The organism is Acinetobacter sp. YK3 (genome assembly GCF_001729365.1).
Classification (GTDB): Bacteria; Pseudomonadota; Gammaproteobacteria; order Pseudomonadales; family Moraxellaceae; genus Acinetobacter; species Acinetobacter vivianii.
Window position 1 is genome coordinate 1 of sequence record NZ_LZPJ01000074.1, and the last position, 43,488, is coordinate 43,488.

General features: G+C 40.8%; 54 protein-coding genes. 39 read left to right on the forward strand and 15 right to left on the reverse strand.

Annotated features, from left to right (window positions below; genetic code table 11):
- Window positions 1-228: 228 nt before the first annotated feature.
- Complete coding sequence (locus tag A9Z07_RS06680) at window positions 229-1,833, forward strand: isocitrate lyase (RefSeq protein ID WP_004773636.1); 1,605 nt, start codon at window positions 229-231, stop codon at window positions 1,831-1,833.
- A gap of 299 nt (window positions 1,834-2,132) precedes the next feature.
- Here the strand turns inward: A9Z07_RS06680 and A9Z07_RS06685 are convergent, their stop codons facing one another.
- The 3 genes from A9Z07_RS06685 to A9Z07_RS06695 form a co-directional block, all read right to left on the reverse strand.
- The gene (locus A9Z07_RS06685; protein WP_004638474.1) at window positions 2,133-2,759 is read right to left on the reverse strand and encodes a superoxide dismutase; all 627 of its coding nucleotides are present in this window, start codon (window positions 2,757-2,759) and stop codon (window positions 2,133-2,135) included.
- 227 nt (window positions 2,760-2,986) lie between these two features.
- Window positions 2,987-3,610 carry a superoxide dismutase gene (locus A9Z07_RS06690; protein ID WP_069577722.1) on the reverse strand — a complete coding sequence of 208 codons (624 nt, stop codon included), beginning with the start codon at window positions 3,608-3,610 and terminating at the stop codon, window positions 2,987-2,989.
- 327 nt (window positions 3,611-3,937) lie between these two features.
- Window positions 3,938-4,696: a Nif3-like dinuclear metal center hexameric protein gene (locus A9Z07_RS06695; RefSeq protein ID WP_069577723.1), complete on the reverse strand. Its 759-nt coding sequence runs from the start codon at window positions 4,694-4,696 to the stop codon at window positions 3,938-3,940.
- 188 nt (window positions 4,697-4,884) lie between these two features.
- Between A9Z07_RS06695 and A9Z07_RS06700 the strand changes: the two genes are divergently transcribed.
- A complete protein-coding gene (locus tag A9Z07_RS06700; RefSeq protein ID WP_069577724.1) occupies window positions 4,885-6,066 on the forward strand; it encodes a trypsin-like peptidase domain-containing protein in 1,182 nt (393 codons plus the stop codon).
- Window positions 6,067-6,395: 329 nt separating this feature from the next.
- Here A9Z07_RS06700 and A9Z07_RS06705 read toward each other — a convergent pair whose 3' ends face one another.
- From A9Z07_RS06705 to map, 3 genes are all read right to left on the reverse strand, one after another.
- Window positions 6,396-7,616 carry an MFS transporter gene (locus A9Z07_RS06705; RefSeq protein ID WP_413772622.1) on the reverse strand — a complete coding sequence of 407 codons (1,221 nt, stop codon included), beginning with the start codon at window positions 7,614-7,616 and terminating at the stop codon, window positions 6,396-6,398.
- Between the two features lie 156 nt (window positions 7,617-7,772).
- Entirely contained in the window at window positions 7,773-8,891 is a 1,119-nt protein-coding gene (locus tag A9Z07_RS06710; RefSeq protein WP_032863948.1) for an OmpW/AlkL family protein, read from the reverse strand.
- 204 nt (window positions 8,892-9,095) lie between these two features.
- On the reverse strand, window positions 9,096-9,920 hold the full coding sequence (gene map / locus A9Z07_RS06715) for a type I methionyl aminopeptidase (RefSeq protein ID WP_004773623.1): 825 nt from the start codon (window positions 9,918-9,920) through the stop codon (window positions 9,096-9,098).
- Between the two features lie 215 nt (window positions 9,921-10,135).
- On the opposite strand from map, the gene rpsB reads away from it, so the two are divergent.
- Window positions 10,136-10,888: a 30S ribosomal protein S2 gene (rpsB, locus tag A9Z07_RS06720; protein WP_004652723.1), complete on the forward strand. Its 753-nt coding sequence runs from the start codon at window positions 10,136-10,138 to the stop codon at window positions 10,886-10,888.
- A gap of 138 nt (window positions 10,889-11,026) precedes the next feature.
- Complete coding sequence (gene tsf / locus A9Z07_RS06725) at window positions 11,027-11,902, forward strand: translation elongation factor Ts (RefSeq protein WP_004773622.1); 876 nt, start codon at window positions 11,027-11,029, stop codon at window positions 11,900-11,902.
- A gap of 96 nt (window positions 11,903-11,998) precedes the next feature.
- Here the strand turns inward: tsf and A9Z07_RS06730 are convergent, their stop codons facing one another.
- Both A9Z07_RS06730 and ykgO read right to left on the reverse strand, forming a co-directional pair.
- Window positions 11,999-12,475 carry a copper resistance protein NlpE gene (locus tag A9Z07_RS06730; RefSeq protein ID WP_069577726.1) on the reverse strand — a complete coding sequence of 159 codons (477 nt, stop codon included), beginning with the start codon at window positions 12,473-12,475 and terminating at the stop codon, window positions 11,999-12,001.
- A gap of 111 nt (window positions 12,476-12,586) precedes the next feature.
- The gene (gene ykgO / locus A9Z07_RS17580; RefSeq protein ID WP_005231541.1) at window positions 12,587-12,712 is read right to left on the reverse strand and encodes a type B 50S ribosomal protein L36; all 126 of its coding nucleotides are present in this window, start codon (window positions 12,710-12,712) and stop codon (window positions 12,587-12,589) included.
- Between the two features lie 337 nt (window positions 12,713-13,049).
- Here ykgO and A9Z07_RS06735 point away from each other — a divergent pair, with 337 nt between their 5' ends.
- Window positions 13,050-13,691, forward strand: coding sequence for a hypothetical protein (locus A9Z07_RS06735; RefSeq protein WP_069577727.1), 642 nt, complete (start codon window positions 13,050-13,052; stop codon window positions 13,689-13,691).
- A gap of 23 nt (window positions 13,692-13,714) precedes the next feature.
- Here A9Z07_RS06735 and A9Z07_RS06740 read toward each other — a convergent pair whose 3' ends face one another.
- From A9Z07_RS06740 to A9Z07_RS06770, 7 genes are all read right to left on the reverse strand, one after another.
- The gene (locus tag A9Z07_RS06740; protein ID WP_069577728.1) at window positions 13,715-14,011 is read right to left on the reverse strand and encodes a hypothetical protein; all 297 of its coding nucleotides are present in this window, start codon (window positions 14,009-14,011) and stop codon (window positions 13,715-13,717) included.
- 129 nt (window positions 14,012-14,140) lie between these two features.
- Window positions 14,141-14,842: a helix-turn-helix domain-containing protein gene (locus A9Z07_RS06745; protein WP_069577729.1), complete on the reverse strand. Its 702-nt coding sequence runs from the start codon at window positions 14,840-14,842 to the stop codon at window positions 14,141-14,143.
- 142 nt (window positions 14,843-14,984) lie between these two features.
- Window positions 14,985-16,310 carry a hypothetical protein gene (locus A9Z07_RS06750; RefSeq protein ID WP_069577730.1) on the reverse strand — a complete coding sequence of 442 codons (1,326 nt, stop codon included), beginning with the start codon at window positions 16,308-16,310 and terminating at the stop codon, window positions 14,985-14,987.
- Between the two features lie 9 nt (window positions 16,311-16,319).
- Window positions 16,320-17,084, reverse strand: coding sequence for an ERF family protein (locus tag A9Z07_RS06755; RefSeq protein ID WP_069577731.1), 765 nt, complete (start codon window positions 17,082-17,084; stop codon window positions 16,320-16,322).
- Window positions 17,085-17,094: 10 nt separating this feature from the next.
- Window positions 17,095-17,469, reverse strand: a complete 375-nt coding sequence (locus tag A9Z07_RS06760; protein WP_069577732.1) for a hypothetical protein — start codon at window positions 17,467-17,469, stop codon at window positions 17,095-17,097.
- A 2-nt stretch (window positions 17,470-17,471) separates the two neighbouring features.
- Complete coding sequence (locus A9Z07_RS06765) at window positions 17,472-17,927, reverse strand: hypothetical protein (RefSeq protein ID WP_069577733.1); 456 nt, start codon at window positions 17,925-17,927, stop codon at window positions 17,472-17,474.
- A gap of 206 nt (window positions 17,928-18,133) precedes the next feature.
- Complete coding sequence (locus A9Z07_RS06770) at window positions 18,134-18,799, reverse strand: LexA family protein (protein ID WP_069577734.1); 666 nt, start codon at window positions 18,797-18,799, stop codon at window positions 18,134-18,136.
- 104 nt (window positions 18,800-18,903) lie between these two features.
- Here A9Z07_RS06770 and A9Z07_RS06775 point away from each other — a divergent pair, with 104 nt between their 5' ends.
- From A9Z07_RS06775 to A9Z07_RS06935, 34 genes are all read left to right on the forward strand, one after another.
- Window positions 18,904-19,092, forward strand: a complete 189-nt coding sequence (locus A9Z07_RS06775) for a hypothetical protein (RefSeq protein ID WP_069577735.1) — start codon at window positions 18,904-18,906, stop codon at window positions 19,090-19,092.
- A gap of 9 nt (window positions 19,093-19,101) precedes the next feature.
- Window positions 19,102-19,422 (forward strand): hypothetical protein, encoded by a 321-nt coding sequence (locus A9Z07_RS06780; protein WP_069577736.1) that lies wholly within the window; start codon window positions 19,102-19,104, stop codon window positions 19,420-19,422.
- Window positions 19,423-19,490: 68 nt separating this feature from the next.
- Window positions 19,491-19,775, forward strand: a complete 285-nt coding sequence (locus A9Z07_RS06785; RefSeq protein WP_069577737.1) for a hypothetical protein — start codon at window positions 19,491-19,493, stop codon at window positions 19,773-19,775.
- On the forward strand, window positions 19,772-20,059 hold the full coding sequence (locus tag A9Z07_RS06790) for a hypothetical protein (protein ID WP_069577738.1): 288 nt from the start codon (window positions 19,772-19,774) through the stop codon (window positions 20,057-20,059). Before A9Z07_RS06785 ends, A9Z07_RS06790 begins: the two co-directional genes overlap by 4 nt.
- Window positions 20,056-20,997: a helix-turn-helix domain-containing protein gene (locus A9Z07_RS06795; RefSeq protein ID WP_069577739.1), complete on the forward strand. Its 942-nt coding sequence runs from the start codon at window positions 20,056-20,058 to the stop codon at window positions 20,995-20,997. Before A9Z07_RS06790 ends, A9Z07_RS06795 begins: the two co-directional genes overlap by 4 nt.
- Window positions 20,997-21,410 (forward strand): DUF1064 domain-containing protein, encoded by a 414-nt coding sequence (locus A9Z07_RS06800; protein ID WP_069577740.1) that lies wholly within the window; start codon window positions 20,997-20,999, stop codon window positions 21,408-21,410. The genes A9Z07_RS06795 and A9Z07_RS06800 overlap by 1 nt, the downstream gene beginning before the upstream one ends.
- Window positions 21,411-21,414: 4 nt before the next feature.
- A complete protein-coding gene (locus tag A9Z07_RS06805; protein ID WP_069577765.1) occupies window positions 21,415-21,930 on the forward strand; it encodes a hypothetical protein in 516 nt (171 codons plus the stop codon).
- Between the two features lie 127 nt (window positions 21,931-22,057).
- Window positions 22,058-22,363, forward strand: a complete 306-nt coding sequence (locus tag A9Z07_RS06810; protein WP_069577741.1) for a hypothetical protein — start codon at window positions 22,058-22,060, stop codon at window positions 22,361-22,363.
- Between the two features lie 99 nt (window positions 22,364-22,462).
- On the forward strand, window positions 22,463-22,660 hold the full coding sequence (locus A9Z07_RS06815) for a hypothetical protein (RefSeq protein WP_139126633.1): 198 nt from the start codon (window positions 22,463-22,465) through the stop codon (window positions 22,658-22,660).
- Between the two features lie 207 nt (window positions 22,661-22,867).
- On the forward strand, window positions 22,868-23,254 hold the full coding sequence (locus A9Z07_RS06820; RefSeq protein WP_069577743.1) for a hypothetical protein: 387 nt from the start codon (window positions 22,868-22,870) through the stop codon (window positions 23,252-23,254).
- Window positions 23,255-23,281: 27 nt separating this feature from the next.
- Complete coding sequence (locus tag A9Z07_RS06825) at window positions 23,282-23,734, forward strand: hypothetical protein (RefSeq protein WP_139126634.1); 453 nt, start codon at window positions 23,282-23,284, stop codon at window positions 23,732-23,734.
- Window positions 23,735-23,875: 141 nt separating this feature from the next.
- On the forward strand, window positions 23,876-24,106 hold the full coding sequence (locus tag A9Z07_RS06830; protein WP_069577745.1) for a hypothetical protein: 231 nt from the start codon (window positions 23,876-23,878) through the stop codon (window positions 24,104-24,106).
- A gap of 427 nt (window positions 24,107-24,533) precedes the next feature.
- Window positions 24,534-25,175, forward strand: a complete 642-nt coding sequence (locus tag A9Z07_RS06835; protein ID WP_139126635.1) for a hypothetical protein — start codon at window positions 24,534-24,536, stop codon at window positions 25,173-25,175.
- A gap of 55 nt (window positions 25,176-25,230) precedes the next feature.
- Window positions 25,231-25,710 (forward strand): hypothetical protein, encoded by a 480-nt coding sequence (locus A9Z07_RS06840; RefSeq protein ID WP_069577747.1) that lies wholly within the window; start codon window positions 25,231-25,233, stop codon window positions 25,708-25,710.
- Window positions 25,667-26,311, forward strand: coding sequence for a putative metallopeptidase (locus A9Z07_RS06845; protein ID WP_069577748.1), 645 nt, complete (start codon window positions 25,667-25,669; stop codon window positions 26,309-26,311). Before A9Z07_RS06840 ends, A9Z07_RS06845 begins: the two co-directional genes overlap by 44 nt.
- A 59-nt stretch (window positions 26,312-26,370) precedes the next feature.
- On the forward strand, window positions 26,371-26,889 hold the full coding sequence (locus A9Z07_RS06850; protein ID WP_069577749.1) for a DUF2280 domain-containing protein: 519 nt from the start codon (window positions 26,371-26,373) through the stop codon (window positions 26,887-26,889).
- The gene (locus A9Z07_RS06855; protein ID WP_069577750.1) at window positions 26,849-28,141 is read left to right on the forward strand and encodes a terminase large subunit domain-containing protein; all 1,293 of its coding nucleotides are present in this window, start codon (window positions 26,849-26,851) and stop codon (window positions 28,139-28,141) included. Before A9Z07_RS06850 ends, A9Z07_RS06855 begins: the two co-directional genes overlap by 41 nt.
- A 39-nt stretch (window positions 28,142-28,180) precedes the next feature.
- On the forward strand, window positions 28,181-29,521 hold the full coding sequence (locus tag A9Z07_RS06860) for a DUF4055 domain-containing protein (protein WP_069577751.1): 1,341 nt from the start codon (window positions 28,181-28,183) through the stop codon (window positions 29,519-29,521).
- 9 nt (window positions 29,522-29,530) lie between these two features.
- Entirely contained in the window at window positions 29,531-30,637 is a 1,107-nt protein-coding gene (locus A9Z07_RS06865; protein ID WP_069577752.1) for a minor capsid protein, read from the forward strand.
- 223 nt (window positions 30,638-30,860) lie between these two features.
- The gene (locus tag A9Z07_RS06870; protein ID WP_069577753.1) at window positions 30,861-31,652 is read left to right on the forward strand and encodes a hypothetical protein; all 792 of its coding nucleotides are present in this window, start codon (window positions 30,861-30,863) and stop codon (window positions 31,650-31,652) included.
- Window positions 31,653-31,668: 16 nt separating this feature from the next.
- A complete protein-coding gene (locus A9Z07_RS06875; RefSeq protein ID WP_069577754.1) occupies window positions 31,669-32,619 on the forward strand; it encodes a major capsid protein in 951 nt (316 codons plus the stop codon).
- 87 nt (window positions 32,620-32,706) lie between these two features.
- Window positions 32,707-33,081, forward strand: a complete 375-nt coding sequence (locus A9Z07_RS06880) for a HeH/LEM domain-containing protein (protein WP_069577755.1) — start codon at window positions 32,707-32,709, stop codon at window positions 33,079-33,081.
- Window positions 33,082-33,084: 3 nt separating this feature from the next.
- Window positions 33,085-33,465: a hypothetical protein gene (locus tag A9Z07_RS06885; protein ID WP_069577756.1), complete on the forward strand. Its 381-nt coding sequence runs from the start codon at window positions 33,085-33,087 to the stop codon at window positions 33,463-33,465.
- Window positions 33,465-33,833 (forward strand): glutamate 5-kinase, encoded by a 369-nt coding sequence (locus A9Z07_RS06890; protein ID WP_069577757.1) that lies wholly within the window; start codon window positions 33,465-33,467, stop codon window positions 33,831-33,833. The genes A9Z07_RS06885 and A9Z07_RS06890 overlap by 1 nt, the downstream gene beginning before the upstream one ends.
- Before the next feature lie 62 nt (window positions 33,834-33,895).
- Window positions 33,896-34,375, forward strand: a complete 480-nt coding sequence (locus A9Z07_RS17945) for a hypothetical protein (RefSeq protein ID WP_081406414.1) — start codon at window positions 33,896-33,898, stop codon at window positions 34,373-34,375.
- A 40-nt stretch (window positions 34,376-34,415) separates the two neighbouring features.
- On the forward strand, window positions 34,416-34,784 hold the full coding sequence (locus A9Z07_RS06900) for a hypothetical protein (RefSeq protein ID WP_069577758.1): 369 nt from the start codon (window positions 34,416-34,418) through the stop codon (window positions 34,782-34,784).
- Between the two features lies 1 nt (window position 34,785).
- Window positions 34,786-35,184, forward strand: a complete 399-nt coding sequence (locus A9Z07_RS06905) for a phage tail terminator-like protein (RefSeq protein WP_069577759.1) — start codon at window positions 34,786-34,788, stop codon at window positions 35,182-35,184.
- A gap of 99 nt (window positions 35,185-35,283) precedes the next feature.
- Complete coding sequence (locus A9Z07_RS06910; RefSeq protein ID WP_069577760.1) at window positions 35,284-35,637, forward strand: hypothetical protein; 354 nt, start codon at window positions 35,284-35,286, stop codon at window positions 35,635-35,637.
- On the forward strand, window positions 35,637-36,656 hold the full coding sequence (locus A9Z07_RS06915) for a phage tail protein (protein ID WP_069577761.1): 1,020 nt from the start codon (window positions 35,637-35,639) through the stop codon (window positions 36,654-36,656). Before A9Z07_RS06910 ends, A9Z07_RS06915 begins: the two co-directional genes overlap by 1 nt.
- Before the next feature lie 49 nt (window positions 36,657-36,705).
- The gene (locus A9Z07_RS06920) at window positions 36,706-37,623 is read left to right on the forward strand and encodes a phage tail tube protein (protein WP_069577762.1); all 918 of its coding nucleotides are present in this window, start codon (window positions 36,706-36,708) and stop codon (window positions 37,621-37,623) included.
- 91 nt (window positions 37,624-37,714) lie between these two features.
- Window positions 37,715-38,230: a hypothetical protein gene (locus tag A9Z07_RS06925; RefSeq protein WP_069577763.1), complete on the forward strand. Its 516-nt coding sequence runs from the start codon at window positions 37,715-37,717 to the stop codon at window positions 38,228-38,230.
- A 98-nt stretch (window positions 38,231-38,328) separates the two neighbouring features.
- Entirely contained in the window at window positions 38,329-38,496 is a 168-nt protein-coding gene (locus tag A9Z07_RS18030; RefSeq protein WP_005231588.1) for a hypothetical protein, read from the forward strand.
- A 76-nt stretch (window positions 38,497-38,572) separates the two neighbouring features.
- Window positions 38,573-38,899: a hypothetical protein gene (locus A9Z07_RS06930; RefSeq protein ID WP_227516936.1), complete on the forward strand. Its 327-nt coding sequence runs from the start codon at window positions 38,573-38,575 to the stop codon at window positions 38,897-38,899.
- Window positions 38,900-38,998: 99 nt separating this feature from the next.
- The coding region (locus A9Z07_RS06935) for a tape measure protein (RefSeq protein WP_069577764.1) at window positions 38,999-43,488 on the forward strand (4,490 nt) is incomplete at its 3' end.

Genomic DNA, 43,488 nt, shown 5'->3' on the forward strand with positions numbered 1-43,488 from the left:
AGTTGAAAATTGATTAAAAACAATTATTTATGTCTTATTTTTAAGGATTTTGATAAAAGCCTATACATACATTTTTTAAGAAAATACCGAAGATTAAGCCAGAATATTGGATAAATCGCTTGCCAAAGACTAAGCTTTGATTCATGTTGATGAGGCGCTTGAAATCTAGACTAAATAAAATCAGGATTTTTAGCCCCCGTTCGATGCCAATCCTCAAAGGAATAGATCATGACTACATATCAAACAGCGATTGATGCAATCCGCGAATTAAAAGCAAAATTTGGCAATACTTGGGCAGATATTAGTCCTGAAGATGCTGCTCGTATGCAACTACAAAACCGTTTCAAAACTGGTTTAGACATTGCTAAATACACAGCTGCGATTATGCGTCGTGATATGGCTGCTTATGATGCCGATTCTAGCAAATATACTCAATCATTAGGTTGCTGGCACGGTTTCATCGCACAACAAAAAATGATTGCGAACAAAAAATACTTCGGTACAACTGAACGTCGCTATATCTACCTTTCTGGTTGGATGGTTGCTGCACTTCGTTCAGAATTTGGTCCACTTCCAGACCAATCAATGCATGAAAAAACATCTGTTCCTGCTTTGATCGAAGAAATCTACACTTTCTTACGTCAAGCTGATGCAAAAGAATTAAACGATTTATTCCGTGCACTTAAAAAAGCACAAGAAGCAGGTGATACTGCTAAAGCAGCTGAAATCACTGCTCAAATCGACAACTTTGAAACTCACGTTGTGCCAATTATTGCTGACATCGACGCTGGTTTCGGTAACGAAGAAGCGACTTACTTACTTGCTAAGAAAATGATCGAAGCTGGTGCATGTGCACTTCAAATCGAAAACCAAGTATCTGACGCAAAACAATGTGGTCACCAAGCTGGTAAAGTAACTGTTCCACACGAAGACTTCATCGCTAAAATCCATGCATTACGTTATGCATTCTTAGAAATGGGTCTTGATGACGGTATCATCGTTGCGCGTACTGACTCTGAAGGCGCTGACTTGACTCAAAAAATCCCAGTGGTTAAAGAGCCAGGCGACATCGCTTCTCAATATATCAGCTACTTAGACACAACTGAAATTGACATCGCTGATGCTCAAGAAGATGAAATCCTGATCAAGCGTGATGGTAAATTACATCGTCCTAAGCGTTTAGCTTCTGGCTTATATCAGTTCCGTCCTGACACTCAAATTGACCGTGTTGTACTTGACTGTGTATCTAGCCTTCAAAATGGTGCAGATCTTCTTTGGATCGAAACTGCGACTCCAAACGTAGAAGAAATCGCTCACATGGTTAACCGTGTACGTGAAACAGTTCCAAATGCGAAGCTTGTTTATAACAACAGCCCATCATTCAACTGGACTTTAAACTTCCGTCAACAAGCTTACGATCGTTGGGTTGCTGAAGGTAAAGATGTTTCTGCTTACGACCGTGCTAAATTAATGAGCGCTGAGTATGACAATACTGAATTAGCTGCTGATGCTGATGCTAAGATCCGTACTTTCCAAGCAGACGCTTCTCGTGAAGCGGGTGTGTTCCATCACTTGATCACACTTCCGACTTACCACACTGCTGCTCTTTCTACGCATGAGCTTGCACAAGGTTACTTCGGTACTGAAGGTATGTTGGCTTATGTTGCTGGCGTACAACGTAAAGAAATCCGTGGCGGTATCGCGTGTGTTAAACACCAAGCAATGGCGGGTTCTGACATCGGTGATGATCACAAAGAAATCTTCTCTGGTGACAACGCACTTAAAGCACATGATGATGCTAAAAACACAATGAACCAATTCGCTGCTCACTAAGCACTGAACTGATTCAAAAAAGACCCTGCGAAAGCAGGGTTTTTTTATTGTTTAAAGGTTTAAAGAATGTATGGCTCAAAATAAATCTTTGATTTAGGAAAGGTGAGAAACAGTTTTTTATAATTATAAATGAGCAGCAGTGTTGTATTTAGAATATGAATAAAGATAGGCGAGCGAGCTTTTTATTTATTAGAGAAATGGATGCTCAAAGAATGATTGAAAGGGGTGAACTGTTGAAAAATATAGATATAAAAAAAACTGCTCATCAAGAGCAGTTTTTTTATTGAAGAAATAAAAACTTATTTCTCAACACCTGCTGGTTGACCTGCAAGTTTAGCATTTGCATAGTCCCAGTTTACTAAGCTTTCTAAGAAAGTCGCGATGTATTTTGGACGTAAGTTACGGAAGTCGATGTAGTAAGCATGTTCCCAAACGTCGATTGTCAATACAGCGATTTGACCGTGAGCAAGTGGAGTGTCTGCATTGGCAGTTTTAGTAATAGATAATTTACCGTTTACTTCGTCAGCAACTAACCAAGCCCAACCTGAACCGAATTGAGTTGTTGCAGCAGCAGTGAATTCTTCTGCAAATTTTTCGTAGCTACCAAAAGCTTCGTCGATTTTCGCTGCAATCGCGCCTGTAGGTTTACCACCACCGTTTGGCTTCATGCTGTTCCAGTAGAACGTGTGGTTCCATACTTGAGCAGCATTGTTGAAGATACCTGCTTTAGATGCATCACCAGCAGAAGCTTTGATGATTTCTTCTAAAGTTTTGCCTTCAAGGTCAGTACCTTTGATTAAGTTGTTTAAGTTAACAACATAAGTATTGTGGTGTTTGTCGTGATGGTATTCTAAAGTTTCGCGAGTGATATGTGGCGCTAGATCGTCATAGCCATATGGAAGTGCAGGTAAAGTAATGGTTGTCATGTTTCATTCCTTGCAAATTTGCTGGGTTTTACATTAAGTGCTTTTATTGTAAATGATTCTGCATGCAATAGGGCAGTCTTTTAATACACAAAATATGCAAAAAATTTCCATCTGAGACATATACCATACACAAGATAGAACTAGAGCCAATGAATCTTTAAATTTATCTTTTTGATGACTCTAATCTACCTTGATCAAGAATAAATTTTTAACTTTATTATTTAAAATCAATTTTTTATTGCTTTTAATGCCTCATGGTAGCGGCGATTGACCTCCTTCCAATCCACGACGTTATAAAATGCAGCAATATATTCAGGGCGACGGTTTTGATATTTTAGATAATAGGCATGTTCCCATACGTCCAGCCCTAAAATAGGGGTATGACCATGCATTAGTGGAGAGTCCTGATTGGCGCTGCTTTCTACTACAATTTTACCTTCAGGCGTCACACTCAACCATGCCCAACCACTTCCAAAACGGCTAATCGCTGCTTTGGTAAAAGCATCCTTGAATGCATCAAAGCCACCGAGTTGCTGATCAATCGCTTCCGCAATATCACCTGTAGGCACTCCGCCACCTTGTGGGCTCATGACCGTCCAGAACAGTGAGTGATTGGCATGTCCACCAGCATTATTGATGACCATGTTTTTAAGCTCAGCAGGAACTTCATTGACTTTAGCAACCAGTTCTTCCACTGAAAATTTTTCCCATTCTGTGCCTTCAATTGCGCCATTAATATTATTGATATAGGTCTGATGGTGTTTACTATGATGAATTTCCATTGTCTTGGTATCAATATTGGGCTCGAGTGCATCATAAGCATAAGGAAGTGCAGGTAAAGAATAGGCCATGTATTTGATTCCTTTTGTAATCAATGTAGTTTTATAACGATGGATTAAAGCGCTTTTATTATTTGTTTAAATGCAAATGATAATCAATACATTTATTGGCTACTTTTTTATCGGTGAAAATGAATTAAAAATAAATTTTATTTATAGGTTGGATGGGGGGATGAGTAAATGTTCTAAAGCGCGTACCTATTAACGCTTTAAAATCTGGCTGTAAGTTGAAGAGGTATATTTGAGATCAGCAGATAATTGATGTGCTTGGCACTTAAGGGCTAGCAAAATGCAATTGAGTGAAAAGAGTATCACTCAATTGCATAAACTTGAGAAAGTTTAGATCGGATTGTTGAGTTCAAAATATTCAGATTCAATGGCAAACTGCGTTGCAATTGCTTGTGTTAAACGCTGCACACCATAACGTTCAGTCGCATGATGACCACAAGCAAAATAGTGAACACCTAACTCTTTGGCTTCATAGAAAGTACGTTCACTGGCTTCACCAGAAATATAGGCATCGCAATTTTCTTGCGCTGCCTTGCCAATAAAATCCTGAGCTGCACCTGTGCAAAAGCCTACTTTTTGGATCGTCGTTTTATCAGTTGGCAGATGAATAATGTCAAAATCAAAAATAGCCTGTAATTTTGCCTTGAATTGCTCGGGACTCAATGCATTGTCTAGATAAGCAATATTGCCAATCGGATGTTTTTCCGATGTATCCAGTGCTTCAAGATTTTGCAAACCGATTAAATCAGCAATCGCTGCGTTATTGCCCAAGCTTGGATGCGCGTCTAAAGGCAGATGATAGGCAATCAAAGAAATATTATTTTGAATCAGTTTTTTAATGCGATTGCCACGCATGCCTGTAATCGGGTAGGGTTCGCCTTTCCAAAAATAGCCGTGATGAACCAGTAAGACATCAGCCTGTTGAACAATGGCTGCCTCAATTGCATCTTCAGAAGCGGTCACAGCACATAAAATTTTATTGACCTCGGCTTTGCCTTCAATTTGTAAGCCATTTGGTGCATAGTCTTTAAACTCATTTGCTTTTAAAGTTTGATTACACCAGTGCACAATATCATGCAAATTTGCCATGTGATTCCTCAAATGATTAACAGCTTTTATAGACGTCAATAAAAACATATTTTTAAATGTAACTAAAGCTAGACAAAACTTTTTTAAGTTTTGCATTGATTTTAAGCAATTTACTTTACAATAGTGGAAACTTCCAGTTCTTCAATAAATTACGTTCATAACATAATTTCGCCTAGAGGATAATAGACGTGCGCCGTGCATTTACATGGTTACCTTGGGTATTACTCATTCTTGTTATATTTAGTTTTCTGGCTTGGCAGAAATCACATCAACCGAAACCAACTGTTGCGGCTGATGGGGTAAAAATGCCAGCAGAAAAGGTTGAGCCTCTCATTGATACATCACGTGCAGGTGGGGTGGTTTCCTATAGTGCTGCGGTCAAAGTGGCTGCGCCTGCCGTGGTGAATATTTTTACCACGCAGAAAGTAAAACAGATGAATCATCCATTATTGAATGATCCTGTATTTCGCGAGTTCTTTGGCAATCAAGTGCCGCAACAGCCTCAAAATGAAAACAGTCTGGGTTCTGGGGTGATTGTACGTGCTGATGGTTATATCCTCACAAATAATCACGTGATTGCTCAGGCTGAACATATTGTGGTGGCGCTGCATGATGGTCGCCGTGCTGAAGCGAAAGTGATTGGTACAGATCCTGATACAGATTTGGCTGTGATTAAGATCGAGTTAGATAAATTGCCAGTTTTACCGTTCAAATTGAGTGGTAACGAAGTGGGTGATGTAGTGCTCGCGATTGGTAATCCATTTGGTGTTGGTCAAACCGTCACCCAAGGGATCATCTCAGCGACGGGCCGTTCTGACTTGGGGATCAATACCTATGAAGACTTTATTCAAACCGATGCTGCAATTAACCCAGGTAACTCTGGTGGTGCATTGATTGATGTGGCGGGGAATCTGATTGGTGTTAATACAGCGATCTTCTCTCAGTCAGGTGGTTCATTGGGGATTGGTTTTGCGATTCCTGCGAAGGTTTGTCAACAAGTCCTTAATTCAATCCTGAAAGATGGTCGTGTAGTGCGTGGCTGGTTAGGCATTAGTTTAATTCCAAATAATCTAGATGAAGATGTGTTGGCTGCTAAACCGATTGGTGTCACAGTTGCTGATGTATTGCGTGAAGGGCCCTCAGACGTAGCTGGAATTAAACGTGGTGACAAGATTGTTCAAGTCAATAACGAACAGATTTCTTCCGCTTCACATTTAATCAACTATGTGGCTTTGCAAGATCCAGGAAGCTTGATCGATGTGGTTGTTGAGCGTGAAGGTAAGCAGCAAACCTTACAGGTGAAAGTGGGCGAGCGTAAAGTTCAGCAAAATGCACAATCTCAATATATTCCGTTGCCGAAACATCAATAATAAAATTGATGGTTTCTATCCAATCAGGGTCGCTTAATGCGGCCCTTTTTGTAGGCACAATAAAAAAGCTTGCTGACGATAAGGTCAGCAAGCTTTTTGCGTTTTGTAGTTTTTTTATTTTTCATTAAACCATTCAATTTTTATCTTTTTATGACAATTTTTTGATCATTAGATGACAAGTGTAAAACACTGACATACTTGTTTAGTGTGCACAGAAGGCTTGATTGAAATATTCAAACAGATCAGGTGTTTGAAACCAGATCAAGATTGAAAAACTGATTAAACAAAGCACACATCCAATCAGTAGAATTTTAAAGTTTCGTTCAATATTAGTCATGAATAACAGCCTCTTCATTCACGAAAAGATGAATCACTACACCAAAAGCACTTAACAGCAAACAGGCAAGCCAGATCATATTGTAGTTGCCTGCGAGATCATGATTGATACCACCTAACCAGCCACCAAAGAATGAGCCGATTTGATGGGTAAAAAACACAATGCCGCTCAACATTGATAAATATTTTACTCCAAACATATTGGCAACAATACCATTGGTTAATGGCACGGTTGAAAGCCATAACAATCCCATGATGATCCCAAAGCTATAAACGGTAAATATACTGAGTGGTAATAACAAGAAGGCAATAATTGCGATACCACGTAGCCCGTACAGTAACATCAGTAGTTTAGGTTTTGAATAACGATCGCCTAACCAGCCAGCTCCATAGGTTCCAACAATATTAAATAGGCCCACCAGTGCCAAGAATATAGTGCCTGTGGTGGCATCAAAGCCGTGATCGATCAAATAACCCGGTAAATGCACACCTAGAAATACCACTTGGAAACCACAAACCAGAAAACCTAAGGATAACCACCAAAAAGGTTTGTGCTTGCTGGCAATTTCTAAAACCTGTTTAAAGCCGAGACTGGGTTGATTCAGTGCTTTTGGTGCTGTTGAAGTAGGGGATTTTAATAACCATACCAAAGGAACAATGAATGCAATCGCGAATGCACTGACGAGGAGTGCGGAGGACCAGCCAATGCTTTTAAGTAACAGCAAGGTTGATGGCAACATGATAAATTGACCGAATGAACCCGCTGCACTGGCAATCCCCATCACCATACTGCGTTTTTCTGGCGGGGCCGCACGACCAACGGCTGAAAGCAGCACGGTAAATGACGTTGCCGATAAGGCTAATCCAATCACAAGCCCCAAACTGAGATTAAGCAACAATCCTGTCGAGCTGAATGCCATCATGATTAAGCCGATGGCATAGAGTAAACCACCTGCTGCAACCACTTTCTTGGTGCCATATTTATCTGCAATTGCGCCTGTGAAGGGCTGTGCGGCACCCCAAATCAGATTTTGTAAGGCGATGGCAAAACTAAAAATATGATGTCCCCAGCCAAATGCATCACTCATTGGGACAAGGTATAAGCCAAAGCCATGACGTACGCCGAGGGAAAGTGCAAGGATCAGTGCACTTCCGATTAACATATAAATCAACTGTTTCGAGAATTGTTGGTTTGACATTGTTGTTATGATCATGGAATAAGTGAAAAGTATTTTAAAATACTTCTGTTTATATTTCGATTCTAAAAAGTGATTAGAGTTCTATTTGTTTGAACAACTTGTTTCCCATTAAAAAATGTCAGGAAATAAAAAAAAGCAGCGACGGCTGCTTTTTTTTATGAGTTAAAACGCTTAGAAACGATAGCCGACACCGACATAGGTGATTAATGGGTCGATATCAATTTTAGTATTGGCACGGATCAACTCTTTGCCTGTATTACGATCAGTCACAGAGATTTTTGCTTCATTATTCATTTTTGAATAAGACACAGAACCAACGGCAAACCAGTTTGGATTAAAGTCATAAGTTGCGCCTATAGTCATAATCGGAGCAAAGGTATCTGTTGCTTTGAGTTTCACGACTGGGTCAGCGGAAGAGGTTTTTCCATCTAAGGCTGCACCTGCTTTTCCATCATGAATGTTTTGAATCATATGACCAGCTTTGATTAAATCTGACTCAATCCCTGAGTTGATTTTTAAATCATTGAAATAAGCATACATCACGCCAGCACCAACATAGGGGCGGAATTTATTAATGCCTGATTTGCCAAATTGATAATGTAGTTCTACAGCAGGTAACCATGCACGTGCAGTGGCTGCTTTACTGCCTTGAGTCAGGTCAGTAATAAAAATATCTTGTTTTAAAGGGATATCTGCGCCTATTTGTCCAATTACCCCTCCAATGATTCCACCTAGTGATGAACCATCATCAAGAGGGGTTGCTTTTCCTGAAAGTGGTGCGTAGATATTTCCTTTACCTTTAATGTCAACTTTAGGGGGTATCCCTGCTTTAATTTCTAAAGAAAGGTTATCTGTAAAATGATAGTTGGCCATAATACCAACAGTGTCTACGTCATCTGCTTCTAAACCTGTTCCCTGACTTTGCCAATTTGACAAACCATTAATTTGGGCTGTACCAGCCAGAGCTGCAGGTAAGGTATCTGTAAACTTATCTAGACCACTAATCGTTGTATGCCAAAATTTTCCATTTGGTTTACTTTGATCAATAGCATTAAGCACAGAGGTCGTTGAAACATCCCCAACTTTTGATTCAGTACCTTCAGCAACACTGGTATTAATATTAACTGGATTTGCTGATCCTTGTGGCATGGCGTGCAGCCAACCAGCGGAAACCGAAAAACGCTTAAACCCATCACCATCTTTTAAACTAAAATAAGGTGAGTTTGCGAAAGTAATTGTTGGTAGGGCACATAAGCCTGTAAGCAGGCAAGCAAATGACTTCTTCATCATCTCGGGACTCCATGTCCTAAAGTTTGTAAGGATTTTTCTTGCGCCCACGATAACTCTTTTTTAAAACTGCTTTGTTTAGTTAAAATAAATAATTGTTATGCTTGTGAAATTTTTTGTTTAATTTAAATAAATTAATGAAGAAATTATGAAGACATAAAAAAAGCTACCGAAGTAGCTTTTTTTGAAAAAATTAAACAAAATAAATTACATAAAACGAGATAAGTCTTCTTCAGGACGTGCAGTTAAAACTTCAATACCTGTTTTTGTTACCAAAATCGTATGTTCGTATTGAGCAGATAATTTGTGATCTTTAGTGACAACTGTCCATTTGTCGCCTAAAAGTTTTGTTTGCCAAACACCTGCGTTGACCATTGGTTCAATTGTAAAGGTCATACCTGCTTCCAGACGCATACCTGTACCTTTTTGCCCATAATGCAAAACTTGTGGTTCATCATGGAAGACATTGCCGATACCATGACCGCAATATTCACGAACGACACTGAAACGCTCAGATTCAACATATTGTTGAATCGCATAACCAACATCACCCAAGTATGAGCCATCTTTTACAGTTGCCATACCGCGATACATCGCTTCTTGAGCGACTGAACACAAACGGTTTGCAAGAATAGAGGTTTCACCACCCACGATATACATCATGTTGGTATCACCGTGATAACCATCTTTAATGACTGTTACATCGATGTTAAGAATATCGCCGTTCTTTAAGATTTTATTTTCAGAAGGAATGCCGTGACAAACCACATGGTTGACCGAAGTACAAATAGAATGCTGGAAAGCAGGACGACCTGGCGCTGCGCCGTAGCCTACACAAGCAGGAATTGCTTGTTGAACATTTTCAATATGATTGCGACAGATTGTATCGAGTTCTAGTGTGCTCACACCCGCTTTAATATGCGGTTTAATCATGTCTAGAACTTCAGCCGCCAATTTGCCAGCAACACGCATCTTTTCAATTTCTTCAGGTGTTTTGATTAATCGACGAGGGGCTGTATAAGTTGTATTCATGATCTCTAAAAACTTTTGGTAATTTGCAAGCGTCTATGGTATAAATAGCCGCCTATTTTATCAAATGCTTTTCGTGAATATATTTTACGAAATTATCTGATAATAATAGTCGTAAAAAAAATCCGCACATATATCGACACATTACTCTGGGTGCCTAGCAATAGGTGGAGAATGCGGATATATGGAGGCCTAACCCAAACTTTAAGGTAAAGAAAATGGCAGATTACAACGTAAGCATGCGCGACCTTCTTCAAGCAGGCGCACACTTTGGTCACCAAACTCGTTTCTGGAACCCAAAAATGCGTCAATACATTTTTGGCGCGCGTAACAAAATTCACATCATTAACCTTGAGCACACTGTTCCTGCGTTAAATGATGCTTTGAACTTCGTTAACAACCTAGCGAGCAAAAAGAACAAAGTATTATTCGTTGGTACAAAACGAGCTGCTTCTAACATCATCCGTGAACAAGCTCAACGCGCTGGTCAACCATATGTAGATCACCGTTGGTTAGGTGGTATGTTGACGAACTGGAAAACACTTCGCCAATCTATCAACCGTTTAAAAGATCTTCAAACTCAATCTCAAGACGGTACTTTTGCTAAGCTTACTAAACGTGAAGCTTTAGAGCGTACTCGTGAGATGGAAAAACTTGAACGTGCTTTAGGCGGCGTTAAAAACATGGGTGGTTTACCTGACGCATTATTTGTAATCGACGTTGATCACGAAGCGATTGCAATCAAAGAAGCGAAAAACTTAGGTATTCCTGTAATCGGTATCGTTGATACAAACTCTAACCCAGACAACGTTGATTACGTTATTCCGGGTAACGACGATGCGATCCGTGCAGTAACTTTGTATGCTTCTGCTATGGCTGATGCGATTCTTGCTGGTAAAGAATATGCTCAATCACAAGCAAATGCACAAGCAAAAGGCGATGACGCTGCTAAAGACGCTTCTGAGGCTTAATGCGTTTTGACGCAAGCTTGTCATTTTTGCGACATGTAATGGTGGCAGATTAAAGCGTCGAGATTGCAAACGGCCCAGAGATTCTTTGGGCCGTTTTTGTTGAACAGATTTATTTTCTACCGATTTTAGGAGATCAACATGACTGCAGTTACTGCGAGCATGGTAAAAGAATTACGTGACCGTACTGGTCTTGCAATGATGGAATGCAAAAAAGCATTAACAGAAGCAGACGGTGACATCGAACTTGCGATTGATAACCTTCGTAAATCAGGTCAAGCAAAAGCTGCTAAAAAAGCAGGTAACATTGCTGCTGATGGTGCGATCACTATCATCCAAAACGGTAACAAAGCAATCCTTGTTGAAGTTAACTGTCAAACTGACTTCGTTGCTAAAGACGAAAACTTCAAAAACTTCTCTGATAAAGTTGCTACTGCTGCACTTGCTGCAAACGAAACTGATGCTGCGAAAATTGCTGAACTTAAGCTTGAAGACGGTGCGACTGTAGAAGAAGCTCGTGTTGCACTTGTTCAAAAAATCGGTGAAAACATTCAAGTTCGTCGCGCTCAAATCGTTGAAGGCGAAAACTTGGCTATTTATAAGCACGGTTTAAAAATCGGTGTTGTTGTTTCTTACACAGGTGATGCTGACACTGGTAAAGGTATTGCAATGCACGTTGCTGCGTTCAACCCAGTTGCAGTAAATGCTGAAGCTGTTCCAGCTGACTTGATCGCTAAAGAGAAAGAAATTGCTGAAGCGAAAGCGTTAGAATCTGGTAAGCCAGCGAACATCGTTGAGAAAATGGTAACTGGTTCAGTTGAAAAATACTTGAACGAAGTTGCTCTTGATCGTCAAATGTATGTTATCGACAACGACAAGAAAGTTGCTGACGTATTGAAAGCGACTGGTACTGTTGTAGCTCAATTCGTTCGTTTCGAAGTGGGTGAAGGTATTGAGAAGAAAGCTGAAATGAGCTTTGCAGAAGAAGTTGCTGCTGCTCAAGCTGCTGCGAAGTAATTCGTATCTTCTAAAAAAACCCAGTCATTATGACTGGGTTTTTTATTGCTTACTAAAAAGCCCACTTCATAAATGGGCTTTTTAGTTATTTAAGGCTTAGTCAGCTTCTTTTTTAAGCTCGTATTTGCTTGCCAATTCACCTGTAATTTCTTTACCTTCTGTATCTAAAGCTTTTAGATAACCTTCAGCAACGAAATATTTACGGCCATCACCAGCTTTATCCAATGTAATCACTGATGTGTTTGTAGTATCAAAGGCGAAGCTACCTTTACTTTCGAATGCTTTACCATCGCCTTTACCTAAATATTTTTCTTTTAACTCAAAGGTCTTGTCTTGATTTAGTTCAAGTTCAGTCTCAATGCCTTCGCAGTCAGCGCATGGAAGTACGCCTTTGTAGGTACCATTCCAGTCGAGAGAGTTTTCCGCTGTGTGCGCACTATCAACAGCTTCATGCGTTGTTTCTGTTGTAGTCGCTGCTGTTGGAGTTTGCTCGTCAGTTTTTGGTGTTTCAGCCTTGTTACATGCCACAAGGAAAATAGACGCTAGAGAAATGGCAATAATTGATTTTTTCATCTTGGATATAACCTTATTCGAAAGTATTGATATCCAAGTTATTAGATTTTAAAAAGAAATGGAAGTAAGGGAATGTAAGGGTTGTTTAACCTTTGGTAAAGCAAGACAAGTTTAACCTTGTCTTGCCTTGAAGCGAGGATTTGATTTGCAGATGACAAATAGCTTGCCGCGACGTTTCACAATCTGACAATCAGCACTACGGCGCTTTGCACTTTTAAGGGATGAACACACTTTCATTTTTGATTCTCTGAATTTAATGTAATGTTATAATATTACATTAAAATAAGTGTGTAAAGTTTGTCATTCTTGATGTGTGAGAGGGGATTGTGAAAGATATAAGTATCAGAAATAAAAAAGCCCTTATCTTTCGATAAGGGCTTTTTTGAATTTGGAGCGGGAAACGAGACTCGAACTCGCGACCCCAACCTTGGCAAGGTTATTTAATTTTATATAAAACAATGGGTTGTTTATTTGTGGTGTCGAAGTGGTGTCAAACGCAATTATTGTAACAAAATGCTTATTTTGTATCGTATTTTGAGTAAAATGATTTTAACTCGAACTAAAACTAATTTACATGAAAAATTTTTTTGTTTATAGCACTTTGATACTTGGTCTATTCTTATTGTGTTTGTCTACTTCTTTACTATTTAAAAGGACTCTTGATCTAGATGGAGACTACTTATCGGCATTTGCAACGTTAGTTGCTGCATTGGTAGCTTTTTTACTTTTTAATGATTGGAAAGTGGAGCATAAGTTTAGGCTCTTGGAGCAATACCATAGCAGCTTAAAAGAGAGATCAACATATTTAAATAATTTAATTGATGCAATGACAGCCGCAAAGTCTAAAGTATCTTTATTTAATGTGCATGGCGTTGTGGAAAATACTAATCAAGATTATTTCGAAAAAGGGGGATTCTATAAAGATTTAGTTGGTGTTATGCGCTTGATGGAAGAATATCAATACTGCCTAGAAACATTGGAGAATTGTGAATCTCTAAGAAAAAATAAAGAAACTGTTTGTTTTTATCAAAGGAAATTTAGAGAAATATCTAACGAGTATTGGGACTCAAAATTACGCATGGTTGGTCGTAGTGATTTATTCATCGTTAGTACAGAAGCACTAAATTCGTGGAAAAAAACCACGATTGAATTTGAGCATTTTTGTTCGGTTGAATTGGCAGATTTCTATTTTAATTATCTAAATAGGAAAAATTAAAGGCGCATATAGCGCCTTTTTTATTAATTTCTACGTCTTGATTGCCTTGCTAATGCCTGTGCGTTTAAATTCTCCAAGATCGGCATAACTTCTTTAGGATCGTACATGTGCTTGCCTTCACCACCACGGTTAAAGGGGCGAAGGGTTTCGATAATAATCTTACGTGATAAAGGAAACCGGTCAGTTAAAAATGAAACCGGCACTCGTGGTGGCAGTTCTTCAGCCTTCATTTCAACAACTTTACCAATATTAGGAATAGTTTGATTTAGAAAAATTTGTGGGGCTGTTTCTGATTCAAAAGTTAATACATATTTTCCCATATTATTTACCTATGCTAATTTGGCAATGTTCTCAGAAGCAATCGAAAGGGTCAGCAATACGATTGCTTCTGTAGAACATTGCATTGAATGTTCTAAAAAATTAAAAAGGGAAATGTTATGGCGAGGTTTTCATGCTGCAGCCCTCTTTTGAATGAAGCGTTTATTGCGTTTGGCTAAGGTTCCCCTATTTAGGCCAATTAATTCGGCTGCTTGGGTTAGATTGCCATGGGTTGCCGTTAATGCTTTTTGAACAATGATATCTTCCAGATGTTCAATTAAATCTTTGGTTTTACCTTCTTGAATTGCCTGATCAATATCATCCTCACGCAATACACCAAAAGTAGGTTTTTTAATTGATCCACCACTCTTAAGGAGTGGATCAATATTCTGTTTGTACCAAACATCAAATTTTTCGCGATCTTCTTTGGCTTTCAATTTTGACTGAGCAATATTTTCCTGATGTTCCTGAATGGTATCAGGCCAATTTAATTGGTTAAGATCATAGAACTCTTGAGCACTGGAATACATTTGCCAGGTAACTTCATCTGCCTGCTCAACAAGATTTAAGAGCCAATCACGGGCACTATCAAAATTACTTTCAATAAGAGCACTAGCTGCAACCACAATGGCATTGTGGTGCATTGTGACCCTTTCACAGTATTTCAGATCAGCGATATCAGACATATACATGAATGCTTGAGCAAGCTCAGGCGTAAACTCAGCCTTGGTACCAGACTTTGCAGCTTCACGTAAAATGTCTTTTTGTCGATCGAACCATTCCCAACGTGCTTTGGGTTTCATAGCATTTAATTTTTCAGGTACTGTATTCACTTTCTTTTTCTCCAAGTCGCTTCTTTTAACTTTGCATTGGCTACATGGGCCAGAATTTCAGACTCATTTACATTGTCAAAAATATGAGTCATATTGCCCCCGAACACTGTGAGTGTTCGGGTAATAGTGGAATAGTTGAATTTCACGATGCTTGGCCCTCATCACTGGCCGCATTTTCAAGCTGCAGGCGACGGGTATTAACGATGCGCATCATGTCTGACTGAATGACTGGATCTAGGCTGCCTACATCGATCTCAAGGGCATCCAAAGATGTTAAATCAGGCGCAGTCTGGATTTTCACCATTAATGATGGTTCAGTTTTAGGTTGTGGATTTTGGAATTCCTGTAGGCGACGAGAGATAGCGCGTAATAAAGGCTGGCGCTGTTCCTCAGTCCATGACTTTGTATAGCGGACAAGGGCATTAGCTTCCTCAGGTGTTTTAGTCTCAGGAAGTCTTGCAAGCAATTCCTGCAATTGAGAATTCCATTCAGCTGTCTCTTTTTTTACCTGGTCAAAGTAGTGAATACCTTCATTCGATTTCATTACCTGAGCGACTGCAGCTGCAGTAACAGGTTCTGGTTGAGCTGGTTCCATTTGTTTGGCCAAAGTATCAGCCTTTAAATTTAACCGTGTAGCCAGTTCGGCATGTTCAACTTCTGAAAGCTCGCCGTTCATATTGATACGGATCCGGATTGATTTAAGCTCACCCTCATTTTGTGCATTTTCAATATCAGTTATGAATGCATCACATAAAACCGAAAGATCACATTCCAATTCGCCTGGATGCGGGGTATCAGCTGCTAATAGATCTTTAAAACCTTCAATATTCTCTGCAGCTAATGATTCAAGCTTTGCTGTTTTGGCACTGGTGATGGCCTGTAGTTGCTCATCACTAAAACCATGCTGATCTAACCCGGAACAAACGGTTTCAACCTCATCTGCATCAAGGCAAGTTGTAATTGCATCAATGATCACATCTTTATGAGCTTCGATTTCCTTCTTGGTCATGCGCTTTTTTCTAGGCTTTTTCTCAACGTCTGGCACTGCATTAACTGTAAATTCCAGATCTAAACCTAAAAATTCGTGATATGCCTTCATCTGCAATTTTGCATTCTCTTCATCACGCTGGACTACGCCACAACGAATGAAATTGAGTACATCAGAGCTATTATCAAATCTAGTTTTATGAATCTCAGCGCATGGAAAGATACAGACATAAATCTCTTGGCCACTCTCCAATTCGTCTAAAGTACATGGCTTCGTAAATTTAATACCGGCCATTTCCAACATTTCTAATTGAATGCAAAATTCATAATTCGGCAAGCCAAAAACAGTTGCAGGCATTTGGTCCAGAGAGCTGAAATCTTTGTCTGCATGAAGAACGCCATCACCAGCGTAACGGCACAGAACTGTTTTACCTTTTTGTAGGGCAGTGAAAGCCTCTTGGGCATTTAAAATATTATTCATAACCATGTCCTAGTGATGCATTTGATTGTTTTGTTGATTGTGGGCTTGCGATGGCATAGGTAATTCCCAGCCTTTCTGGTCGGCACGTGCCTGGCATGCCTTTCTGATGCCGGCATAAAAATTAGTACCGTTAAATGTACTCAAGGCCATTTCTAAGGTTGCGGGCTTATTCGCCTTGCTAATAGAGACCAAGGCATCTTGGAAGCGCTGGCCCATAGATTTTTGTGCAGGCTGATTTTGTTGCTGAGTCGCGGTATTTTGGTTTTGTTGGTAATTACCACGTTGGTTGTTCTGGCCATTCGCGTTTTGTTGATTTTGGCCTCTGTTTTGCTGGTTATTTTGACTCTGTGCGCCAGTTTGTTGTTGGTATGCATCAGTATCAGCATCTTGTGTATCGTCAATCAGAAATAAGCCATTCAATGCGTATTTACGGGCATATGAACTTGATGCGCCAAAGGTTTGGGCAATATCCATACCTTTCTTATTGATGTCTACACCAGCATGCGCGGTAACAACTGTTTGTTTACCCGTAGCATCGGTAAAAACAGCCTTGGCAGTAAGAACTAGGACAGATCCTAGCTCTTGAACTTCATCTGTAAGGACCAGACTTGCACCATGCTGTGCCAAATATGGTTTTACACCTTCCAGTATGTCCTCAAGGCTGCGGTAGTGGAAATTACCAAATTTATTAAATTTGCTCTTTGGTGCCTTTAACTCTTGCTGAATAGTGCGTAACACATCTAATTCAGCAGACTGATTTTGTTGTTGTGACATGACAATCCCCTTAATTAGAACGTGCGTTGTGGTAGGCGGTGCGCTGGTTGGCGCTATAGCGGGAAATTTGGCTATTACGTGCATTGCGTTCTTTTGAACGTTGTTCATTAACGGCACGCTTTAACTCACGCTTAACCCATGGGATAGAAAGTTCATTCGTGGTAATTTGGCGTGGCTCAGCGTCTTTAGAGTCTTTTACTCGAACTGAATACCAGTTAAATGGAAGTTCCTGTGCACCGCCAAAAAAGTCCTTGTCGAAATCAGGCGTATAGTTCAATGACACTTTGGCCATAAAGATTTTTGAACCAAGGCGAACGTGATAGAAGTCTTGCTCATCTTTCATTAAGTATTCGCGGAATGGGGTAGTAAACTTGGTAATGTTCATGATCACCCCCGAACCATTTTGTTTTTTTCAATATGGGCAGTGATCACTGTGATCATGTTTCGGATGTCATCGGCATTGGTGAAATCGTTATAACCAACGCCACTTGGAGTTAAGACACGATCAACAGCCAGGTTATAGATAAATACAGCTTCATCGTTGCTACCTAGTTGACCGTTGTCGTCTGGTACCAACTTAAAATCAAAGCTTGTATACACACGGAAGCCATCAAGATTAACTACAGCTTGGCCAGTGGTGTCTGATGTGATTTGAACAGCGAGAACGCCATATGTTGACTGGGTATTTGCATAATTAAAGGCAGGGGCAATATCAACTGGTTTAGTCACCAAAGCATAAGCACCAGATAAAGTACCTACACCAAGAGCGACTACCGCACACCCTTTAAGCAAAGACTTGCCTGAGATGTAGTTGCGGTTGTGATTTAAAACATTTTGTTCCATAATGGACCTCATGTAAGTGAAGAGCCCCGCTATCCGCCAAGATTGTTCGGGGCTTTTTGCTGTCTATGAGATTTATATTAACTATGGTTAATTTTTTAGTCAAGAATTAAATTAACTAAGGTTAATATTTTTCTTAACTTTAATTTAATGTTTTATTGATTCACAAAAGAAAACCCGCATTTAGCGGGCCTTAAATAAGTAATAAATTAACTAGGATTAGGTCTGGTTCTTCTTTTTGCCCTGTAGGTATATCGCATACAATCCACGACTTGACCAACAAAATGGCAATGCTCATCCAAAGGGATAATGTTGGGTTGAAAGTTAGGATTTAAGGCCTGCATATAGCGGGAACCATCTGTTTCTATCACTAATTTTTTGAAAGTTGCGTCTTCAAATTTCCTTACAACAATCATGTCACCAGACTGCATATCGCTGTAATACACATCTGGATCAACCAGAATATAGTCACCTTCCAGAAAATCAGGTTGATTGCTAATACCTTGAACCTTTAGATAAAAACAATTTGTGCATTCATCTGGAAGCGGCAGCCATTCTTCTATTTGGGACATATCAACAGCTTGAACATTAGTAAATGTTCCAGCTTGAACCCACGACAGAACAGGGGCTAATCGAGCTGGCTTATTAGATACGTTGTTATCAACCTTTTGCTGTTCTTTACCACCAAATAAAAGCCAATCATCACTTACACCTAGGAACTTAGCAATTGTTTTTAGGTTCTCTGCGGTAGGGATGCTAACACCATCAAGCCATTTCTTAGCAGATACGGCAGACTTTTTTGTTGCCCTAGCTAAGTCGGCAGCTTTTAGATTTTTTTCATCTAATTTTTGCTTAATACGTTCATGTAAAGACATAACAAACATTTCCAAAACATTAACTAATGTTAATACGGTGTATTGAAACTATGGTTAACAAGTGGTAAATTTGAATTATTAACTATAGTTAATTTGGTGCAACTATGAATTACAGTGATTTTATGAGTTATCACAATTGTAAAAATCGAAAAGAGCTTTCAGTTAAAACAGGCATTTCAACAGTGACCTTATGGAAGTGGGAGAACAAAGGTATTCCTTTGAAAACACAAGCAGTGCTGCACGTAAAAACTGACGGCAAATTGAAAGCCGATAGCGAAGCCTTAAAAGCTTAGGAAACAACCATGAGCAAAGTATTACCAGAATTAACGGAAATGGCCCGCAATAACGCAGCCTTAATATTGCGTCACCTTAATGCCAGCAATCAAAGCAAAGTTGCGGAACAGGTTGGAGTTGATGGAAGCACTTTATCAAGATTGAAAAATGACAAGAAAAACAATGGATTGACAGAAGTTGAATTTATTGGGGCTTTATTGACTAGCCTTGAATTGAAGGTTGTATCGGCTAGTGATGTTTATTGCTCACCGGAAGTGGCAGAGGCGACAAGAGTCTATTTAGCCCATGCATTCACATCACCAGAATATATGCGAATTCTTTTTAAGTAATAAAAAACCGCTTTCCTGCTGGAACAGGTTTAGCGGTTAACGTTCATCCATCTGGAGAGATTTAGAACATGACCAATATATCAAACGAAGTATCAACCCACAACAGTGAATTCATTGTGGGGGATACGGTTGTAATTAAAAAACCTCTTGAGTTCATCAATAGGAATTTTGACTCAGATGAACTTTTCATAGTTCAGGATATTTGTGGGCTCCAGAGTAGTGGAGTCACCATCTTAGTTAATGGCCAACGAGTTACAGCTGCAGAATCTGAATTGCGCCATGCCTCAATTGCTGAGTTGAATGCCAAACGCCGTCTGACAGATATTGAGCAAGTATTAGCGGAGGTTTCATGAATACCAAACTTCCAGATTACAAACAACTTCAGGCGATCCAATCCTGGTATGAACCGGCATTGAAACTTTTGAATGACTTGCTTGAGCGTAACAAGGCCAATCTCCGTAAGCGCGGCTACAACGAAGAGAATGCAGCAATTACCCGTGAAGAGTTTAGGCAGCAACTTGCACGTCGTGGACGCATTACTTTGCATTTGGCCGGCGAAATTGAAACGAGTTTGTATAAAGCCCAAAAGATTGAATATATGGGCGGATATTTAAGACCTAAGGTTGGTGATGTATGAGTTTAGATGCATCAATGTGGGCGTGGAAAACACGCCAGAAGCAGAAAAAGGGTGGAGCACTAAAACCACTCAAAAAACTGGTTTTACTCTCACTGGCAGATCGAGCTGGTGAGGATCATGTTTGCTACCCAAGTATTGCCCGTCTTGTTGAAGATACAGAGATGGATCGTAAAACTGTGCTCAAAATTATTGATGAGTTAATTGAGGATGGTTTGATTGTAGATACCGGCGAGCGAAAAGGCCGTACCAAACAGGTGAAAGTCTATATTTTGATCGGTGTTAAAGGTCGAGAAACAATACCAACAACGGTACTCTTTGATGATGAAAATGAGGATTTAAAGAGTACCAACAATGGAACAGTTCCAACAGTGGAACAGTTCCAACAATTCCATGAAAGAGTCCCAACAATTCCGTTAAAGAGTCCCAACGTTGGGACACGGAATCTACCAAAGAACCTCCCATTAGAATCTAAAAATAAAAACCATTGGCTTTGTTCAAAAAAATTGAGTTTAGAAATTGCTCAAGCAAATCCTGAGATTGATACAAACGAGATCATCTCATCAACCTGGTTCAACCGTGAGCTAAGAGCATTTGAATTATTTAATGCGGAAAAGAGCATGTGTGATGAACTCATGATTTACCACTTTGCAAACTGGTTGCTTGAAGCGAAAGCAAAACAGGACCGTTTGAAAAACTCTTCTCAACCGAACCAGAAGCAACCAGCAAAATCCAAAGACACGCTGACTGACAAACAAAGACATTTCTTTGCAAGCAAGTTATCCCGTTTACCTGAGTTCGCTAAATATTCACATGGTAACGAAAGCTATGAGCAACTGGCTAAGCGTTTGGAATCAATGCTCAAAGACCCTGCAAACCTCAAGAAGTGGGCTGAGTATCTGATCAACATCAGTAATGAACACAAGGGGAATGCGGCCTAATGATCAGTATGAGCCTCGCCCAGTACCGCGAAGAAATTCTTAAGCTGTCTCGTCAACCTAAGGCTGCTAAACGTAACAAGTTCAATGCCAGCAAGGTCGAATGCGATGGTATGACCTTTGACAGTAAAAAAGAGCACAAGCGGTACATCGAGCTCAAGGCTATGCAACAGCGTGCTGAAATTTACGGTCTAGAACATCACACTAAGTTTGAACTGGCACCAAAAACAAAGATCGATGGAGAAAAGCGGGCAAAACCAGCATTGCGTTATTTTGCAGATTTCACCTATTACACTGCTACTGGTGAATACATCGTTGAAGATGTGAAATCGGAGGCGACCAGAAAGAAAGACAGCTATAGAAACAAAAAGCACTTAATGAAAACGGTTTTAAATATTAATGTACGAGAGGTTTAATAAGATGAATGCAAAATTAACTATCATGCAAACAACGGATTGGACAAAGTTTACTTTTGAGGAATGGTGTAGACAACTTGGGGCGTGGATAAACGGCGATACTGAAAAGATGGTCCGCATTGTTAAAACGATGCCTACTAAGCGAATTACTCAGAAACAACGTGAAAAACTTCTCGGAATGTATTTGTGTGATGAGATGCTGAAAGACCGTTTATGTGTAAAAAAGAGTGGAACACGCTGCATGCTAAATGAGAATGAGGCAAGGGCAATTCAAAAAATATTGATTGATCTTCAATCTATTGATGATGAAGTGGTACAGGACTGGATTGGTTCGATCTGGTGGCATTATGTCATGGGCGAGTCAATTCGTGATATTGCAAAAAGTAATGACACATATGGCTCTCAAATTCAGCAGGACATAAAATGCGGGTTAGCATTCATAAAATCACGTTATCCTTATTTTGTGATTGATAAATTTAAAAAAGTGGTTGCTCAGATTGGAGAAAATGAAACCGCTTGACTGTAAATACGGGGTATGGCATATTTATGTTACGTTGGAATTTTTATATTTAAAGCCAACATGAAAAGCTCGCTAATTGCGGGCTTTTATAACTAATAATTAACCTGATATTTTATGAAGATATAAAATGCACTTGAATAGAATTAGAGCTCGTTTAGATAAAATTTATAATGAGATGATTACAGCTGAAAATTTGAAATTTATTGAGAATCATGAATCTAAATTAGCTGCAATCTTTCTTGGTGAAGCAGATAAAATTTTTGAAGTACCATATGAGATGTCGGGAAATATTGGTGTTTATACGTACCATCATCTTCAGAAGCAGTTTTTTGAAATAGATCTAAAATTAGCGCCTAAGTTTATTGATAAGGATTTATTTATTGATTGGTTTGCAGTTCAAATCAAAGAAGGTTTTGATAACTTAGAAAAATGACAGATAGTTCCAATATTCCAAATTTAAAAGCTCATCGAAAGGTGGGCTTTTTTGTTGTCTATGATATATTTATCTTGATAGGTATAAGAGATGTATGTCATGAGTACAGAAGAATACTATTTAGAATATCCCGACCAAGATCCTAAAAATTTTGATGAAAATGGTAATTTAAAAGAAGAAGTAGCAGTAGAAATAGCGCTAAAGAGAAACTTTTTATATCTTGAAAAAATGCAGAAGGTAAAGGATTTGCGAAAAGAACAACAAGATATCTTGTTAAAACACAAATGTATTAAGTAACCCTCGAAAAAATCTCCTTCGGGAGGTTTTTATCTAACTTGCATTAGCATACAGCGAGTCAACTTGCCGAACGGATTACGACACAAGAAGCCCCGCTGACATACTAGTTATTGCGGGGCTTTTTATTTTCAATTAGTAAAAATATACTGCTTAGTATATATTCTGGGCGCTTATTTAAAACTAATGATCTTTTAACAAGGCACATTTATGAAAAAAACATTAAGTTTGTTTCTAGCTCTGACTACTTCAACTTCTATTTTTGCACATGAGAATCCTGATCGAAAAGGCAAGTGCATCGAAGTAAATGGGAAAAATATTACAACCAATTGCATCATTTCCTCTGGAGGAGGTGCAGGCGGGATGTATACAGCTTTAAAAATAGGGAAAAAGGAATATTTAATTGAAGAAAATACAATGAATCCAGATGCTGAAGAAAGATCTTTTTCGCTAGGTATTAACGCTGATTCTATGTTAGATGCAAAAGAATATTATCGTGACCCAAAAACAAAGCAAGTGATTAAGACCTATAAGGATGGGGCTTGGTTCTGTAGTAAACAGATCAAAGGAAAGTTAGACGTTTGTTACAGTTACTAATAAGTATTGATTATTTGGCCCACTTCGGTGGGCTTTTTTGTTGCCTATGATATATTTAACAAAACAATTAAAGAGAATAATGTCATGGGTGAGTGGTCTGAATATTTTGAAGATTTTCCTGAGGAGAATCCTGCTAATCAACCTCCTACAGATGAACAGAGGTTAGGGCCAAAATCAAAGTATTTTCCTGAATGGCATGAAACCCAATTGACCAAAGAAGAACGAGCGTTTGTTCAAACTTTGATTGAGGAAGAGGAAGCTAAAGCACTTGCTTATGAGAATGAAATTAAAAATGCTCCAATTATAAAATCACAAGATTGTCCAATTTGTTACGCAGATGGATTCGTGATCAAGAAACTAAAAGACGAAACCTTTTACTGTAATTGCAATGAATGCAATGTAATTAAAATTGGCACAAATTTAGATGTGATTATTGAAGAGCTTAAAGAGAGTTTGTGGGATAACAAATTGGATTATTAAAACCCTCACTCGCATCAGTGCAATGCGAGTTACCTAGCCGAGCGTATTTCGGCACAAGAAGCCCCACTGACACACATGTTATTAGCGGGGCTTTTTACTTTATGTGTTAAGCTGTGAATCATAATTTAACGGATAATTATGATGAATATTTGTATTGGTGGTGATCTGGATGGTGTGGTTGTGACCAACCGAGAAGGGACCTATTTTGAAGCAAGCGAAATTGATGCAACCAAGCAATCATCGTATAACCGCCAGACATACATTGTTGAAGGTAAACCATACCGGTTTTGGCTATGTGCACAAGTGCAGTATGCAGAGACAACAGTAATCGCGAATAAGCATTTGGCTCAAAAATATCCATATCTTTCTTAATATGAATTAAAAAAACTCTTCGCATGGTGGGATTTCATATTATACAATCACTTTAAAGGGGGGGGGGAGCATGTTTGAGAAAAAAACCAAAAATCAACATTATATTTCAGTAGCTGAACAGAGATTAAATTATTGAAATCCACAAATTATTGGTAGAGATAAGTCAAAAATATTAAAATTTAAAATATTAGATCGTGAAAGGCATCATATTGAATTAAGTGAAATTGCTGAAATTAAAACAATTAATAACTTAAGTTTTAAAGATTTGTATACATTTGGGTTAACTGAAAGTGATCAAAGACTTAATTTTGAGTTAATTTTTCAAAAGTATGAATCTGAAATTAATGAAAAAACTAAAATTCTTATTGAGGATTGGCGCAATAACTTAGACTGTTTGTTGTATGTTTTTAAGTCTAAGTTAATGAGTATGATTAGAAATCCTTATTGCATTGAGAAAACTATTAATACTTTTTCATATGCTGCTGATCATTATCCTACTAATGGTGAACTTAAAGATTACTTTGATCAAATAAGTAGCTATTCAGTTCCTATAGAAGTTTTAAGTAAATTTTCAGTCACAGAAGAAAAATATAAAAAATGGTTGAAAATTTTATTTATCATGCTAACTCCAACATTTGGAGAAAGATGTATATTGGATGACTTTGCAGAAGGTTTTTTTGATTTCTCTAAATTTTTTCATTTAATTTATCTTTGTTCCTATGCTAATGAAATTTGTTTGCTTTCTGATCGTAGTTATGTTGACATCTCCTCTATTTTTGAAAATTCAAATGGAGTGACATTTGGTTTTAATTTGAGAAAGGATGCATTTATATATTTAAGTTTTTTCCCAAATGATGTCGATGTAATAATAAGAACTTTATTGAAAAACAATCCAAATATTAATGGTTTGGTACATAATGCGAAGTTTTTGGGCATCAAACAATTTCAATATAATTTAACTATTACTCGTATCAAAGACAATATTGATATGTTAAAAAGTTATAATAAACATGTTATATATCAATCATTTGATAGTGTTTATGGTGCTAGTAGTAAAATTAATAAATAGCTTTTATTTGAAAAAAATTGCCCCTTTTAAAGGGGCTTTTTAATTAGTGTAAATTATGGACACTTCAAAATATTTCCAACTCACAAGAAAAAAACTACCTAATACAAAGCCTAAAAGCAGACCACTTCCAAAAGCTAAACAATCCTATTTAGATACATTTGAAGATTTGGAACGTGCCTTACAAATATTAGAGATTAAGTACGAAAAGCTGTTCCAGTTCAAATCAACAAAGCACTGGCGTTATGACTTCCACCTTATTGAGGACAGGATCTTAATTGAGATTTCTGGTGGTCCTTGGTCTGGTGGCCGTAAGGGTAAATTGGCAAATAAAGCCTGGAGCCTGGATAAATACGATCAAGCCTGGGAAAAGGGTTACACCGTTGTAAGGATTGAATCATCAAGCCGATACAAGATTGATGAATCAGGACCAACGCAGATTGAAGCAAGCTACGCTGACCAGTGGCTTAAAAGTTTAAAGAGGCATAAATTCAATGAGCCAGATCAGACCATTTCCACCAACGGAATTGATGGATAAAGCAGACGAGGAAGAAGCAATTCGCTTAGCACCTGCACCAGATCTTATGGATTGGGTGGTAAAGAACTTTTTAACCATTGGTGGACCATTACATAATCCCGACCATGACCATATTGCTGAGCTCATCCACGACAGTGAAGAGTTCCTTGCATTTGCCTGGGCATCTTCTGCTTGCGTAGCCAAAAAGCGTATGGTGCTCGGCCAGTGCGAAAAGGTGATGTTTAACCAAGGCGGATGGCGTAAAGCTCGACAAGAGCAGCAGATGCGAGATTGGTTCGGTTATGTGCCGGTGTATCTCATTACGATTGATGCCAGTTTTTGCGAACAAGCTTCAGATCGGGATTTCTGTGCATTGATCGAACATGAGCTGTATCACATTGGTGTTGAGCGAGATCCTGAAGACGGCGAGCCAATCTATAGCGATATGACTGGGCTTCCGAAACATTATCTTGCTGGCCATGACGTTGAAGAGTTTGTGGGTGTCGTTAAACGCTGGGGAGCAAGCGAAGACGTGAAGCGACTTGTTGAAGTGGCGAAGCAATCGCCGTTTGTAAATGAAGTGAATATCTCCAGATGCTGTGGTACTTGCATAATCAGTTGAGCCATTTGGCTCATTTTTTTTGTCTATTTTGCTAGACGTAGCTAGACAAAGGTAGGGGTATGGCTGCATTAAAAGAACAAGTGAAAATTTATATTGTTCAAGCTCTTGCATGCATGGATACCCCTCAACAGGTTGCAGATGCTGTCAAGCAAGAATTTAACATTGAAATTGATCGTAAACAGGTACAACTTTACGACCCGACTAAAGCCGCTGGAAAAAATCTAAGTAAGAAATTCAAGATACTGTTCGAAAAGACACGAGAAGATTTCAGGAACAATGTTTTTGATATTCCACTGGCCAATAAGTCATTTCGTATTAATGAACTGCAAAAAATGTATGACACAACCAAGAACAAGGTCGTTAAGCAAAACATCATTAAGCAGGTGAAGGATGAAATGCATGGCCATTCAGCGCATTTGCTGGATCTTGAATTAAAGCAGCTTGAGATCGAAAAAATCAGAAATGGTGACGGCGAAGGTGCTGACGATCCAACACCAGTAAAAGTAACCATCCAGGTTGTAGATGCGAGTAAAAAAGATGCCGAATATCAATCCGACACTGAATGTACCTCAGGCTAATTTTTTACAGATGGAGAAGAAATTCCGGGCTTTTGTCGCCGGGTTTGGATCGGGGAAGACCTGGGTGGGCTGCTCAAGCTTATGTAATAAAGCCTGGGAGTTTCCTAAGGTTCCTTTAGGTTACTTTGCACCGACATATCCTCAGATTCGGGATATCTTCTTTCCCACAATTGATGAGGTTGCTTTCGACTGGGGACTTAAAACCAAGGTTTATGAAACCAACAAGGAAGTCGATATTTATTATGGTCGCCAGTATCGGACCACAATCATATGCCGATCTATGGAAAAGCCGGCAACTATTGTTGGTTTCAAGATTGGCCATGCGCTGATTGATGAGCTCGATGTAATGGCGATGCTGAAGGCACAGCAGTCGTGGCGTAAGATCATTGCACGTATGCGATATAAACAAGCGGGTTTGCTGAATGGTATTGATGTTGCCACCACACCTGAAGGTTTTAAGTTTACGTATGAGCAATTTGTAAAAGAAGCCAATTCTACACCAGCTAAACGGGCATTATATGGAATGATTCAGGCTTCCACCTATGACAATGAAGCCAATCTACCAGATGACTATATTTCATCGTTATATGAATCATATCCACCCCAGTTGATTTCAGCTTATCTGAAAGGGCAATTCGTTAACTTAACCAGTGGTGCTGTATATCCGGACTTTGACCGTGGGCTCAACCATACGGATGAGGAAATTACACCGAATGAACCTTTACTCATCGGGATGGACTTTAACGTACTGAAGATGGCCGCCGTGGTTTATGTCATTAGAGAGGGTAAGCCAAGAGCACTGGATGAATTGGTTGGAGTGAGAGACACACCGACCATGTGTTATCTGATCAAGGAGCGTTTTCCAGAGCATGACATCACTGTGATACCTGATGCCTCTGGACAAGCAACTTCATCCAAAGGTTTCAGTGAATCGGACCATGCAATACTGAAGAAGAACGGATTTAAGGTGGAAGTGAACGGCGTTAATCCTGGCATTAAAGACCGGATCAATGCGGTGAATTCCCAGATCCTCAATGCTGAAGGTGAGCGAAACCTTAAAGTAAACACCAATAAATGCCCAAATTTTACCGCGACTTTAGAGCAGCAGATTTATGACTCATTTGGAATGCCGGATAAAAGCGCCGGTCTGGATCACGTAGGTGATGCAGGTGGATACCCGCTGGCCAAGCGTTTTCCAATCATTATCCAAAAAGTATTTAAACGGCGTCGTATTGGCGGTATGTCTTATTAATCAACGCACCTTTACCGGTGCTTTTTTTATGGTGTTTTTATGGCAGTTACTGATAAACATCCGCAGTATATTGCTGCACAAAAAAGCTGGCAGATGATGCGCGATGCTGTTGCTGGTGAAGAGCAGATTAAGCAAGCCACAACGAAGTATCTCTCCAAATCTGCAGGCATGATCGAAGCAGAGAAGCAGGGAGATACTACAGGCGAGATCTATAAGGCATATGTGAACCGTGCTCAGTATCCATTATGGGTTCAGGATTCATTACGGACCATGATTGGCCTAGTCTCGAAACTTGAGCCAGATATCGTGATTGAGAGTTCTTTGCTTAAGGGGCTGATCAATAATGCGACCAATGATGGTTTTGGGCTTAAGCAGTTATTTATCCGGGTATGTGTTGAACTGCTGGAGTGTGGCCGCTGTGGTTTATTGGTGGACGTAGATGGCGACGGCGTACCTTATTTTGCAATGTATGACGCGCTATCAATCATTAACTGGAAGGAGAACAGTATTGGTGGACGTAAGGATTTAAAGCTGTTGGTGCTTGAGGAGCAGTTTGATAATAGCGAAGATGAGTTTGGCCACGATACTAAAACCGTGCATCGTGTTTTATCTATGCAAGACGGCGCTTTAACAGTTCGGTTATTTGACGGCGCTTTCCCTGAAGATAAAACACCAGATCTGGGTGGTAATCAGCTTTCCTTTACGCCCTTTGTATTCTGCGGTACCACAGACAACTCACCGCATGTCGGATCGGTACCACTATTAACGATGGCCAAAGCTGCACTGAAGTATTACCAGTTAAGTGCAGACTACTACCAGTCATTGCACCATACGGCGCACCCACAACCATGGATCAGCGGATTGGATGATGGAACTGATATCAGCGTGACTGGAGTAATGGCGGTCTGGGATTTACCAGGTGAAGCGGAATGTGGCTATCTTGAGATTTCAGGTGCTGGTATCGAGATGACCAAGAAGGAAATGGATGCCCAGAAAAACTCGGCGCTTGAAGCCGGTGCAAAGGTCATTGATACCAATAGCCAGGAATCTGGTGAAGCACGCCGTGCACGTCAGGATGATCAGCATGCCAGCTTGCATAGCATCGTGATGTGTGCTGCTGAAGCTATCGAGCAGGCCATTAAATATGCGGCTCAGTGGTTAAAGCTGGATCAGTCTAAATACGCATTTACGGTGAAGCCTGAGTTTATTGTTCAGCAATACGATATCAATCTGGCCAAGCAACTTTATGAAGGTGCACTGCAAGGTAAAAACTCATTCAGGACATATTGGGAATATATCGCTACGGGTAAATTGCCGTCACATGATTATCAGGATGAGTTGCTTCGCGTTGAAGAAGAGCGGGATAGTTTGCCGTTGTAAGGGGGCTAAATGGCTTCAAATGATCAAAAAAATCTGATTGAGGTCCTCACTCAGCACCAGGCTTATTTATATCGAGCATCATCCCAATCGGTGAATGAATTAACCAGGTTATTTAATTCTGAATCAGATGCGATGCTTTCAAAACTTCGGGATCTGCTGGATGAGTTGAACGATTCCGAGAAGGTGGCCTTAGCGGGTGGCCAATACACTACAAACAATCTTAAAGAGATACGAAATCTCATATCTCAATGGTTCGCCAGTTTAAGTACTTCCATTCCTGAAGTATTCGCCGTATCAGCTGCAGCTCTGGCTGTATATGAGGCGAATTACACTGCCAGGCTATACGGCGGGAAGATCAAAAAGCAGAACGGAAATAAGCTTTATTCTTCAGCCAAGAAAACGCCGTTAGTTGGTGGTGCTTTGGTTGATGAGTTACTTTCCAAAATTGCTATAAGTGCTCGGCAGAAAGTTGAATATGCAATTCGTGACGGGATCAGCAGCGGTAAGACTAATCAGGAAATCATCCAGCGGATCCGTGGTACCAAACGCCAGAATTATGATGATGGGCTTTTAAGTACCTCCAAAGCAGATATAGAGCGTACGGTGAGGACTGTCCGCAGCCATGTAGCCAATCAGGCCTATCATGAAAGTTTTATCCAGCTCGGTTTTAAATACGAAAGATTTATTGCCACCTTGGATGGGAGAACATCAAAGCTCTGTGCATCATTGGATGGCTCAGTTTGGGAGATCAACGATCCCGACAGACGTGTACCGCCACTTCACCCAAACTGCCGGAGTATTTTGGTACCTGTCGAAAAAGATGGCCTGTTAGTAGGTGAGCGTCCTTTTGTGATGGATGAACGTCGAATAAAGGACATACCTAAAGATGAACGTGAGCAGCTGATTGGTCAGATCGATGCCAACACAACTTTCAAAGAGTTTTTTAAGAAAACAGATGATTTCTTTCAAAATGAGTGGTTAGGCCCGAAACGCTACAAGCTCTACAAAGAGGGGAATTTTGATTTTGATAAGTTCTTTGATCCGGAGGGACAGCTTTACACATTGGACCAGCTCAAAAAGTTGGATGAACGAACATTTAAGGAGTTGGATTTATGAAACCAATAACGATGAGTGAGGCTCAATATATCCTGAGTACTAATTTAATTTTGGTGCCTTTTGTTCGAAAGAAGATACCCAGATACATGGCCATCTTAGAACTTAGCTTTAACCGTACTAAAGCAAATTATCCATATTGAATTTATTTTTAACCATAGCACCTTAGGGTGCTTTTTTATTGCCTTGAGATAAGGCTCAACTTAATCAAACGAGAGGTTTGAACATGTCATTGCCATTTATTGTGGATTCATTGGACCAGATCAAAGAAGAACATCGTGCTTTATATGTTGAGGAGAACGGGAAGTTCCGCCTTGACCTAGAAGGCTATGAAGATCCGAAGGGCTTGAAGTCTGCACTACAAAGCGAGCGTGATGCCGCTAAGACTGCACAACGCGAATTACAACGCCTGCAGAAACAATTTGAAGGCATCGATCCGGAAATTGTGAAAAAGGTATTTGCCCAACTCGACCAGGACGAAGAAGCCAAGCTGATCGCTGAAGGCAAGGTAAACGAAGTGATTCAAAAACGCACTGAGAAGATGCGTGAAGAGCATGCCCGTTTGCTCAATGCCGAAACTACACGAGCCAACAATGCTGAAGCTTATGCCAATAAGTTTAAGCAGTCGGTGGTGCAAGGCCAGATTGTCCAGGCTGCTGTTGAGCTTGAAGCATTACCAGAGGCGACTGCAGATATCGCATTTCTTGCCCAGTCTAAATTTGTATTAGACGAGGATGGCAAAGCGGTAGCGGTGGACGAAAGCGGTGAAGTGATTATTGGTAAAGATGGCAAGACACCATTGTCACCAAAAGAGTGGGTTGAATCCCTACGCGAGCAAAAGCCGTACTTCTGGCCAAAAGCAAACGGAACTGGTGCACCTGGTAGTTCCAATACAAAAGGTCAGGTCGACATCCTTAAAGCTGATGGCTCTGTGAATCTCACCAAACTTGCGCAATTACGAAATGAAAATCCGCAGCTGGCTAAAGAGCTTGCTGCAAAACACGGTATTAAACTTTAATTAAGGAGAAGGCCAAATGGCTGAAACAAAAATTGCTGATGTAATCGTTCCTGAACTATTTACTCCATACGTATTAAACAAAACTGCAGAGAAATCTGCATTATGGCAATCCGGCATTGTGGGTGATCCTGATGTTGAGATCGCTTTCGGTAGTAAAGGTGGTAGCACCGTTAACATGCCTTTCTGGAATGATTTAAGCGGTGAATCAGAAGTGCTGTCAGATTCAGAAGCACTCACTGTAAACAACATTACTTCAGGTCAGGATATCGCAATCCTTCATGCGCGTGGTAAAGCATGGGGAGCTAATGATCTGGCTAAAGCTTTATCCGGTGATGATCCATTGGGTGCAGTGGGTGATCTTGTCGCAGATTACTGGTCGCGAGAGTTCCAAGGCTTTACCGTTAATACCCTTAAAGGTGTGTTTGGTGCAGCCAGCATGAAAGAAAATGTGCATGACATCTCGGCAGGTGCTGGCGCAGCTGCAGTCATTGATGGCCATTCTTTCGTTGATGCTTCTTACAAGCTTGGTGATGCGGTCGATAAATTAACGGCGATCTCAATGCACTCAGCAACGATGGCGGCATTATCTAAACAAGGCCTGATTGAAACGGTCCGTGATGCTGACGGCGTATTGCTTTATAAAACCTTTATGGACCGCCGTGTCATTGTTGATGATGGTATGCCTGTGGATGGTGATGTATTCACGTCATTCCTGTTTGGCCAAGGTGCGATTGGCTTCCAGGATATCGGTGCACCGGTTGGTGTGGAAACAGACCGTGACAGCCTGGCCGGTACTGACATTTTGATTAACCGCCGTCACTTTGTATTGCATCCACGTGGCATCAAATGGGCGGGTGCTACCGGTATTGCACCGAATAATGCTGGTCTTGCCCAGGGCACAAACTGGGAGCGTGTATACGATCCTAAACAGATCCGGATCGTGGCATTCAAGCACAAGATCAAATAACGAAAAGGCGGGATATCCCGCTTTTATTATTTTTGCCTTTCGGTAATTACAGGAAGGCAGCCCAAAACCATATTTGGAGATCCTCACATGGGACTTTCATCATTTAACCGAGCACGGGAACGACAAATGACACAACAAAAAGTGAATGAACTTGAAGAGCAACTGGCTGGCGTAAAAGGCGAGTTTATTGCATTCAAAAATGATCCTGATGCAATGAAAGCGCGTATTGCAGAGCTGGAATCCGGTGCAGGTGATCAGAATCAAACGGGTGCAGGCGATAACCAACCTTTAAATGATCAACATACTGCAGGTGATAATCAGGAACAGGATAAGCCTATTGATTATTCAACCCTCAAGGTTGATGAAATCAAAGCTGTATTAACTGAAAAAGGCATTTCATTTGACGGCGTTACCCGTAAAGACGATTTGCTTGCACTCATTCCTCAAGAGTCAAAGGAATAATCCATGAGCTTTATCACTGAACAAGAAGCGATTGAACATGTACAAGGCTTTGATGCTTTATCTGCCAGTGATAAGGCTGATTATTTGCAAAAGGCAGAAGCCTATCTGATCGCCCGTAATTTGAAACCTTATGAAGATGTGACACAAGTGCCTAAGGCGCTAAAAACAGCCTCATACGAGATCATTAAAGGCATCATGAAGGGTGTGCTCTACCAAGGGCAGGAACAGGCCTTAAAACGTAAAAAGGTTAAGGCTGATTCGGTTGAGTCGGAAAAGGAGTACCAGGATGGATCAGTAAAGCTGAATGCTACTGAACAATACATTCTGGATCTGATTAAGCCATTCATTAAACGTTCTTCAGTATTCTTTATCCGGAGGATCTAATGGGCTTACGTGATGAACTGCAGGCAGATATCGCCGGGGCATTTAATGAAGATCTGGCAGATGCTGTTCAATCCTTTTCGTGTGAGCGGATCATCAAAAAAGATTGGGATCCTCTGACTGAAAGATTTAACGCAATCAGACAGTTTTACCAAGGTCGTGGTGTGCTGTTTGGTTCATACAATCAATACGAGATCCAGACGCTCGGTGTCTTGGCCACCGATAAAAAGGCGGTTGTTCTGCAGAATGAAGTAACCATGGCACCGCAAATTGATGATGAGTGGTTTACACCCCTGGGCAATTTTCGAGTCATGCATATTCAGCAGGATCCAGCTGAAACAATCTGGAAATGTCAGTTGAGAAAGGTGTAAGTATTTGCTTTGACTATGGAAAGTGAGATATAACCCCACTACAAATATAAAAGGAGTATGTAATGGGGTATATCATTAAATTAATTGATTCTAATAATTATCTGGTTCCTAGCGAAGATGGTTGGCTTACAACAACAAGCTCAAGAGACGAAGCGGTTAAATATGGTGTTATAAATAGTTTTGAAGAGGCCGATGAAACTGTTCAAAACTATAGCAATGGGATGAGAAGGGGTGTTGATTATGTTATTGAGTCTTCTAAGCGCAGCAAGTACAACATAATACAAATCACTTTACCCTTAGAAAAAGCACCAAATTTAAAAGGCATTGAAAAGTTTATTAAAGATGGCAAGGCTACAGTTTTTCTCACAAATACAACTTCTTCAGTTGATGCTTTGAATGGGATTACTCGATTCGGATTAACAACTGGAAATAATGCATTTATGTTGCCTGAAAGCTCGATGGAAAAATTTAATCCATTGATAACTGAATACTTAAATGAGAGATTTGGGAATGATTGGAAAATCGACCTCCTCTCAGTCTAGTGACTAAACCACCAAAAGGTGGTTTTTTTATAGGTGAAAAATGACTTGGAAAGGAAAAAAACCAACTGAATTCGCCGTGCAGATCGTCAGCGATTCAGAAGCGCATGTAAAAAATATTGTGATGGATACGGTTCAGTCCTTGGTTAATACCAGCCCAGTCGACACAGGTGCATACCGTGCTTCACACATTGTTTCTATCGGATCTTCTGATATGGGTGTCCGTGGACCTGAGGTAAATGCCAATCAGGATGCTGCAGTCCAGGCGGTTAAAATCAAGCTGGGAAACTTGGTTTACATCCAGAACAACCTTCCATATGCAGAACGCTTAGAGAATGGATGGTCGCAGCAGGCTGGCCAAGGTATTTATGGCATCACATTTAACTTTATTTCCCAAAAGTATGGTGGCTGACATGGCAATGACATTAGAGCAGGCGAGACAAGCCATTATTGGACGCATGCAGGGCTTCACTGGCATCGATCAAGCGCGGATCCAGTATCCGAATGCACCAGAATTTAAAGTGCCTAAAAATGGCCTTTGGTGTCGTTTAACGATTGCAGGTGGATCAAGCTTTATTTCGGGTATAGCTGATAAGCCTTGTACACGGCGAACCGGTAATATCATGATTCAATGCTTCGATCGACTCCATACTGGAGAGAAAGCGATTACCGAGCTCAGCGATGCATTACTGGCTCATTTCGAGTATTTCAATATTGAGCATCTGGAATGTCTGCAGGGGCAAGCCATCAATGCAGGCAAGGATAGCGATTTCATCCAGTACAACGTAACGATCGGCTATAAAGTAAATTGAGCAAAACAGAATAAGATTTATTGAATGGTCGCCTAAGGGCGATTTTTTATTTTGACTACCACCTCATCGGTGGTTTTTTTATGTCTATAGGAATCACTTATGAGCAATTTTGTTTTTAAGCGCGGTGACACCTTTAACCTGAATTTGCAGCTTGTCGATACAGATGAGACTCTGCAATTCCCGCCTGATGATGTGCGCCGTGCGATTAACCTGACCGGTTATGCTTTTACTTCTCAGGTTAAGGCTTTGGATACCGGTGCTGCCGTGGCAACTTTAACCTGTGCTGCATTAAATCAGGCTACACAGAAAGGCTGGTTGAATGTGAAGTCGGGAGCCAGTACTGCAGCATGGCCACTGGGACTGGTCCAGATGGATCTTAAGGCCGTGGTGAACGGTGTAACCCAACATTCTGAAACTTTGACGTTTCAGGTCATTGAGGGAGTGACAGCATAATGGCCAATCTTGTCTTTAAATTTAACTGGGAGCATCGTCCATATCCCTATAATGCTGCCCAAGGTAAACAGCAGTTTATGTTGCCATTTGCCTCAGGCATTCCAAATTTGACACCTGACTGGACGCAGGTGACTGGGCTGGGTAATGCTGCACAAGGCACATTAACAGCTTCAAGAGAAGATGCCACTACAGGTCGGGTTTTAAAGGTTGGGGATTTCGGAATCGGCGATAACAACCCAGTGGTAGTTTCAACTCCACCATTGAGCGTAGGTGAAGTTACAAGTTTATGTAGACGCGCAACAGGTGATAACTCGGCAGCACATGGTCTTCCTGCAGGTACGTTTGCAATGAGCACATTTAGTACAAGTGTTGCTAATGGCTATGCCATGTTTTATCCGATGAATGTGCGGCATGATATTTATTGTGGTTGTCTAACATTGAATAACGGAAGTGCAACAGTTCAACGCTTCTTCAAAATTCTAAGTACAGCCAGTACCACAGTTGATGCCAATGGTTTCATTAAGGCAGCCTCACCAATTGTAAAGCTCTATGCCAACTCGATCGAGTTGAATGAAGATGCGAAGGAACAGCCAATCACATTTGAGCGTGTAGGGACTGGTGATTATCTGCTTAAAGGATCCTTGGGTTTAGCGCAGGAAGGCTGGTACATCGAGATCCCTAAAGATGCCAATGGTAATACTGTCGTCGCAGTACTCTATGAAACACTAGAGAACGGCGATATCTCGATTAAAACCTACAAGCGCAAGTTTGACTTCGAGATTGCTGCAGTCGTGGCTGACCTGGACAATCCTCTCGATATACCTGCAGGTCGCTGGATTGATGTCCGCTTACATGAAGAGCCTATCTCGGAAGAGCAGTTACTTAATGAAATGGGTGATGCCATTTCTGAAACGCCTGTGGAGTTCCAGCCAACCAATCTGGCTCAGGCCGTGGCAGCTGCCATGGACGGTGTAGAGCCACCAGAAATCCAGGACGAACCGTCAAACGAATCACTTTAATAGCCCGCGAAAGCGGGTTTTTTAATGCCTAAAATTTGGAGAACAATAAATGAGTTCAGGCGCAAAAATCCGGTTATATGCTTGTGAAGAGGCAGTGCTCGGTACTACTCCAGCAAATCCGGTCTGGTACACCGTTCGCCGTGTAACCGATGGATTATCAGAAAACGTATCTACCGAACAAAGCAATGAAGTCGTTGATTCACGTTTCCGTCAGGGTGCTTCGGTAACTGAAGCTGAAGTCACTGGCCAGCTGGAATTTGAATTATCACTTGGTACCTTTGACTTATTCCTGAGTGTGCTGGCCTTTAATAATTGGGCGGCAAATTCGTTAAGCTTTGGCGGCGGTATCCGTAAATCGCTGACCTTGGTTAAAGTCTATGAAGATGTTGGCCAGGTGTTCATCTATCGTGGTGTACAGGTCAATACCGGTGAAATCACGATTCAAACTACAGGAAAGATTACAGGCAACTTTGGTCTGGTCGGTAGTTCATTCACTCGTCAGCAAGTGAATCCAGTAACCAATCCGGTACCAGCTTCAAGTCGTCCGGTTGTCAGCATGCCAAATGTTGAAAAGTTACTGATTAATGGTCAGTCGATCCAAGGTAAAGCTTGTCTGCAGTCACTCACCATTAACTTTAATAACAACCTGGAGGCGATCCGCTGTATTGGATCTGGCAAATACACTCCAGAGTTCTACTTAGAGAAGATGATGGATATCGGCGTAAACGGTAATTTCATGTTCTCGGCGACATCAGCTGCCTGGATTGATGCGATTAAAACTCGTGATGTGTTCACACTGGTTTTTGATATCACGGACAACAAAGGCAGTAAGTACTCACTTAATTTCCCGCAGCTGGAAGTCATGGAAGCCAATCACCCTGATGGCGGTGGTGATGACATCATCACTGTAGACATCAACTTTGCCCAAGTGCGTACCAGCCCAACCATTGTACGTGCACTGGTGTAGTGAGCGGGTATAACGTAATTATTTATTAAATCATAACCAAAGCCTATGCAGTGTCATGGGCTTTTTTATTGCTTAAATTTTAGAGGTCGTTATGGCGTTAAAAGTCGGTATTGTACAAAGTTCAGAAGCATCTAAGTGGTGCCAGTTCAAGAACGATAAAGGTGAGGTTCAGGCCGAATTCAAGATCCGTGGAATTGCCTATAAACCGTTTCAGGTCGCAATTGAACGGGCCGGTAATCAGATTACATCAAAAGGCTATGACGTGATGGCTACAGATCCAGCTGACAAGCTCTATCATGAGCTGCTTATGGATGCATGTGCAGCGCATCTGGTTGAGGACTGGAAGGGTGTAGTGTTTGCAGAAGTGGTTGATGGTAAGACAGTAGAGACTGACATGCCATACACAGCAGAGAATGCTTCAAAGCTTTTTAACCTGGGTGATATCGGTGTTGCCATCTGGTTATTCGTTAAAACTGAAGCTCAGAAGATCCAGGAGAATGCGGATAAGGACAAGGCAGTTATCCTGGGAAAGTCATTGAACTCTACAAATACCAGAAAACGTACGCATCGAAATCGCCGCACGAAATCGAACAAATCAAGTTCTTAGGTGGCCATATTCCTGAGCCACCGGAATCATCTTATGCTGCTGAATCAATTCTCTTAGCCTTCAGCACAATTTGTAGATCCAGACGATATGAGCAGGGTATGCCGTTATCAATAGACCAGCAGGCCATTAATGTTTATGCCGAGCATAATGATCTGCCTGTTGGTCCACATATCTTTAACGACTGCATCTTTGCGCTGGATGATCTGTTTCTGGAAGAGGCCTATAAAAAGGTGAAGGCTAAAACTGCAAATACTCAAACAAGATAATGTGATGACCACCTAAGGGTGGTTATTTATTATATGAGCTGTTAAATTCCCCTCATTGATATTAATGGGTAGTTTAATGAAAAAAATACTTTTTTGTTTATTAATGGGCTTTTCTGGAATTTTGTTTGCAGACGATCATTCATTAAAGCTTAAATATTGTGAGTCTATCTCAGATTATGCAAAAAGCATTATGTACAAGAGACAACATGGTGGACAAGCTTTAGATTCAATTAAGTTAATTGAGAGTAATGTAAAGAATCCGGCAATTAGAGGATTGTATCTGTCAATTATAAAAGATGCTTATAAAAGCCCTCTATGGAATAGTGAAGAAAAAAAGAAAGAAGCAGAAACAGAATTTGCAAATGAAGCTTTAATGGTCTGCCTTGACACATTTAAAGATTAAGTTAATTAAAAATATATAACCCTGCAATGCGGGGTTTTTTTATATCAGATTTATGGCCGCCTTTAAGGCGGTTTTTTTATGGCCTAAAGGAAAGTAACTATGACGCAAGAATCCCGCTTAGTCATCGTAATTGACTCACAAAACGCTGAACGCAATGCCAAAGCCTTGGCTGATGAAATGTCTAGAATTACTGAGCGTGGCGATTCAGCATCACAATCTACAAAGGACATGGGTAAACAGTTTTCTGTGACCAATAACATTGTCCAGAACTTTAATACCACGGTAAACAATGCCAACACATCCGTACAAAAAACGGTTGAAGTCACCAAGCAGGCAACTCAGCAGAACCAAAAGTTTTCACAGGAAATTAAAAATACTTCGCAGGAACTGGATAAACAGGAAAAGTCGATTCATTCCTATGGGACATCGATTAAAGCCTTGGCCAGTTTTATGGTGGGTCTGGTTACTGTAAATGAAGCAATTGCCAGAGCTGATGGTGCAACTCAGATGGCAGCACGTATTCGTAATGCAACAGATAGTGCTGCTGAGTTTGATCTTGTTCAGGAGCGTCTATATGCGTCTACAAAAAGCACTTACCGTGCCTTAGGTGAAGCGCAGGAAGTCTATTTAGGCTTGGCTGGTGGGATGAAAGCCTTAGGTTACGCCACCAATGATACCTTGGATGTGTCTGACTCACTTTCCTTTTCATTTACGGCAAATGCTGCACGTGCTGATCAGGCGCAATCAGCAATTGATGCATTTTCTAAATCTATGGCCAAAGGCAAAATTGATGCTGATGCCTGGATCTCGATTGTTACCGCTGCCGATAACATTATTGCAGATATGGCTAAAACCACAGGCAAGACAGAGGTTCAAATTCGTGAGCTAGGCGCGACCGGTAAAATCTCTTTAGAAGATCTGATCAAGACACTTAAAGCTACCAGAGATTCAAATCAAGAATTAGCTGATGCAATGGAAAATAGTCTGGCAGATGGTGTGACTACATTGTCAAATGCCGTGACCAAGTTACTTGGTGAAATCAATCAGAGCACAGGTGCAACTAATACTGCAGCAGCAGGCTTGGGATTATTAGCCGATAATATTGATATTGTAATGAATGCAGCGGCGGCAGGCGGTCTTGCTTATTTAACCAAGACAATTATTGCCAAAACTGTTGCCACCGATACCGGGATTATCTCAACCATCCGCAGTCGTCAGGCATCTGTTGCAAATGCTCAGGCTGAGGTTGCAGAAGCAACAGCAACACTTAATGCGGCTAAAGCACATCTTGCAAATGTTCAAGCGACAAATGCAGCGGCACAGGCTAAATACGGCGCTACGGTAGCGGCAACACGTTATGCACAAGCTCAAGCAGCGGTCACTGCTGCTACGAATGCACAAACAGCAGCGCAAGGACGTCTTGCAGCTGCATCTATCAATGTAGGAAGATTGGCTAGTGGAGCGTTTGCCTTAATTGGTGGACCAATAGGTGCAATTACCTTGGGCGTGGCCGGTTTGACTGCCGCTTACTCTTATTTCAATGGTAAGGCAGAGGAGGCAACGGCAAAGTTAAAAGAGCAGGCTGAGGCTGCAAAGTTAACTAAAGATGAAATCAAGGCGCTGAGTGAGGAGCAACGTAAAGAGAAGCTAGCTGATCTCGCTGCAACATTGGATGATCAAAACAAGAAGTTGAAGCAACAAGAGCAGGCGGTCGCATCAGCATTAATTGCCATTCAAAACTATGCAGTAGGTAATGTAAAAGTTACCGATATCTCAAATAAGGCTCGACTTGGTACCATTTCATATACTGAAGCGATAGAGCAACTGAAGGATCAGAAAATTCCTTCTGATCTCAGGGATGCATTACTTAAGCAAGTCAAAGCCTATGATGCGGCGGCTGAGGCTGCAAACAAAACCAAAAAAACCTATAGTTTATTTGGGATTGAAGTATCACTTGCAGGGAATAAGGCTGAGAATGCGATTGTCGGTCTTGATAAAAATACCAAGTCGTTAACTGAAAATGAAAAGGCTGCTTTGGCTGCAAAAGAGGCTCAAAAGAAATATGCAGACTCATTATTTGATCGTGAATTTGATGCACGTTTAACCAAGAATTTACTCGCCAAAAACTATACAGCGGATCAAGTAAAGCAAATGGTAGACACTGCGAATTGGGCGCGAAAAAATGGTGTGAAAATTACCAATGAATTATACCAAGCTGGTTTAGAAATTCTTTCCATGGAGCAAGAGAATACGAAAGTTATTGAGGCCAAAAATAAAGCTTTAAAGGATTCTACGAATGAGTTAACTAAGCAGGAAAAAGTCAGTAAACGTCTAGTCGGGATCTCTGGTAATTCTGGAATTGGTACCGGTGCTCATCTTGATGTTCGGTATGGTGGTTCGTTGTCTGGCCAGAAAGTCAGTAATGAGCATTTGGCCCGCTTAAAGGCGGCTGATAAACCTTTATCCTCATATCGGATCAGTTCCAATTATGGACCAAGAAAAGCCCCTACTGCAGGGGCTTCTTCATTTCATAAGGGGATTGATTTTGCAATGCCAGTTGGTACACCAATCACTACGAATGTCGCCGTTAAAGATGTACAGACTGCCTATGATCCGAAAGGCGGTGGGTATTACAGCACCGTGACTTTTGAGGATGGTGTGGTTTTAAAACTGCTTCACCAGTCTCCAAAAATGCAAGGCAAGGTTAAAGGCGGTGCAAGCAAGGGCAGTGATAAAGCGGGAGTTGATATTCAGTCTCAAATAGAGAAACAAATGGATGCTCAACGTGCACTGGAAAATGAGGTGGCCAGTGAAGTCCAACGAATTAAAAGTAATTTGACTGTTCGCTTGGAGGATGTAGACAAGGCAGGCTTTTCACCAGAACGCTCTGCTGAAATCAAGGCAGAGTTAAATCGTCGCGCCGATAATGATATCGCTATCGCGAAACAAGCCCTTAGAACGAAATTGGAGGACTATAAGGAGTTCCAAAAAACTGAAGCTGAGTTACTGGAAGAAAGCTTTGCCCGTAAAAAATTCAATGCTGCCCATGATATTGAACTCAGTAAGGCTGAACAGAAACAGGCTGTTGAATTGCTGGAGCAACAATATCAGCAAGAGCTAGGGTTGATGCAACTGGCCCAAGAACAGCGACTGTTCCAGGCTAAATTAGTCTTGATGTCTGAAACTGAAGCAATGCAGGAACGGTATCGATTAGAACGGGAGGAGATTCTAAAAAATACCAAGCTGAGCATTGAAGAGCGCCAAAAACTGATTACGTTCTCCAAAGCCAATCAGGAAAAGGAGATGCGTGACAAGATAACCGGTGCTGTTCAGAACTGGGGAAGTATTCAGGCTGATATGAATGGTACCAGCGATTTCTATAGACAGGATCAAGACCGGTTTAGCCGTCTTGGTGCAGCTCAGGATCTGTTTGATAGCAAATCTACAGCGGTTGACTACAACGAGCAGAGTGGTATTGAAGATATCAACTCCAAACTCCAGGCCGGTCTTTTAACACAGCAAGATTTTGAGGATCAGAAAACAGCGATCATGCAAGCCGCTCTTGAGCAACGCAATATCATCTATGATGAATATGCTCAAAATGCCCAAGAGATTGAAGACAAGTACCAACAAGATAGATTGAATGCACAAATTGCTCTCGGTGGGCAAATGATTGGTTCAGTAACATCGATGTTTGGATCTATGTTCGGTGAGCAATCCAAGGCCTATAAAATCATGTTTGCTGCAGATAAAGCCTATGCAATTGCAGCAGCCGGTATTGCGATTCAACAGAATATTGCTCAGGCTGCCAAGGTTGGTTTCCCTCAAAACTTGCCATTAATTGCAGGGGCGATTGCGCAAGGTGCCAGCATTATCAGCAATATCCGTGCAATTAAGGACCAAGGCTTTGCTGAGGGTGGTTATACGGGTAAAGGTGGTAAATACGAGGTTGCCGGATCTGTTCATAAAGGCGAGATCGTATGGTCGCAGGATGATATTAAACGCTGGGGCGGTGTCAATTTAGTTGAGAGTATGCGTAAGAGTGCGAATCCTGAAGCATTTCTCAAAAACAGCTCGGCTGAAAATATTATGCGCCGTGCACTGATGAGCTCAAATGCCTTTATGGAAAGCCAGAAGAAATCAAACATCTTCAATCAATCCGGAGATGGCCAGATTATCTATAAGGCGAATCAGACTGCAGATAATCCAAAGATCTCTACCGGTACGGACCTGTACCATGATGGCAAAGTGTATTTCTCCCCGAATGGTCTGGTTCAGGATCGATCTAATCTTGAGGATGTCCATGATTTCACTTTGGGCAGATCTGCACGGCCACAGGCTGAGGCGATAGCTTCAGTTCAACCAACTGCACCTACGATCAATTTTAAAATTGAAGTGGTGAACCAGGTGAAAGGGGTAGCGGTTGAAGCAGAGCAACTGGATGAGAATACTGTTCGATTGATTGTAAAAGATGAATTGGATAGGACGCTTCCACGTGAGGTGCCGAAGATTGTGAGTGATCAAATCAAGGAACCTAACTCGCCGATCAGTCGAGCCATTTCAACTAACACGACTGCACGGCGTAATCG

What these genes read in the sequence shown, in the direction of transcription:
- A9Z07_RS06890 (WP_069577757.1), top strand. Translation starts at nt 33,465, where the DNA reads ATGGGCTTACGTGATGAACTGCAGGCAGATATCGCCGGGGCATTTAAT.
- A9Z07_RS06915 (WP_069577761.1), top strand. Translation starts at nt 35,637, where the DNA reads ATGGCCAATCTTGTCTTTAAATTTAACTGGGAGCATCGTCCATATCCC.
- ykgO (WP_005231541.1), bottom strand. Translation starts at nt 12,712, where the DNA reads ATGAAAGTGTGTTCATCCCTTAAAAGTGCAAAGCGCCGTAGTGCTGAT.
- A9Z07_RS06885 (WP_069577756.1), top strand. Translation starts at nt 33,085, where the DNA reads ATGAGCTTTATCACTGAACAAGAAGCGATTGAACATGTACAAGGCTTT.
- A9Z07_RS06910 (WP_069577760.1), top strand. Translation starts at nt 35,284, where the DNA reads ATGAGCAATTTTGTTTTTAAGCGCGGTGACACCTTTAACCTGAATTTG.
- map (WP_004773623.1), bottom strand. Translation starts at nt 9,920, where the DNA reads ATGAATACAACTTATACAGCCCCTCGTCGATTAATCAAAACACCTGAA.
- A9Z07_RS06815 (WP_139126633.1), top strand. Translation starts at nt 22,463, where the DNA reads ATGAGTACAGAAGAATACTATTTAGAATATCCCGACCAAGATCCTAAA.
- A9Z07_RS06750 (WP_069577730.1), bottom strand. Translation starts at nt 16,310, where the DNA reads ATGAATAATATTTTAAATGCCCAAGAGGCTTTCACTGCCCTACAAAAA.
- A9Z07_RS06865 (WP_069577752.1), top strand. Translation starts at nt 29,531, where the DNA reads ATGGCTTCAAATGATCAAAAAAATCTGATTGAGGTCCTCACTCAGCAC.
- A9Z07_RS06755 (WP_069577731.1), bottom strand. Translation starts at nt 17,084, where the DNA reads ATGTCACAACAACAAAATCAGTCTGCTGAATTAGATGTGTTACGCACT.
- A9Z07_RS06930 (WP_227516936.1), top strand. Translation starts at nt 38,573, where the DNA reads ATGAAAAAAATACTTTTTTGTTTATTAATGGGCTTTTCTGGAATTTTG.
- tsf (WP_004773622.1), top strand. Translation starts at nt 11,027, where the DNA reads ATGACTGCAGTTACTGCGAGCATGGTAAAAGAATTACGTGACCGTACT.
- A9Z07_RS06845 (WP_069577748.1), top strand. Translation starts at nt 25,667, where the DNA reads ATGAGCCAGATCAGACCATTTCCACCAACGGAATTGATGGATAAAGCA.
- A9Z07_RS06775 (WP_069577735.1), top strand. Translation starts at nt 18,904, where the DNA reads ATGAATTACAGTGATTTTATGAGTTATCACAATTGTAAAAATCGAAAA.
- A9Z07_RS06805 (WP_069577765.1), top strand. Translation starts at nt 21,415, where the DNA reads ATGAATGCAAAATTAACTATCATGCAAACAACGGATTGGACAAAGTTT.
- A9Z07_RS06780 (WP_069577736.1), top strand. Translation starts at nt 19,102, where the DNA reads ATGAGCAAAGTATTACCAGAATTAACGGAAATGGCCCGCAATAACGCA.
- A9Z07_RS06735 (WP_069577727.1), top strand. Translation starts at nt 13,050, where the DNA reads ATGAAAAATTTTTTTGTTTATAGCACTTTGATACTTGGTCTATTCTTA.
- A9Z07_RS06705 (WP_413772622.1), bottom strand. Translation starts at nt 7,616, where the DNA reads ATGATCATAACAACAATGTCAAACCAACAATTCTCGAAACAGTTGATT.
- A9Z07_RS18030 (WP_005231588.1), top strand. Translation starts at nt 38,329, where the DNA reads ATGCCGTTATCAATAGACCAGCAGGCCATTAATGTTTATGCCGAGCAT.
- A9Z07_RS06810 (WP_069577741.1), top strand. Translation starts at nt 22,058, where the DNA reads ATGCACTTGAATAGAATTAGAGCTCGTTTAGATAAAATTTATAATGAG.
- A9Z07_RS06835 (WP_139126635.1), top strand. Translation starts at nt 24,534, where the DNA reads ATGATTAGAAATCCTTATTGCATTGAGAAAACTATTAATACTTTTTCA.
- A9Z07_RS06760 (WP_069577732.1), bottom strand. Translation starts at nt 17,469, where the DNA reads ATGAACATTACCAAGTTTACTACCCCATTCCGCGAATACTTAATGAAA.
- A9Z07_RS06855 (WP_069577750.1), top strand. Translation starts at nt 26,849, where the DNA reads ATGCCGAATATCAATCCGACACTGAATGTACCTCAGGCTAATTTTTTA.
- A9Z07_RS06880 (WP_069577755.1), top strand. Translation starts at nt 32,707, where the DNA reads ATGGGACTTTCATCATTTAACCGAGCACGGGAACGACAAATGACACAA.
- A9Z07_RS06795 (WP_069577739.1), top strand. Translation starts at nt 20,056, where the DNA reads ATGAGTTTAGATGCATCAATGTGGGCGTGGAAAACACGCCAGAAGCAG.
- A9Z07_RS17945 (WP_081406414.1), top strand. Translation starts at nt 33,896, where the DNA reads ATGGGGTATATCATTAAATTAATTGATTCTAATAATTATCTGGTTCCT.
- A9Z07_RS06870 (WP_069577753.1), top strand. Translation starts at nt 30,861, where the DNA reads ATGTCATTGCCATTTATTGTGGATTCATTGGACCAGATCAAAGAAGAA.
- A9Z07_RS06740 (WP_069577728.1), bottom strand. Translation starts at nt 14,011, where the DNA reads ATGGGAAAATATGTATTAACTTTTGAATCAGAAACAGCCCCACAAATT.
- A9Z07_RS06800 (WP_069577740.1), top strand. Translation starts at nt 20,997, where the DNA reads ATGATCAGTATGAGCCTCGCCCAGTACCGCGAAGAAATTCTTAAGCTG.
- A9Z07_RS06690 (WP_069577722.1), bottom strand. Translation starts at nt 3,610, where the DNA reads ATGGCCTATTCTTTACCTGCACTTCCTTATGCTTATGATGCACTCGAG.
- A9Z07_RS06905 (WP_069577759.1), top strand. Translation starts at nt 34,786, where the DNA reads ATGGCAATGACATTAGAGCAGGCGAGACAAGCCATTATTGGACGCATG.
- A9Z07_RS06710 (WP_032863948.1), bottom strand. Translation starts at nt 8,891, where the DNA reads ATGATGAAGAAGTCATTTGCTTGCCTGCTTACAGGCTTATGTGCCCTA.
- A9Z07_RS06680 (WP_004773636.1), top strand. Translation starts at nt 229, where the DNA reads ATGACTACATATCAAACAGCGATTGATGCAATCCGCGAATTAAAAGCA.
- A9Z07_RS06860 (WP_069577751.1), top strand. Translation starts at nt 28,181, where the DNA reads ATGGCAGTTACTGATAAACATCCGCAGTATATTGCTGCACAAAAAAGC.
- A9Z07_RS06685 (WP_004638474.1), bottom strand. Translation starts at nt 2,759, where the DNA reads ATGACAACCATTACTTTACCTGCACTTCCATATGGCTATGACGATCTA.
- A9Z07_RS06820 (WP_069577743.1), top strand. Translation starts at nt 22,868, where the DNA reads ATGAAAAAAACATTAAGTTTGTTTCTAGCTCTGACTACTTCAACTTCT.
- A9Z07_RS06830 (WP_069577745.1), top strand. Translation starts at nt 23,876, where the DNA reads ATGAATATTTGTATTGGTGGTGATCTGGATGGTGTGGTTGTGACCAAC.
- A9Z07_RS06900 (WP_069577758.1), top strand. Translation starts at nt 34,416, where the DNA reads ATGACTTGGAAAGGAAAAAAACCAACTGAATTCGCCGTGCAGATCGTC.
- A9Z07_RS06785 (WP_069577737.1), top strand. Translation starts at nt 19,491, where the DNA reads ATGACCAATATATCAAACGAAGTATCAACCCACAACAGTGAATTCATT.
- A9Z07_RS06695 (WP_069577723.1), bottom strand. Translation starts at nt 4,696, where the DNA reads ATGGCAAATTTGCATGATATTGTGCACTGGTGTAATCAAACTTTAAAA.
- A9Z07_RS06770 (WP_069577734.1), bottom strand. Translation starts at nt 18,799, where the DNA reads ATGTCTTTACATGAACGTATTAAGCAAAAATTAGATGAAAAAAATCTA.
- A9Z07_RS06840 (WP_069577747.1), top strand. Translation starts at nt 25,231, where the DNA reads ATGGACACTTCAAAATATTTCCAACTCACAAGAAAAAAACTACCTAAT.
- A9Z07_RS06730 (WP_069577726.1), bottom strand. Translation starts at nt 12,475, where the DNA reads ATGAAAAAATCAATTATTGCCATTTCTCTAGCGTCTATTTTCCTTGTG.
- A9Z07_RS06790 (WP_069577738.1), top strand. Translation starts at nt 19,772, where the DNA reads ATGAATACCAAACTTCCAGATTACAAACAACTTCAGGCGATCCAATCC.
- A9Z07_RS06925 (WP_069577763.1), top strand. Translation starts at nt 37,715, where the DNA reads ATGGCGTTAAAAGTCGGTATTGTACAAAGTTCAGAAGCATCTAAGTGG.
- A9Z07_RS06765 (WP_069577733.1), bottom strand. Translation starts at nt 17,927, where the DNA reads ATGGAACAAAATGTTTTAAATCACAACCGCAACTACATCTCAGGCAAG.
- rpsB (WP_004652723.1), top strand. Translation starts at nt 10,136, where the DNA reads ATGGCAGATTACAACGTAAGCATGCGCGACCTTCTTCAAGCAGGCGCA.
- A9Z07_RS06875 (WP_069577754.1), top strand. Translation starts at nt 31,669, where the DNA reads ATGGCTGAAACAAAAATTGCTGATGTAATCGTTCCTGAACTATTTACT.
- A9Z07_RS06850 (WP_069577749.1), top strand. Translation starts at nt 26,371, where the DNA reads ATGGCTGCATTAAAAGAACAAGTGAAAATTTATATTGTTCAAGCTCTT.
- A9Z07_RS06920 (WP_069577762.1), top strand. Translation starts at nt 36,706, where the DNA reads ATGAGTTCAGGCGCAAAAATCCGGTTATATGCTTGTGAAGAGGCAGTG.